This window comes from Kitasatospora sp. NPDC038210, from assembly GCF_055600605.1.
The window spans coordinates 57,473-112,387 of record NZ_JBVJYK010000022.1 but is presented as its reverse complement, the minus strand read 5'-3'; the positions used below and the strand labels follow the sequence as shown (position 1 = coordinate 112,387).

At 72.8% G+C, this 54,915-nt stretch carries 52 protein-coding genes and 1 pseudogene (2 of these 53 only partly in view); 33 read left to right on the top strand and 20 right to left on the bottom strand.

Features of this window, described 5'->3' with window-relative positions; genetic code table 11:
* From ACZ7KX_RS33215 to ACZ7KX_RS33200, 4 genes are all read left to right on the top strand, one after another.
* Positions 1-1,460, top strand: the 3' portion of a protein-coding gene (locus ACZ7KX_RS33215; RefSeq protein ID WP_470329710.1) for a helicase C-terminal domain-containing protein. 982 nt of this gene lie to the left of the window's left edge; 1,460 of the gene's 2,442 nt are visible here — the last part of the coding sequence; the start codon falls outside the window, past its left edge; the stop codon is at positions 1,458-1,460.
* 172 nt (positions 1,461-1,632) lie between these two features.
* Positions 1,633-2,124: a DUF2975 domain-containing protein gene (locus tag ACZ7KX_RS33210; RefSeq protein ID WP_470329709.1), complete on the top strand. Its 492-nt coding sequence runs from the start codon at positions 1,633-1,635 to the stop codon at positions 2,122-2,124.
* On the top strand, positions 2,124-2,345 hold the full coding sequence (locus tag ACZ7KX_RS33205) for a helix-turn-helix domain-containing protein (protein WP_470329708.1): 222 nt from the start codon (positions 2,124-2,126) through the stop codon (positions 2,343-2,345). The genes ACZ7KX_RS33210 and ACZ7KX_RS33205 overlap by 1 nt, the downstream gene beginning before the upstream one ends.
* Before the next feature lie 167 nt (positions 2,346-2,512).
* Positions 2,513-4,015, top strand: a complete 1,503-nt coding sequence (locus tag ACZ7KX_RS33200) for a serine/threonine-protein kinase (protein WP_470329707.1) — start codon at positions 2,513-2,515, stop codon at positions 4,013-4,015.
* 90 nt (positions 4,016-4,105) lie between these two features.
* On the opposite strand, the gene ACZ7KX_RS33195 is transcribed toward ACZ7KX_RS33200, so the two are convergent.
* The 3 genes from ACZ7KX_RS33195 to ACZ7KX_RS33185 all read right to left on the bottom strand — a co-directional run bounded on the left by ACZ7KX_RS33195 (position 4,106) and on the right by ACZ7KX_RS33185 (position 7,174).
* Positions 4,106-5,497 carry an alpha/beta fold hydrolase gene (locus tag ACZ7KX_RS33195; protein ID WP_470329706.1) on the bottom strand — a complete coding sequence of 464 codons (1,392 nt, stop codon included), beginning with the start codon at positions 5,495-5,497 and terminating at the stop codon, positions 4,106-4,108.
* 318 nt (positions 5,498-5,815) lie between these two features.
* A complete protein-coding gene (locus ACZ7KX_RS33190; protein ID WP_470329705.1) occupies positions 5,816-6,157 on the bottom strand; it encodes a hypothetical protein in 342 nt (113 codons plus the stop codon).
* Positions 6,158-6,325: 168 nt separating this feature from the next.
* Positions 6,326-7,174: an SDR family NAD(P)-dependent oxidoreductase gene (locus ACZ7KX_RS33185; protein ID WP_470329704.1), complete on the bottom strand. Its 849-nt coding sequence runs from the start codon at positions 7,172-7,174 to the stop codon at positions 6,326-6,328.
* Positions 7,175-7,278: 104 nt separating this feature from the next.
* On the opposite strand from ACZ7KX_RS33185, the gene ACZ7KX_RS33180 reads away from it, so the two are divergent.
* The 4 genes from ACZ7KX_RS33180 to ACZ7KX_RS33165 all read left to right on the top strand — a co-directional run bounded on the left by ACZ7KX_RS33180 (position 7,279) and on the right by ACZ7KX_RS33165 (position 9,911).
* Entirely contained in the window at positions 7,279-7,890 is a 612-nt protein-coding gene (locus ACZ7KX_RS33180) for a CGNR zinc finger domain-containing protein (protein WP_470329703.1), read from the top strand.
* A gap of 136 nt (positions 7,891-8,026) precedes the next feature.
* Positions 8,027-8,725, top strand: a complete 699-nt coding sequence (locus ACZ7KX_RS33175; RefSeq protein WP_470329702.1) for a TetR/AcrR family transcriptional regulator — start codon at positions 8,027-8,029, stop codon at positions 8,723-8,725.
* A gap of 89 nt (positions 8,726-8,814) precedes the next feature.
* Entirely contained in the window at positions 8,815-9,474 is a 660-nt protein-coding gene (locus ACZ7KX_RS33170) for an FAD-dependent monooxygenase (protein ID WP_470329701.1), read from the top strand.
* A gap of 86 nt (positions 9,475-9,560) precedes the next feature.
* Positions 9,561-9,911 carry a hypothetical protein gene (locus ACZ7KX_RS33165; RefSeq protein WP_470329700.1) on the top strand — a complete coding sequence of 117 codons (351 nt, stop codon included), beginning with the start codon at positions 9,561-9,563 and terminating at the stop codon, positions 9,909-9,911.
* 181 nt (positions 9,912-10,092) lie between these two features.
* Here ACZ7KX_RS33165 and ACZ7KX_RS33160 read toward each other — a convergent pair whose 3' ends face one another.
* Positions 10,093-10,476, bottom strand: a complete 384-nt coding sequence (locus tag ACZ7KX_RS33160) for a hypothetical protein (protein ID WP_470329699.1) — start codon at positions 10,474-10,476, stop codon at positions 10,093-10,095.
* A 213-nt stretch (positions 10,477-10,689) separates the two neighbouring features.
* Here ACZ7KX_RS33160 and ACZ7KX_RS33155 point away from each other — a divergent pair, with 213 nt between their 5' ends.
* Positions 10,690-11,265 (top strand): hypothetical protein, encoded by a 576-nt coding sequence (locus ACZ7KX_RS33155; protein ID WP_470329698.1) that lies wholly within the window; start codon positions 10,690-10,692, stop codon positions 11,263-11,265.
* A gap of 93 nt (positions 11,266-11,358) precedes the next feature.
* Here the strand turns inward: ACZ7KX_RS33155 and ACZ7KX_RS33150 are convergent, their stop codons facing one another.
* Positions 11,359-12,198 carry an SDR family oxidoreductase gene (locus ACZ7KX_RS33150; RefSeq protein WP_470329697.1) on the bottom strand — a complete coding sequence of 280 codons (840 nt, stop codon included), beginning with the start codon at positions 12,196-12,198 and terminating at the stop codon, positions 11,359-11,361.
* A gap of 93 nt (positions 12,199-12,291) precedes the next feature.
* On the opposite strand from ACZ7KX_RS33150, the gene ACZ7KX_RS33145 reads away from it, so the two are divergent.
* The 4 genes from ACZ7KX_RS33145 (at position 12,292) to ACZ7KX_RS33130 (ending at position 14,205) form a co-directional block, all read left to right on the top strand.
* Positions 12,292-12,663: a winged helix-turn-helix transcriptional regulator gene (locus ACZ7KX_RS33145; protein WP_470329696.1), complete on the top strand. Its 372-nt coding sequence runs from the start codon at positions 12,292-12,294 to the stop codon at positions 12,661-12,663.
* A gap of 149 nt (positions 12,664-12,812) precedes the next feature.
* Positions 12,813-13,103: a hypothetical protein gene (locus ACZ7KX_RS33140; protein ID WP_470329717.1), complete on the top strand. Its 291-nt coding sequence runs from the start codon at positions 12,813-12,815 to the stop codon at positions 13,101-13,103.
* Positions 13,100-13,282: a zinc-binding dehydrogenase gene (locus ACZ7KX_RS33135; RefSeq protein WP_470329695.1), complete on the top strand. Its 183-nt coding sequence runs from the start codon at positions 13,100-13,102 to the stop codon at positions 13,280-13,282. Before ACZ7KX_RS33140 ends, ACZ7KX_RS33135 begins: the two co-directional genes overlap by 4 nt.
* A gap of 116 nt (positions 13,283-13,398) precedes the next feature.
* Entirely contained in the window at positions 13,399-14,205 is an 807-nt protein-coding gene (locus tag ACZ7KX_RS33130; RefSeq protein ID WP_470329694.1) for a DUF2182 domain-containing protein, read from the top strand.
* 55 nt (positions 14,206-14,260) lie between these two features.
* On the opposite strand, the gene ACZ7KX_RS33125 is transcribed toward ACZ7KX_RS33130, so the two are convergent.
* A complete protein-coding gene (locus tag ACZ7KX_RS33125; protein ID WP_470329693.1) occupies positions 14,261-14,773 on the bottom strand; it encodes a peptidoglycan DD-metalloendopeptidase family protein in 513 nt (170 codons plus the stop codon).
* 92 nt (positions 14,774-14,865) lie between these two features.
* Positions 14,866-15,633, bottom strand: coding sequence for a glycoside hydrolase domain-containing protein (locus ACZ7KX_RS33120; RefSeq protein WP_470329692.1), 768 nt, complete (start codon positions 15,631-15,633; stop codon positions 14,866-14,868).
* 434 nt (positions 15,634-16,067) lie between these two features.
* Between ACZ7KX_RS33120 and ACZ7KX_RS33115 the strand changes: the two genes are divergently transcribed.
* A complete protein-coding gene (locus ACZ7KX_RS33115; protein ID WP_470329691.1) occupies positions 16,068-16,673 on the top strand; it encodes a hypothetical protein in 606 nt (201 codons plus the stop codon).
* A 182-nt stretch (positions 16,674-16,855) separates the two neighbouring features.
* Here ACZ7KX_RS33115 and ACZ7KX_RS33110 read toward each other — a convergent pair whose 3' ends face one another.
* Positions 16,856-17,812: a GlxA family transcriptional regulator gene (locus ACZ7KX_RS33110; protein WP_470329690.1), complete on the bottom strand. Its 957-nt coding sequence runs from the start codon at positions 17,810-17,812 to the stop codon at positions 16,856-16,858.
* 209 nt (positions 17,813-18,021) lie between these two features.
* On the opposite strand from ACZ7KX_RS33110, the gene ACZ7KX_RS33105 reads away from it, so the two are divergent.
* Together ACZ7KX_RS33105 and ACZ7KX_RS33100 are read left to right on the top strand one after the other, a co-directional pair.
* Complete coding sequence (locus tag ACZ7KX_RS33105; RefSeq protein WP_470329689.1) at positions 18,022-18,972, top strand: proline dehydrogenase family protein; 951 nt, start codon at positions 18,022-18,024, stop codon at positions 18,970-18,972.
* 275 nt (positions 18,973-19,247) lie between these two features.
* Positions 19,248-20,519: an alpha/beta hydrolase family protein gene (locus ACZ7KX_RS33100; RefSeq protein ID WP_470329688.1), complete on the top strand. Its 1,272-nt coding sequence runs from the start codon at positions 19,248-19,250 to the stop codon at positions 20,517-20,519.
* 265 nt (positions 20,520-20,784) lie between these two features.
* On the opposite strand, the gene ACZ7KX_RS33095 is transcribed toward ACZ7KX_RS33100, so the two are convergent.
* Positions 20,785-21,549, bottom strand: coding sequence for a sporulation protein (locus ACZ7KX_RS33095; protein ID WP_470329687.1), 765 nt, complete (start codon positions 21,547-21,549; stop codon positions 20,785-20,787).
* A gap of 210 nt (positions 21,550-21,759) precedes the next feature.
* On the opposite strand from ACZ7KX_RS33095, the gene ACZ7KX_RS33090 reads away from it, so the two are divergent.
* The 3 genes from ACZ7KX_RS33090 (at position 21,760) to ACZ7KX_RS33080 (ending at position 25,231) form a co-directional block, all read left to right on the top strand.
* Positions 21,760-22,980: an alpha/beta hydrolase family protein gene (locus tag ACZ7KX_RS33090; RefSeq protein WP_470329686.1), complete on the top strand. Its 1,221-nt coding sequence runs from the start codon at positions 21,760-21,762 to the stop codon at positions 22,978-22,980.
* A 156-nt stretch (positions 22,981-23,136) separates the two neighbouring features.
* Complete coding sequence (locus ACZ7KX_RS33085; RefSeq protein ID WP_470329685.1) at positions 23,137-23,742, top strand: non-oxidative hydroxyarylic acid decarboxylases subunit B; 606 nt, start codon at positions 23,137-23,139, stop codon at positions 23,740-23,742.
* Between the two features lie 13 nt (positions 23,743-23,755).
* Positions 23,756-25,231, top strand: coding sequence for a UbiD family decarboxylase (locus ACZ7KX_RS33080; RefSeq protein ID WP_470329684.1), 1,476 nt, complete (start codon positions 23,756-23,758; stop codon positions 25,229-25,231).
* Positions 25,232-25,421: 190 nt separating this feature from the next.
* Here ACZ7KX_RS33080 and ACZ7KX_RS33075 read toward each other — a convergent pair whose 3' ends face one another.
* The 3 genes from ACZ7KX_RS33075 to ACZ7KX_RS33065 all read right to left on the bottom strand — a co-directional run bounded on the left by ACZ7KX_RS33075 (position 25,422) and on the right by ACZ7KX_RS33065 (position 28,916).
* Positions 25,422-25,808 (bottom strand): hypothetical protein, encoded by a 387-nt coding sequence (locus tag ACZ7KX_RS33075; protein WP_470329683.1) that lies wholly within the window; start codon positions 25,806-25,808, stop codon positions 25,422-25,424.
* A 97-nt stretch (positions 25,809-25,905) separates the two neighbouring features.
* A complete protein-coding gene (locus tag ACZ7KX_RS33070) occupies positions 25,906-28,065 on the bottom strand; it encodes a bifunctional polysaccharide deacetylase/glycosyltransferase family 2 protein (protein WP_470329682.1) in 2,160 nt (719 codons plus the stop codon).
* 92 nt (positions 28,066-28,157) lie between these two features.
* Positions 28,158-28,916 (bottom strand): hypothetical protein, encoded by a 759-nt coding sequence (locus tag ACZ7KX_RS33065; protein WP_470329681.1) that lies wholly within the window; start codon positions 28,914-28,916, stop codon positions 28,158-28,160.
* A gap of 308 nt (positions 28,917-29,224) precedes the next feature.
* Here ACZ7KX_RS33065 and ACZ7KX_RS33060 point away from each other — a divergent pair, with 308 nt between their 5' ends.
* Both ACZ7KX_RS33060 and ACZ7KX_RS33055 read left to right on the top strand, forming a co-directional pair.
* Positions 29,225-31,969 (top strand): M4 family metallopeptidase, encoded by a 2,745-nt coding sequence (locus ACZ7KX_RS33060; protein ID WP_470329680.1) that lies wholly within the window; start codon positions 29,225-29,227, stop codon positions 31,967-31,969.
* A gap of 264 nt (positions 31,970-32,233) precedes the next feature.
* Entirely contained in the window at positions 32,234-32,935 is a 702-nt protein-coding gene (locus tag ACZ7KX_RS33055; protein ID WP_470329679.1) for a hypothetical protein, read from the top strand.
* An 81-nt stretch (positions 32,936-33,016) separates the two neighbouring features.
* Here ACZ7KX_RS33055 and ACZ7KX_RS33050 read toward each other — a convergent pair whose 3' ends face one another.
* On the bottom strand, positions 33,017-34,006 hold the full coding sequence (locus ACZ7KX_RS33050) for an alpha/beta fold hydrolase (RefSeq protein ID WP_470329678.1): 990 nt from the start codon (positions 34,004-34,006) through the stop codon (positions 33,017-33,019).
* A gap of 143 nt (positions 34,007-34,149) precedes the next feature.
* Here ACZ7KX_RS33050 and ACZ7KX_RS33045 point away from each other — a divergent pair, with 143 nt between their 5' ends.
* A complete protein-coding gene (locus ACZ7KX_RS33045) occupies positions 34,150-34,785 on the top strand; it encodes a helix-turn-helix domain-containing protein (protein WP_470329677.1) in 636 nt (211 codons plus the stop codon).
* 98 nt (positions 34,786-34,883) lie between these two features.
* Here the strand turns inward: ACZ7KX_RS33045 and ACZ7KX_RS33040 are convergent, their stop codons facing one another.
* Both ACZ7KX_RS33040 and ACZ7KX_RS33035 read right to left on the bottom strand, forming a co-directional pair.
* Positions 34,884-35,879, bottom strand: coding sequence for a WD40 repeat domain-containing protein (locus tag ACZ7KX_RS33040; RefSeq protein WP_470329676.1), 996 nt, complete (start codon positions 35,877-35,879; stop codon positions 34,884-34,886).
* Positions 35,880-36,262: 383 nt separating this feature from the next.
* Positions 36,263-36,832: an ArsR/SmtB family transcription factor gene (locus ACZ7KX_RS33035; RefSeq protein WP_470329675.1), complete on the bottom strand. Its 570-nt coding sequence runs from the start codon at positions 36,830-36,832 to the stop codon at positions 36,263-36,265.
* 201 nt (positions 36,833-37,033) lie between these two features.
* Here ACZ7KX_RS33035 and ACZ7KX_RS33030 point away from each other — a divergent pair, with 201 nt between their 5' ends.
* Entirely contained in the window at positions 37,034-37,984 is a 951-nt protein-coding gene (locus ACZ7KX_RS33030; protein WP_470329674.1) for a DUF2218 domain-containing protein, read from the top strand.
* A gap of 236 nt (positions 37,985-38,220) precedes the next feature.
* On the opposite strand, the gene ACZ7KX_RS33025 is transcribed toward ACZ7KX_RS33030, so the two are convergent.
* Entirely contained in the window at positions 38,221-38,994 is a 774-nt protein-coding gene (locus tag ACZ7KX_RS33025) for a glycosyltransferase family 2 protein (protein ID WP_470329673.1), read from the bottom strand.
* Positions 38,995-39,331: 337 nt separating this feature from the next.
* Here ACZ7KX_RS33025 and ACZ7KX_RS33020 point away from each other — a divergent pair, with 337 nt between their 5' ends.
* A complete protein-coding gene (locus ACZ7KX_RS33020; RefSeq protein WP_470329672.1) occupies positions 39,332-42,094 on the top strand; it encodes a tetratricopeptide repeat protein in 2,763 nt (920 codons plus the stop codon).
* A gap of 306 nt (positions 42,095-42,400) precedes the next feature.
* On the opposite strand, the gene ACZ7KX_RS33015 is transcribed toward ACZ7KX_RS33020, so the two are convergent.
* Positions 42,401-42,652 carry a LuxR C-terminal-related transcriptional regulator gene (locus ACZ7KX_RS33015; RefSeq protein WP_470329716.1) on the bottom strand — a complete coding sequence of 84 codons (252 nt, stop codon included), beginning with the start codon at positions 42,650-42,652 and terminating at the stop codon, positions 42,401-42,403.
* Positions 42,649-43,026 (bottom strand): hypothetical protein, encoded by a 378-nt coding sequence (locus tag ACZ7KX_RS33010; RefSeq protein ID WP_470329671.1) that lies wholly within the window; start codon positions 43,024-43,026, stop codon positions 42,649-42,651. Before ACZ7KX_RS33010 ends, ACZ7KX_RS33015 begins: the two co-directional genes overlap by 4 nt.
* A gap of 614 nt (positions 43,027-43,640) precedes the next feature.
* Here ACZ7KX_RS33010 and ACZ7KX_RS33005 point away from each other — a divergent pair.
* Complete coding sequence (locus ACZ7KX_RS33005; RefSeq protein WP_470329670.1) at positions 43,641-44,357, top strand: hypothetical protein; 717 nt, start codon at positions 43,641-43,643, stop codon at positions 44,355-44,357.
* Positions 44,358-44,762: 405 nt separating this feature from the next.
* On the opposite strand, the gene ACZ7KX_RS33000 is transcribed toward ACZ7KX_RS33005, so the two are convergent.
* Entirely contained in the window at positions 44,763-45,107 is a 345-nt protein-coding gene (locus tag ACZ7KX_RS33000) for a TetR/AcrR family transcriptional regulator (protein WP_470329669.1), read from the bottom strand.
* Here ACZ7KX_RS33000 and ACZ7KX_RS32995 point away from each other — a divergent pair.
* The 6 genes and pseudogenes from ACZ7KX_RS32995 to ACZ7KX_RS32970 form a co-directional block, all read left to right on the top strand.
* Positions 45,106-46,716: a serine/threonine-protein kinase gene (locus ACZ7KX_RS32995; RefSeq protein ID WP_470329668.1), complete on the top strand. Its 1,611-nt coding sequence runs from the start codon at positions 45,106-45,108 to the stop codon at positions 46,714-46,716. The two genes, ACZ7KX_RS33000 and ACZ7KX_RS32995, sit on opposite strands and share 2 nt — an antisense overlap.
* Positions 46,717-46,799: 83 nt before the next feature.
* On the top strand, positions 46,800-47,099 hold the full coding sequence (locus ACZ7KX_RS32990; protein WP_470329667.1) for an STAS domain-containing protein: 300 nt from the start codon (positions 46,800-46,802) through the stop codon (positions 47,097-47,099).
* Entirely contained in the window at positions 47,065-47,760 is a 696-nt protein-coding gene (locus tag ACZ7KX_RS32985; RefSeq protein WP_470329666.1) for a TetR/AcrR family transcriptional regulator, read from the top strand. The genes ACZ7KX_RS32990 and ACZ7KX_RS32985 overlap by 35 nt, the downstream gene beginning before the upstream one ends.
* A gap of 188 nt (positions 47,761-47,948) precedes the next feature.
* A complete protein-coding gene (locus tag ACZ7KX_RS32980) occupies positions 47,949-49,088 on the top strand; it encodes an FAD-dependent oxidoreductase (protein WP_470329665.1) in 1,140 nt (379 codons plus the stop codon).
* Positions 49,089-50,067: 979 nt separating this feature from the next.
* Positions 50,068-50,958: an SDR family NAD(P)-dependent oxidoreductase gene (locus ACZ7KX_RS32975; RefSeq protein WP_470329664.1), complete on the top strand. Its 891-nt coding sequence runs from the start codon at positions 50,068-50,070 to the stop codon at positions 50,956-50,958.
* Positions 50,959-50,977: 19 nt separating this feature from the next.
* Positions 50,978-51,564, top strand: a pseudogene (locus tag ACZ7KX_RS32970) (IS256 family transposase); the annotation flags it as partial.
* 893 nt (positions 51,565-52,457) lie between these two features.
* Here ACZ7KX_RS32970 and ACZ7KX_RS32965 read toward each other — a convergent pair.
* Complete coding sequence (locus ACZ7KX_RS32965) at positions 52,458-53,399, bottom strand: helix-turn-helix domain-containing protein (RefSeq protein WP_470329663.1); 942 nt, start codon at positions 53,397-53,399, stop codon at positions 52,458-52,460.
* Between the two features lie 287 nt (positions 53,400-53,686).
* Here ACZ7KX_RS32965 and ACZ7KX_RS32960 point away from each other — a divergent pair, with 287 nt between their 5' ends.
* Together ACZ7KX_RS32960 and ACZ7KX_RS32955 are read left to right on the top strand one after the other, a co-directional pair.
* A complete protein-coding gene (locus ACZ7KX_RS32960; RefSeq protein WP_470329662.1) occupies positions 53,687-54,268 on the top strand; it encodes a peptidase inhibitor family I36 protein in 582 nt (193 codons plus the stop codon).
* 550 nt (positions 54,269-54,818) lie between these two features.
* A protein-coding gene (locus tag ACZ7KX_RS32955; RefSeq protein ID WP_470329661.1) for an LppU/SCO3897 family protein crosses the window boundary here: on the top strand, positions 54,819-54,915 show its 5' portion. The gene runs 494 nt beyond the window's last position; 97 of the gene's 591 nt are visible here — the first part of the coding sequence; its start codon is at positions 54,819-54,821; its stop codon lies beyond the right edge, outside the window.

Below are 54,915 nucleotides of genomic sequence, written 5' to 3'. Positions count from 1 at the left end.
GCAAAGCGGCGCGGTGCGACGAGATCCTGGTACGCCTCGTGCTGGAGACGGCGAGCGCGGCCGGACTGCTGGCCCGGGACGGCGACCGGGTCGCGGCGACCGCGTCCTACGACAACTGGGCCGAGCAGGAACCGGCCGCCCAACTCGCCGTGCTGCTCCAGGCGTGGTGGGCGCTCCCGCTGGCCCCCGGCGGGAGCCGCGACGAAGACGGGAAGGCTCTGCCGGCGCTCGCCGGGGCACCGCCCTGCGGAGGCTGCGTGCAGGCCCGGCACGGGCTGCTCACAGCCGCGTCGCAGCTCCCCGCCGGCGAAGGCGCGGCGAACTCGGCGGACCTGGGGGTGCTACTCGTGTGGCTCCGCCCGCTCGTCGACGAACTCCCCCAGGACACCATGCCGTTCGCCACGCTTATCCGGGAGGCGGAACTGCTCGGCGCACTCGCCCTCGGAGCCGTGTCCCCGATCGGGGCCGCCCTGCTCGCCGGCGACGCCGCAGCCCTGACCGACGCCTGTCGGCGACTGCTGCCCGCCGCCAGCGGGACCGCCCGGTTCGGCAGCGATCTCACGGCCGTGGTCGCCGGCACGCCGTCGGCCCACATCCTCGCACTGCTGGACTCCGTCGCGGACCGGGAGACCGCCGGTGCGGCGTCGGTGTGGCGGTTCAGCCCGGGAAGCGTCCGCCGCGCCCTGGACGCCGGCCTCGCCCCCGCCGGCCTCACCGCCGACCTGGCCGCCATCGCCGTCGAACCGCTTCCCCAGCCGCTCTCGTACCTGATCCACGACACCGCGCGCAGCCACGGTCGGATGCGCGTCGTCTCCGCGGCCTGTGTGATTCACGGCGAGGAGCCCGCCCTCCTGGCCGAACTGGCCGCGCACCGCAAGCTCGCCCAGCTCGGCCTGCGGCTGCTGGCACCGACGGTGCTGATCAGCCGCACCCCACTGGACAAGACGCTCACGGCACTGCGGTCCGCGGGCTACGCCCCCGTCGCCGAGAAACCCGACGGGACCGTGCGGATCGAACGGGCCCAGCACCACCGCGCGGCGAGCCCCGTTCCGTCCCCGCGCCTGCCCGGCGGCAGGTCCCGCACGCAGCGGACGGACGCCCGCACCGCGAACGAGGGAGCGCCCGTCGATCTGCGCGCCCTCGCCACCCGGCTTCGGGGCGCCCCGCAGGACATCCCGGAGCCCGACCCTTGGGACGGTCGCCCCTACGACAGTGACACCGAGGAGATCATCGCCGGGTACGCGCGCAATCTACCCTTCACCGACGTCCGCCAGCTGGCCCATGCCGTCAACGACGGCCGGACCATCACGATCGAGTACGTCGCGACCTCGGGCAACGCGACGGTCCGCACCCTCAGCAAGCTCGAACTGGATGCCCCCTACCTCCGCGCCTGGTGCCACCTGCGGGACGACGAGCGCGTGTTCACCATCTCGCGCATCCACGGGGTAATGCCCGCGTAGCCCGCCGAACGAGGAGGGGACCTTCAGCGCCCCGGTCTCGTTCGTAGTCCCGTTCACCGACGTACAGCACGGTTCATCCGCAGCTCTGTGTGTCCGGTGGCGGTGCTCGCGACCTTGCCTCACCTATCGATATTCGATAGCTTTCCATCGTAAATCGATGCAAGGATGGGTCATGGGAAAGCTGGCAGTGCGCGCGCTGCGCGCCGTGCTCGTGGTGGTGCTCACGGGCACCGTGTTCGTGCAGGCATTGATGGTGTGGACGTTGGTCACCGGGAATGATCCGGAGGACGGGTCGATCCCGCTGACCCCGCTGCGCGTGATCACGATCCTGGGCATCGGGGCGGCCCAGGTCACCATGGTCTGCGTCTGGCGACTGGTGACGATGGTGCGACGCGGAACCGTGTTCTCCCACGCCGCCTTCCGGTACGTGGACGTCATCATCGGCGCGATCGCTTCGATCGCGGTCCTGTGGCTCGCGGTCACGGCCGTGAACGCGCCCGGTCAGCGGGACGACCCGGGCGTCACCCTCATCATGGGCGGGATCGCCGTGGCCATCCTGGGAGTTGCGCTCATCGTGCTCGTGCTGCGGATGCTGCTCGCCCAGGCCGTCGCCCGTGATGCCGAAGCGGCGCTGATGCAGGCCGAGCTGGACGAGGTCATCTGATGCCGATCGCCGTCGACATCGACGTGATGCTGGCCAGGCGGAAGATGTCCGTGGGCGAACTCGCCGACCGCGTGGGGATCACGCCCGCCAACCTGGCGGTCCTCAAGAACGGCCGCGCCAAGGCGGTGCGCTTCGCGACGCTCGCCGCGCTCTGCGAGGTGCTCGGGTGCCAGCCGGGCGACCTGCTCCGCTGGGAGGCCGAGGACACCGCGGGCGAGTGAACCGTGCGGCCGGCCCGTGAGCAGGTCGGCCGGCGCCGCCCGCCCGTCGGCACTGATGACGCCGAGGTGGCATGTGTTCCGCCGGCACCGCGAGCCGAGCCATGTGGCCTCGAAACCTGTGCCGATGCCCTACTGTTTACCCGATCTCACAAGGGGCGGGGGGTCCGATGCAGGGCGTGCTGGTCGGCGAGCGCTACCGGATGGCCGAGCTTCTCGGCGCGGGCGGCATGGGTGCGGTGTGGAGTGCCCATGACGTCCGGCTGGAGCGGGACGTCGCCGTCAAGCTCGTCCTGCCGCGCTTCGACGGTGAGGACGGCGCCGCGGCGCAGGCGCGCTTCGAGCGGGAGGTGCGGATCACCGCGCGGCTCCGTCATCCGAACATCGTGGGTGTCCACGACTGCGGGACCCACCAGGATGCCGGGCGGTCCGTGCCCTTCGTGGTCATGGACCTCCTGCCCGGGAAGTCGCTCGACGCGGTGCTGAAGTCCGGTCGGCGCCCGGGCGTCGGGCAGGTCGTGGACTGGGGCGGGCAGGTCTGCCGGGCGCTGGCCGCAGCGCACCACGAGGGTGTCGTGCACCGTGACATCAAGCCGGCCAACCTCTTCCTGACCCGACGTGCCGACGGCACGGAGGCCGTCGTCGTCCTGGACTTCGGCATCGCCGCCTACCTGCAGGGGGACCACACCCGGCTGACCGCCGACGGTCACATGATCGGCACCGCCGCCTACATGGCCCCCGAGCAGGCCATGGGCGAGAGCGTCGACGGCCGCGCTGACCTGTACGCGCTCGGTTGTGTGCTGTACGAACTCCTCACCGGTGCACCACCGTTCGGCACGCGGAGGCACCCGCACGTCCTCGCGGCCGCCCACGTCGACGAGGCGCCGGTTCCGCCGCGGCAGCACCGGCCCGACCTGCCCGGCGGCCTCGACCGGTTACTTCTCCAGCTCCTGGCGAAGAGCCCGGACGGGCGCCCCGCGTCGGCGCTCGCGGTCGCCGACGCGCTCGGGGGCGTCACCCATCACCGGCCGGTGACCGCGTACGCCGCCCCGCCCGTCACCGACACCAGGCTCGCCACCGCCATCGAGGGTCGGCTGCCCACCGCCGGAGAGCTGACCGCCGCCTACGACCTGGCCAACGCCACGGCCCGGGAGGGCCGCCACGGGGAGGCGGCGGCGCTGCTGGAGCGGGTGGCGGCGGACCGGGCCCGGGTGCTGGGCGCCGACCATCCGGACACCGTCAACGCCCGGCACAACCATGCGTACAACCTGGGCGAGGCGGGATGGTTCCAGGAGGCAGCGGGCCTGCTGGAGGGGGTGGCGGCGGACCGGGCGCGCGTGCTGGGCCGCGACCATCCGCACACGCTGACCGCCCGGCACAACCACGCCTACTACCTGGGCGAGGCGGGGCGGCGGGCCGAGGCGGCGGTGCTGCTTGGGGCGGTGGCGGCCGATCGGGCGCGCGTGCTGGGCCGCGACCATCCGCACACGCTGACCGCCCGGCACAACCACGCGCACAACCTGGGCGAGGCCGGGCGGTACGCGGAGGCGGCCGGACTGCTGGAGGGGGTGGCGGCCGATCGGGCGCGCGTCCTGGGGGCGTCCCACCGGCTGACGGTCATGTCCAGGCGGAGCCAGGCGGTCTACGCCGGGAAGATCCTGCGGTTCGGCTGACCTGCGGTTCGGCTGACTCTCGGCCCGGCTGACCCGCGGCCCGGCCGCCACGGTGGGTTCGGCCCCAGGGGGCTTTCCGTCGGCTTCCGCCTACTTGAGCAGGAAGTCGTAGACCGCCTGCCGTCCGGCCGGGTTCGCCGCCCGGTTCTGCACCGAGTGCGCGGCCCCGGGCACGATCACGATCGTCGGGTCGTGTGCCGACTCGGCCTGCTGGTACAGCCATTCGTACGGAGTGGCCAGGTCCCGGTCCCCGCCGAGCAGCAGGACCGGCACGTCGGGCAGCTCGCGGTGTGCCGGCGGGATGGGCGGCACCGGCTCGCGGGGCCAGTCCAGGCAGACCAGCAGGCTGCCGAGCCCGGTGGCGGTCGCGGCGTCGTACGGCCAGGTCTGCTCGGCGGTCAGCCGCTGCCGGGTGCGCTCCAGCGCCGCCGCGCGCCCCGCGACGGGGGTGTCGGCGGTGCCCCACGGGAAGTGCGAGTCGGCACACAGGGCGGCGGAGTGCAGCCCCTGGCTGAGCTCCTCGGCCGGGGCGGAGTCGACCTCCCGGTGGATGACCGCGAAGAACTCCTGGAGCTTCGCGGGCTGCCCGGCGGCGGCCTCGTGCAGGATCTCGGGGACACCACCGTAGTCCGGGTCGATGAACTCGTAGCCGGTGAGCGCGCTCAGGATCTGCGCCCCGTTGCCGTACCGCCGGACGGTGGCGGCGAGGTCGGCGGCCGGGTCGGTGGTGCAGCCGGTGGCCCGGCAGGCGGCCCGCAGGACGCGGGCGGTGGCGGGCAGCGCGGCCAGGTCGAGCGGGTCGAAGCCCTGCGGCGGGGCCACCGAGTCGAGCACCAGGCGGGCCACGTGTGCCGGGTGGGCGAGGGCGTAGCGCTTGGCGACGACTGTGCCGTAGGAGACGCCGTCGAGGGTGAGGCGCCGGTCGCCGAGGGCGTGGCGCAGCAGGTCGATGTCGGCGACGGTGTCCGCGGTGCTGTAGTAGCGGGCGTTGGGGCCGAGGGCGGCGGCGCAGTCGGCGACGGACTGCCGGCGCGGCACGGCGAGGTCGGAGGAGCCCATGTCCTCCTGGAGCCCCGGGCACTGGAGCGCGCCGCGGCCGGTGCCGCGCTGGTCGTACATGACCAGGCGGTAGTCCTTGAGGACGGGTTCGAGCTTGCTCGCGATCCGCTTCATCGACGGGACGCCGGGCTGGCCGGGGCCGCCGGTGAGGAACAGCAGGTTGCCCTTGGGAGCTTTGGTGTTGCCGGTGACGGCAACCACGAGGTCGAGGGTGCCGGGGGTGGCACCGCTGTGGTCGAGCGGGACGGTGAGGGTCCCGCAGGTGAACTCGGGCGCGTCCGGACAGGGAGCCTGCCCGGTGATCCCGCCGCCGAGCCGGGCCGGTTCGGCGGCCGCCGGGAGGGCGGGAGTGGCCAGGGTGGTGCCGGCGACCACCGCGACGGCTCCCAGCAGTGCGGCGACGCGGCCACGTGTGCTCGTCATGTTCGTCCTTCCGCTCAGGCCGCGTCCGTGCTGACACGGACGGGGTCACGGCCACGGAAGTAGCCTGCGCCACGGGGTACTTCGAGGGCGAGCGCGCGGGCAGGATTCGACCGGGAACGAACCCGTCAGGACCCGAATGGCGGTGCCGACGGCTCGCGGTCGGCATGGACGGCCCGGCTGACACCTCGGCTCGCCTGGGCTGAAACTCCCCCCACGTCAGGTGGGGGAGGGGAGGGGAGGGAAGGGACGCGGCACGGCAGTCCGGCCACCGGCGGAACGTCTCGTGCAGGGGGGCAGGGCCGGGCTCCGGCGCGCTCGCTACGGGACCGCCCGGCCCCGTTCGTCGGGCCAGCCGGGCCGCCACCTCGCCAGGTACTCGTCGAAGTCACCGGTCACGAACCGCGGATCCACCGCCTTGAGGCGGACCTGCTGCCGCTCGTCCGCCCACCACAGCTCGAACTCCGTGACCGTCCCCACGGCCGGCCAGCGGTCGGCTTCCACCGGCAGCAGCCGGCAGTCCACGAAGCCGCCGACCGGGAGGCCGATGTCGACGAAGACGCCGATGGCGCCCGGGTTCGGCACGAGGGTCACCGTCCCCTGGAAGCGCTGCCCGAAGCGGAGGTCCCGGCGGATGCAGTCCCATTCATCGGTGGTCAGCATCCCGGCATCGTTCCACAGGGCCACCCGCCGGCGCACCGGAGCAGGCGTCCGGACGGCATCCGTCGCGGCACGACGTCGGCCGTCGGGGCCGACCTCCACCCCGGGGGCGGACCGCGTCGCCGCGGGGGCCTCGGCCGTCGGCGCCGAGGCCCCCTGCGGGGCCTGAGGTTACCTGTCGACGGCGACGGTCACGCCGTTCCAGTCGTCCAGGTCCGCGGTGCGGGCCTCCAGGGCGGTGCGCATGCCGGTGGCGCTGGAGGTGCCGAGGGCCAGGCGCAGCGGGGGGTTGGGGCTGTCGACCGCGGCTCGGATGCCTTCGGCGATCCGGGCTGCGGAGGAGAACGCGGTTGCGGGCAGTTCTCCGATGCCCTTCTGGACCTCGCGGACGGTCCGGTCGTAGTCGTCGAGGCCGGCGGCGACGTCGAGGTTGGCCAGGAAGGGGGTGGCGGTCATTCCGGGCTGGATGATCGTGACCTTGATGCCGAGCGGGGCGACCTCGGCCACCAGGGCGTCCGACAGTCCCTCGACCGCGTACTTGGTCGCGGCCAGCAGCCCCACACCGGGGTGGGCGGACTGCCCGTAGACGGACGAGCCCTGGAGGATGTGTCCGGATCGCTGGGCGCGGAGGACCGGAAGCGTCGCGCGGAGCACGTTGAGCACGCCGAAGACGTTGGTGTCGAACACGGCGCGGACCTGCGGGTCGGAGGCTTCCTCGACGGCTCCGAAGAGTCCGTAGCCGGCGTTGTTGGCGACCACGTCGATGCGGCCGAAGCGCGAGAGCGTGCGCTCCACCGCTTCCCGGACGGCCTGCTCGTCCCGCACGTCTGCAGGGATGAGGAGCAGGCGGTCGCCGTGCGCTTCGGTCAGTTCGTCCAGGGGAGCGGTGTCGCGGGCGAGTGCCGAGACGACGTCGCCGTTCTCCAGTGCCAGGAGGGTCAGTTCGTGGCCGATGCCGGACGTCGCGCCGGTGATGAGCCAGGTGCGGGGGCTGGTCTGCTGGTTCGGTGTTCCGTTCATGTTGCGACCGTAAGCGGTTAGCTCATAACGAGTCAACCGGGGCGGCGCTCTGCGTTGCCTGTTAGGCGGCTTAGTACCTCTTCTTGCTGAGGTACGATGGCGGGATGAGCAGCGCTGCAGCCGGATCTGCGAAACCCAGCCCGCGCACCGTCATGCCGGAAGTCGAGACCGTGCTCGCGTTCGTCAACACGCGCGCGGACGGAGGCGGACGGCGAGAACTGTTCGGCGACGGGCACTCGTTCGCGGCGTGGCTCGCGGAGCACGACGAGTTCGGCGGCGAGACCGTGGTGACCGACGCCGACGCCGCGGCCGCACGCGAGCTGCGTGACGCCCTGGTGACCCTGCTGCTCGCGCACTCGGGCGACGGGGCGAGCCAGGGCGAGCCGCTCCGGCATGCCGAGCAGCACCTGCGCCGTGCCGGTGCGCTCTACCCGCTGGCGACGGTGGTCACAGCCGGTGGTGTCGAGCTGGCATCGCCGCAGGCAGGGGTGCCACGGGTGTTCGGGACCGTACTGGCCGCGGTGACGACCTTCGCGCAGACCGGCGACTGGGGGCGCATCAAGGCGTGCCGCAACCCCCCGTGCCATTTCGGTTTCTTCGACCGCACCCGCAACGGGGCGGGGCTCTACTGCAGTACCGGCTGCGGCTCCCAGGTGTCCATGCGCAACTACCGCCGACGCCAGCGCCGGGAGGACGAGGCGTCGCCCGAGGTGTGAGGCCTCGGCTCCACGGGTGGCCACCCTCCGAGGCGTGGCCACCCGTGTGAGCTTGCCGGGCCCCGAGGTGCGCCGTTTCCACGATGGAACGTTGCTCCAAGTTGGCTCAGCGCTCCAATCGTGTCATATTCGAGGCATGCCGACACGAGCGCGCCGGACCCAGCGGCGTAACCAGGTGCTCTCCCGGGAGCAGATCATCGACACCGCGATCGACCTCCTCGATGCCGGCGGCGAAGGCGCCCTGACCGTCCGGGCGATGACCGACCGTCTGGCCACCGGATCAGGGGCGATCTACTACCACGTCGGCAACCGGGACGAACTGCTGGACACGGCGACGGAGACCGTCATCACCGCGGCTCTGGCGACCGGGCCCGCCGGGGCGCAGGCCGGACCCGAGGACGAGATCCGCGTCGTCGCACTGGCCCTGTTCGACGCCGTCGCCGAACACCACTGGCTCGCCACGCGGTTGACCCTCCAGATCATCCGCAACCCCGTCGGCCCGGTGACGGTGGGGATCTTCGAACGGCTCGGCCGGCCGGTGGGCGCCCTGGGCGTCCCCCGAGCCCGTTGGTTCGACGCCGCCTCGACGCTCGTGCACTACATCCTCGGCGCGATCAGCCAGAACGCCCGCGTCGAGGGGGGCACTTCGGGCGTCGACCCGGGTGCGGACCGCGAGGAGTTCTTCGACGCCGCCTCACGGGCGTGGCAGGGCCTCGACGCCGAGTCCCACCCGTTCATGCACGCCATCGCGGGCCAGATGAGGGAGCACGACGACCGCGAACAGTTCCTCACCGGCGTCGCCGTCGTCCTCGACGGCCTCACCCGCCTGCGCTGACCCCGCTCCACCGGGCCGGGCCGGGCGGGGTCGAGTCGGGCGGGGCCGGGCCGGGCAGCCAACTGGACTTCCCCGACGGGAGATTGCTCATGTACGACACAATGATCGCGGGCGCCGGACCGGTCGGCCTGTTCCTGGCCGGCGAACTGGCCCTGTCCGGCTGCTCGGTCCTGATCACCGAACGGGACCGGGAACCCACCTCGCCGCTGAAGGCACTCCCGCTCGGCCTGCGGGGCCTGAACGCCGGCTCGGCCGAGGCGTTCCACCGCCGTGGCCTGCTCGAAGAGATGACGGAGGCCTCCGGCGTCGACGGGAAGGCGGTCGGCGCGGACCCCGACGCGAGTGGCCCGCCCGCTCCCCGCAGCGTGTCCCACTTCGCGGGCATGGGCCTGGACGCGGGTGGCATCGACGCGTCCGCTCTGCCGTTCCGGCTGCCCGGCCCGGCGACGGAAGGGTTCATGACGAGCCTGGAAGCCTTTCGGGTTCTTCATCGCCACGGAGTTCACCGCCGTCACCACGGACGGCTTCGGACCGGCGGAGATCGCCCGCGCCGCGGCGACCGCCGGCGCCACCCGGATCGTCCCGGCGACCGGCGAGACCACCCGGCCGACGGTGCACACCTACCGCTGTGCGCTGGCGCTGGCCGAACTGCTGCGTACGGAGCCGGTGGTCCTCCCCGGCGGCCACAACGGGAACACCGCCTTCCCGCGCGCCACCGCGCGAACGCTGAAGGCCGTTCTCGGTGTTGACCGTCGCCACCCCTGACAGCACCGCCCGCCCCTGACAGCACCGCCGCCCCTGACAGCAGCCCGACGCGGAGGTTAGAGTGCGGAGCATGCCGCTCGTCGAAGTGACCTACGCGCCCACGGTGCCCGAAACCCTCCTGCGCGAGCTGGGCTCGGTGCTGCCGCACCTGGTCTCCCTGGCCGTGGAGTGCCCCGAGGAGCCGTACGACGGCGATCTGCAGCCCGGGGACGTCGAGATCCGCTTCCGGGCGCTGAGCCCGCTGGACCGCAGCGGCCTGCCGGTGGTGATCGAGATCAAGTCGAAGTGGACCGCGGACAGGGAAGCCAACCGCCAGGAGCGCGTGGACACGCTCCACGCGGAACTGCGCGCCGCGACCGGACTCGTCGACTTCGGCGTCTACCTGTCGATGCCGACCGCCGCCTGGTCCCAGGGGGACTGACCGCCCGGCGCGGCTCGGCCGGGGTGCTGTCACCCCAGGCCGTCCCGGCCGGCCGGCCGAGAACAGGGACTTGTCGGTGGCGGTTCGCAGGATGCCGGCGCGTGGGCCGAGGGACACGTGCGGACGGGCGCCGCACTCCGACGCCGTGAAACGCACCGAGCGGCAGGGACGGGCCCGTTCGTCAGCGGATCGAGTCAGGGCGGAACGATTCGATCCAGGAGGCGAAGTCCGCGGACTCGACGTCGAAGTCCTCGGGGCCCAGATCGCCGAGGTCCGACGAGTACACGGCGGAGTACGGGTCATCGGCACGCAGGAGGAACCCGCGGCCACCGCTGTCGTCGCCGATGAGGACAAAACCCGGTGCGTACTGCGCGACTTCGTAGGTGGTGTTGCGTTCGCCGATGCACCCGGCTGCGTAGACGAGCACACCGGCATCCGTCATCAGGCCGTCCGTCACGGCCCACAGAGCCACCAGCGGAGCCGGAAGGCAAGGCTCGACGTCGGCCCGTGCGCGCGCCACATCGGCCGACGTGGCCGCCGTCGACCCATGATCCGACTCCGCCATGGCGACGTCACCCCCTCCGCCCTGCCGGACACGCAGATCCGGGAACCCGAAGCAGCCTCGGCTGCCGCAATACACACGGGAACGGACACTGCCACCGGGCCCGCTCCCGGGCAAGCCACTCCCACCGTCAGGCCGTGGCCCTGGCCCCGGGCCGACTCCCACCGCTCCGCCGTGGGGCCTGCGGTGTCGGAGGGCGTGGCTACCCTGCCGGGCATGGGATACACCACGGAGTTCACCGGTCGGATCGCGGTGGAACCGCCGCTCGACGAACAGGAGATCGGCTACCTGCGGAGGTTCGCCGGCACCAGGCGCATGGACCGTGACAGCGGTCCCTACTTCGTCGACGGCACCGGCTACGCGGGACAGGGCCGTGATGCGGACATCCGCGAGTTCAACACGCCCCCGGCGGGCCAGCCCGGCCTGTGGTGCAGTTGGGAACCCACCGATGACGGGGCCGCGATCGAATGGAACCGGCGGGAGAAGTTCTACGACTCCGCCGAGTGGATGCGCTACCTGGTCGACCACTTCCTGAAGCCCGGCGCCCATGCCCGAGGCGAGCCCGGGTTCGAGGAGTTCACCTTCGACCACGTGCTCAACGGGGTGATCGACGCACAGGGCGAGGAGTCCTGGGACACCTGGCAGCTGATGGTGCGTGACAACGAGGTGACTGTGTCCGGGCCCGTGGAACCCGAGACGGCGTGGCTCTGCGGGGGCTGCCTTGAGGTGATCGCTGATGAGGAGACCGTCTGCTGCGCGGGTTCGGAGGCGGTGCCGGCGGACGTCGAGTAGTCGAGGCGAGTGGTCGAGGCGACGCGCCCGGCCGGCAGCCTCGTGCGGCCGCAGTCGCACGAGGCTGCCGGGGTGGTGCGGTGGCGCGGCGCCTCAGCGGAACGCGGCGATGTTGCGGGCGACCCAGTCGTCGAAGGGGCGCGGGGCGCGGCCGAGGACTCGTTCCGCGTCCGGGCTGATCCGCAGTTCGGCCGGGTTCGGGGCGGAGATGATGTCCAGGGTGTCGTCGGCGAGTTCCGCCGGTACGTGCCGGGTCATCATGGCCTTGGCCTCGCCGCGGGTGAGTTCGTGGAACCGTACGGGGGAGCCGAGCGCGGCGGCGATCGCCTCCGCCTGCTGACGCGGCGTGATCACCTTCGGCCCGGTCAGCTCGTACACCCCGCCGGTGTGCCGCTCGTCCAGCAGGCAGGCCGCCGCGACCGCGGCGATGTCCGCCGGGTCGATGACCGGCACCCCGACGTCGCCGAAGGGCGCGGCGACCGTCCCCTGCGTGCGGACGGACTCCGCCCAGGCCAGGGCGTTGGAGGCGAAGCCGCCCGGTCGCAGGACGGTCCAGTCCGGGCCGGTGTCCCGCAACGCGTCCTCCACCGCGCGCATCGCGACCCGCGACGGGCCGAGCGGCCTGGTCGCCACGCCCTGCGAGGACAGCAGGACGATCCGGCGGACCCCGCGGGCCGCGGCCAGGGCGATGATGTCGGCCGGCCTGGCTCCGGGGGCGTGCAGGTCGCCGGACAGCAGCAGGAACAGCGCCCGCGCCCCGTCCAACGCGGGTGTCAGGCTCGTCGGGTCGGCCAGGTCGGCCGCCACGTGCCGGACGCCGTCCGGCACCGGCACCGCGTGCCGCGACACCGCCGTCACCTGCTCGCCGGCCTCGGCCAGGGCCTGCGTCAGAGGCCGGCCCACGTTCCCGGTAGCCCCGGTCACCACGATCACGTTCAGCTCCTCGTCGGTTGTGTGCTGAGGCAGCTGACGCTAGGGAGTCAGGCTTACTTTTCGTAAGAACGTACCAAAAGGTAAGCTACGAACATGAGGGAAGGCGCGCAGCTGAAGCAGGCCGGGGCGGGCGAGCGGTATGAGGTGTTTCACACCGACTGCCCCGCGCGCGGCACGGTCGACCACGTGACCAGCAAGTGGGGGGTGTGGGTGCTGATCTCCCTGCGGAGCAACGACCTTCGGTTCCACGAACTGCGCGACAGCATCCGGGGCATCAGCGAGAAGATGCTCACCCAGACCCTGCGCGCGCTGGTCCAGGACGGCCTGCTCCGGCGGGAGGTGGAGCCGACCACGCCGCCCCAGGTCACCTACGGGCTGTCCGAGTTCGGTCGGGACGTCAGCGAGCCGCTGACGGACCTGCTCGACCGGATCACGCAGCGCCTGCCACCGGGCAGCCCGGGGTAGTGCGGTCCTGGCAGGAGGTCCGGGCCGGCCTGCCGAAGATCCCTTGAACGGCCGATGCCGGGCGACGGTGCCGCCTGTGATGCCGGTCCTGGCGGCGCGGGCCTTCGGAACGGCCCCGCCCGTGCCACGGAAGCGAGGGCGATGGCCCGATGAGCACGATGCGCGCGGTACGGGCCCACCGGCGCGGAGGCCCCGAGCAACTGGTCCACGTGAGCGCGCCGCGTCCCGAACCGGGGCCCGGTGAGGTCGTCGTCGCGGAGCCGGGCCGGCACGTCCTCGTCCACGGCGGCGCCGGAGGCGTCGGCTCCTTCGCCGTCCAGATCGCGGCCGCCCTGGGCGCCCGGGTCACCGCGACCGCCTCGGCCCGCGACGCCGACTTCGTGGCCGGCCTCGGCGCGTCGAGCCGGACCGCGACGGGCTCGACTCCATCAGCGAGTTGATCACGAGCGGACGGCTGCGGCCCCGGGTCGACCGGGTCGTTCCCCTCGCGCGGACCCGCGCCGCGGACGAGGCGCTGGAGAAGGAACACCGGCGCGGCAAGGTCGTCATCGAGGTCGCGGACGGCCGGCCGACCGCAGCTCGGGGGCGTCCGGCCGGGGCGCCGGGCGCCGGGTGGTGAGGCCCTCGGGCGGCCGGAGTCCGCGGGCGGCCCGGCTGCCGGTCGCGGTGGCCGGCGGCGGGAGTGTCGCGGGGCCGGGATCCGTGCTGTGCTGGAAGGGTCCGAGGGAGTGCGTCATGCGTACGATTCAGCGGCCGATCACCAACGACCACCCGTTGCGGCCGGGGGTGCTGCTGCCGGCCCGGGAGCTCGCCGTCGCCTGGTCACTCATCGTCCTCATCGCTGTCCTGGCCTGGGTGCTCACCGTGGGCCAGGCCCTGGACATGGGCATCGGGCCCGGCACGATGGGGATGGCGCTGCCGCTGTTCCTGGCCCTGTGGCTGGCGATGATGGCCGCGATGATGCTGCCCTCCGTCGCACCCGTCGCGGTGACCTGGGCCAAGGGGATCGCCCGGCAGTCCAGCGGCGCCACCCGGGCGCTCCGCACCACCGAGTTCATCGCCGGCTATCTGATCGCCTGGACGGTGTTCGGCCTGGTCGCCTACGGTGCGCTCGCCGTCACCGGCGACCTGGTCGACCGGGATCCGGACGCGGGGAAGTGGATCGGCGCGGCCGCCTTCGCCCTGGCCGGCCTGTACCAGCTGGGTCCGCTCAAGAACGTCTGCCTGCGGCACTGCCGCAGTCCGATCGGCCAGCTGTTGCACTACGCCTCGTACCGGCCGCGGATGCGCGACCTGCGGGTGGGGCTGCACCACGGCGCGTACTGCGTCGGCTGCTGCTGGGCACTGATGATCGCGCTGATCCCGCTGGGCGTCATGAACATCGCGGCGATGGCGGGACTGGCGGTGCTGATCTTCCTGGAGAAGCTCTGGTACCGGGGGCCGCAGCTCGCCCGGGTGGCCGGCGTCGCCTTCCTGGGGATGGCCGCGCTGGCGCCCTTCCAGGACTGGCTGCTGCCCGGTCTGCAGCCGACGATGATGTAGTCGGCTGCTGCGGCCGGGCCGGGCCGGGCCGGGCCGGGCGAGGACGTCGGGACGTTCACTTGTGGGTCGGGGGCGTGCCGTCCTGCATGAAGGTCACGGTGGTCACCTCGTCGGTGTTCGCGGTGTCCAGGAAGAGCTGGTACAGGTCCACGCCCTGGTAGGTGCCGTTGATGATCTCGACCAGCGCCAGGTGGAGGTGCGCCGCGGTCGAGGCGACCTTGTGGACCGTGCCCAGGTAGTCGCCTCTGCTGATCGAGGATCCGACCGCCAGGCCGGACGGAACGGCGGTGAGGTGGGTGTAGAAGCCGCCCATCAGATCGTTCGGTGCCCGCATGAACAGTTCGGCACCGTACACCTTCGGCGTGTCCTGGGCTGGGTCGTGCGGCTTGTACTTGGTGATGTGAGCGTCGAAGGCGGCGTAGACGTCCGTTCCGCCGGGCGCCGCCAGGTCCATGCCGAACTGGATGTACCAGTGCGGCGGTTGGTGGTCGCCCGTGTTGGGGCCTCCGAGGCCGCCGGTGCAGCCCGAGGGGAACGGATCGGACATGTCGATGTCGAACGCGGGCATGGAACTGTTCCTCTCGCCTCTACGGCCCGGGGCACCTGTACGGTCCGGGCGGGCACGGAACCGTCGGTGCCGACGGGAGGGCGGGCCCCGGTTCAGTGGGCGCCGTGGCGCGGTCCGCTGTGTTCGAGCTGCCGCTTGCGTCGGCGGGTGGCCTTCCGGTCCGTGTGGTCGGGGTGGGACGGGTCCAGGCAGGTGGCCGAGTCGAGGTCGACCTGCTGGAGGTGCTTGGGCGTTGCGGAGTCGGTCCAGTTGAGGTTGACGGATCCGCTGAGGCTCATCCGGTACTGCCAGACGAGTGCGCCGGCGAAGCCGGAGTTGGCCGGGTCGGGAGGGTTCTCGGTGGCGAGGTCGATCTGGCTCGGCCCGGCGTCGACGGGGTGGAAGACCCAGACCGGGATGGTGCCCACCTCGGCGGTGATCTGAGCGGCGGTCTGGGAGAACGAGCAGTACACGCCGGGGTTGTAACTGGTGTCAGCGGTAACGGAGTTGGCCCAGGCGGCGACATAGGCGAGGTGGTCCGGGGTGAGCCGCCCCCCGATCTCGACGTCGAGGTAGACGACCGCGCCGGGAGCCAGGCCGGCAGTCTGGCCGAGGCTTTCGGTGGTCTGCGCGTCCACTGTGCCCTGGGCCGCCGTGAGCACGTGGGATCCCGGGCCGCCCGGGGCCTGCTGGCCGACGAAGACCGGGGCCAGGCCCCAGCCCATGCCGGTCAGGGTGGGTACGGCCGACATCCACGAGGTGTTGGGGTGACTCGGGGCCGGGGCGAGGTAGGCGGCGGCGAAGGCCAGCGGGGTGTTGTCCCAGAGGGACTGCATGACGGCGTCGCCCGGGTAGTCGGATCGATCGAATCCGAGATGCATGATCAACAACTCGATTGCAAGGAGTGATTCGGCGGGATGCGCGGATCGGCCGCAACGGCGATCGGTCGCAACCGCAGTACCGACCGGCGCGGAACCCCGTCAGCCGGCTACCGCGTGAGAGTGGACGACCCGGCCGTGGCGCGGGCTCCACCCGTCCCGTTCCTGGAGACCCGGGTGCACACAGGGACCCGAGGCCGACTCGATTCTAGTCGCATTCGCCCGCAAAGTCGCTCCCCCGACTGACGGTCCGACACGCAACCGTGCAGCCGACGAAGGTGATTTCACAGAGCGTCACGACTGACCGGCGCCCAGGACGGCGAGGCTTCCGGCCGACGGGCGGAGCGGTGGCCGCTCGCATCGCCACGGGCGCGTCGGGCGGGGAGACTGGCCGGAGGGGGATGCCACGGAAGTACCCGCAAGGACGGGAGATGGTCATGCGAAAGAGTTCACTCGCCGTGCTGTCGCTCGCGGCGGCCGGTGCGCTGGCGGCCGGGGTGTGCGCGGTGCCGGCACAGGCACAGACGCCGCCACCGGTCGTCAGCGTGCAGAGCCCGGGCACGTCACCGTCGGTGAACGCGGCACTGGCGCTCAAGGCCGTCCAACGGCTGTTCCCGGAGGTCACCCGGGTCGCCAGCATCGGTCCGGACAGCACCGCCGTCGGTCGGCCCACGGCCACCATCGCCGTCGTGCTCGCCGACCCGACCGGAACCAAGAAGGTCACGCTCTCCGTCGACGTCTACGACAGCTCCTCCGCCGCAGCGGCCGCCTTCCGGCAGGCCGCCCGAACCAGCCGCGCCGTCCCGGGCTTCACCCCGCTGACCACGCCGCGCCTCGGCACGGCGACCACCGGCGGCACGGTCACCATGGGAGGCGAGACGCACATCGGCATCGGCGTCCTGGACGGGAACCACCTCGTCGGGGCGACCATCGCCGGCTTCGACGCCACACCGGCCAACGCCGCCCGCCTCATCGCCCTCGTCCGCGTCCAACTCGCCGCTGTCGACGCAGCCCTGGGCGCCGCCACGTCGGCCGCACGGTAGCCGATCCGAGGGGCCGCGGGCCCGCCCAGGGGCAATCCCGGCCGGGGACGACCCGCCCGGGGACAACCCCGCCCAGGGCGCCCGCGCGCCCCTTCAGGGTTCCTGATGGCACGTCAGGTCCCGACCCGACGCCGAAGGCCCGCGCTGACGCGCGGGCCCCGCGGCCGGCGAGAGGCAGGAAGTCAGCTGCCGGGCGGGGCTCCGAAAGTACGCCGGTAGGCCTGCGGCGTCGTGCCGAGGCGCCGGGCGAAGTGGTGGCGGAGGGTGTCGATGCTGCCGAAGCCCGCGCGGTGGGCGACGACGGTGACCGGCTCGTCCGTGGTTTCCAGGTGATGCTGGGCCAGCAGGACGCGCTGCCCGGTGAGCCATTGCAACGGGGTGGTCCCGGTCTCCTGCAGGAAGCGGCGGGCGAAGGTCCGTGGGGAGAGATGGGCGTGGCGGGCCATCGCGTCGACGGTCAGGTCCTGGTCGAGGTTGGCTTCGATCCAGGCCAGGACGGGAGCAAGGGATCCGGTCCCGTGCCGGGGGAGGGGGCGTTCGCGGTACTGGCGCTGGCCACCGTCGCGGTGCGGGGGCGCGACCATCCGGCGGGCGATCGCGTTGGCGACGCTGCTGCCGTGTTCCCTGCGGACCAGATGGAGGCAGGTGTCGACGCCGGCGGCGGTGCCGGCGCCGGTGATGACCGGGTCCTCGTCGACGTAGAGCACGTCCGACTCGACCCGGGCGTTCGGGTGGCGGCGGGCGAGTTCGTCGGTGTAGCGCCAGTGGGTGGTGCAGCGCCGCCCGTCCAGCAGCCCCGCCTCGCCGAGCAGGAAGGCCCCGGTGCAGATGCTCAGGACGCGGGCGCCGCGTGCGACGGCGGTCCGTAGCTCCTCGGCCAGGTGGTCCGGTTGCCGCGCGTGCAGGTCGTAGGCCGGGACGCAGACGAGGTCCGCCGAGGCCAGCCGCTCCAGGCCGTGCCGGGTCCGCACCTCGAAGCCGTGCCGCATCGGCACGCTGTCGCCGGTTGCCGAGACGAGAGCGAAGTCGTAGCCGGGGAGCGCATCGTCGGTGCGGTCGATGCCGAAGACCTCGCAGAACACCCCCAACTCGAAGGCGTGGGCGCCGGGGAGGGCCAGGACGGCGACATCGCGGAGCACGGGCTCCCGCTCTCCTCTCACGACGGTGGCAGGAACTTCAGCATATCCGTCGTTTCTGCCACTCCCGGCGGGTGCCCCGCCCTGGAAGGCTCGCAAGCGTTTCCCCCACCACGCGAACGGCCAGGCAGCGGATGAGCACGCAAACCCACACGAACACCCACACCCACGCGAACACCCACACGCACACGCACACCCACGCGGAAACCGACATGCACACCCACACCACCGACGCCGCCCTCTCCGCACGGACGGCCCAGGCCCTGCGCACACTGGCGCTCGACGAGGACCTGAAGTGGCGCATCCCCGGCGACCCCGTTCTCGGCCCCCTGGCCCGCAAGGTCGCCCGTCGGTACGTGGCCGGTGAAAGCCTCCCGGACGCCCTGGACCGCACACAGCAGATCCTGGCCGCCGGCCACCGGGTGAGCGTCGAGTACCTGGGCGAGAGCTGCCGCGACCCGCAGCGCGCCACCGAAGAGACCGACACGTTCCTCGCCGCCGCCCGGGTCCTGCCGCCCGACTGCTCGATCTCCCTCGACCTCTCCCACGTCGGCCTCGCCGTCGACGCCGAGCTCGCCCTGGCCAACGCCACCCGCATCGCCCGGGCCACCGCCGCCACCGGGCGGGAGATGATGATCTCGGCCGAAGGCTCCGACCGTACCGACGCGGTGCTGGCGCTGCACCGCACGCTGTGCGAGCGCTTCGACCACGTGGGCGTCACCGTCCAGGCGCGCCTGCACCGCACCGCGGACGATCTGCCGGAACTGCTCACCCGTCCCGGCCGCATCCGCCTGGTCAAGGGCGCCTTCCTCGAACCCGAGAGCATCGCCCACCGGCGGGAAGCCCCGGAACTGGCCGCTGCCTACCTGACGTACGCGGAGCAGCTGGCCGACTCGGGCCACCTGTGCTCCTTCGCCACCCACGACCGGGAACTGATCGACCGCATCGACCACCACATCGGCCGGAGGAACCAGGACGGCGCCCCCTGGGAGTTCGAGACCCTCCTCGGCCTCGGGGTCGACCGCCTCGACGCCATGGCCGAACGCGGCCACCCCACCCGCGAGTACGTCGTCTTCGGTACGGAATGGTGGCTCTACGTCTGCAACCGGCTCGCCGAAGACCCGCAGCGCCTGCTCCGGGCCCTCGTCGACGCGGCGGCGTGAGCCCGATCCGGGCGAACGTCCACCGTGCGCTGTCCGCGAGCCGATCCGGTACGAGCTGCCGGCCCGACCCCTTCCGCCGGCCCGACCCCTTCCGCCGGCCTGACTCCTTCCGCCGGCCGCGCGGTTGCCGCAGGCTCCTTCGGGACCGGTCGCCGCCGTCATACCGCAGTGCTACAGGAGGACTTGGCACCCCGGTATGACGGTTTCCGTTCCTCCTCGCCCGTACCGTCGCCCGTGGTGAAAGCGACGACGGAACCCCACGAGGAGGAACGGCGATGAACAGGCGAGGACGGGTCGTGGCGGCGGTGCTGCTGGCGGCGACGGTGACACTGGGAGCGGCCGGCGCACCGGGCGCGGTGGCGGCACCGGGCCGGGGCACCGAGCAGCAGGCCGGGGCCCGGCTGCCGCAGCCGACCGGGCCGTACCCGGTCGGCACGACGTCCCTTCGGCTCACGGACGACACCCGGGACGATCCCTGGAAGCCCGGGCAGCACCGCACACTGATGATCAGCTTCTGGTACCCGACCACCCGGCCCGCCACCGGCGACGACCGCGCGCCGTACATGGACCCCGCCGCCGCCGACCACTTCGGCAGCGCCGGGAGCGTCGCCCAGAGCGACTACGGCTTCGAACCCGGCCGCACCGACTGGGCGGGCATCCGCACCCACGCCCGCACCGACGCGCCCGCCCTCCCCGGCGGCAAACGACCCGTCGTGCTGTACTCGGCGGGCTTCGGTGACCCGCGCACCTGGGGCACCGGCCTGGTGGAGGACCTCGCCTCACGCGGCTACGTCGTCGTCACCGTCGACCACACCTACGACGCCTCCGAGGTCGCCTTCCCCGACGGGGACCTCGCCACCTCCGTCTTCCCCGCGCTGATGGCCCAGCCCGGCCTCGACATCGGCGCCCTCCTGCGCAAGACGCTGCAGACCAGGGTCGACGACACCCGCTTCGTCCTGGACCGGCTCGCCGGGCTGCGCCACGACAAGCAGCTGCCGGCCGGCCTCGCCGCAAGCCTCGACCTCGACCGGATCGGCATGGTCGGCCACTCCGGGGGCGGCTCCACGGCCCTCCAGACCATGCACGACGATCCGCGCCTCAAGGTCGGCGTCAACCTCGACGGCCAGCTGCACTTCCCCGGCCCGGACGGCACCGGAGTCCACCTGCCCACCGTCGCCGAGGACGGCCTGACCCGTCCCTTCCTGCTCATGGGCACCCAGAACCCCGACTCCGGCAGCTACCACCAGCAGCCCGGCTGGGACGCCCTGTGGCAGCACAGCACCGGCTGGCACGCCGATGTCACCCTCACCGGCTCCCGCCACAGCTCCTACACCGACGCTCAGTCCCTGCTGCCCCAGCTCGCCCGCCAGGGCGCGATCAGCGGGGACAAGCTGACCGAGGACGTCGGCGACGTCCGCCCGGACCGCGCGGTGCTCGCCACCCGCTCGTACGTCGCGTCGTTCTTCGACCGCTGGCTGCGCGGCCAGGACGACCACCTCCTGGACGGCCCGTCGCCGCGCTTCCCCGAAGTGGTCTACGAGCGGTAGTGCGCATGGGGAGACGCGCGTGACGGCCCTCGGCCCGGTCGCTTCCGACCGGCCCGAGGGCCGGCGGGCGGCCGCGACGGGGGTGCGGCCGCCCGCCGCGGACACCGCCGTGCCCGTGCACCCGGTGGTGGACGGGCAGAACCAAGGGAACCGTTGAAGGCTCCTCCGGTCGTACCGGGGGAGCCTTCACCGTTCACCCCGTCACGGCGGCGCGGGCGCCGGCGCCGGAGCGCCGAAGCTGCCGGGTGGACGGTCCGGTGTGCGGTCAGTGGCCCAGCACGCCGCGGATCCAGCCGTCCACCGTGCCGGTCAGGTCATGTTGGCCGGCTGCGTGGTCCAACAGGAACGTGCGCACCGAGTCGCCGTTGTGGAACATGCCGCGCTTGTCGAACTCCAACACCACCTCGACCCGGTGCGGGTCGGTGACGAAGGACAGCTCGATCTCGTTGCAGCGCCGGGCGAACTGCGGCGCCGCCTTGTACTCGATCTCCTGGTAGAACGGCAGCGTCTGGCCCGTGCCGTGGATCCGCCCGGCCTCCAGGTCGGCCCGGTGGAAGTGGAAGCCGAGCGCCGCCAGCGCCTCAAGTACCCGTTGCTGCACCGGGAGTGGCTCCACGGCGAGCGGGTCGGTGTCCCCCCGGTCCAGCTGGCCCGCGATGTCCACGTCGGTGCGGACCCCGAGCACCATGCCCGCCAGGTGGTGGCCCCCGATCGCCGTCAGCGGCGTCTCCCACGGCACGGGGAAGGCGAACGGGACGGCGCGCCGCTCCCCGGCGGCCAGCCGCATCGGGCCGCAGACGTGCACCCGGGCGAACTCCTTGACGGTGTGGCTCTCGCCGTCCTCGTGCTCGACCTCGACCCGGGCGGCCAGGGACAGCGTGATGCCGTTGATCTCGGCGTCGCGGTCGCCGCCGACCAGGTCGACCTGGCCGTGCACGCTGCCGCCGGGCCGGACGGTCGGCGTGGACAGCACTGTGTCGACGGTGGGTCCACCGACGCCGAGGGCGCCGAGAAGCCGCTTGAACACCATCCGGGGTACTCCTGACAGGGTCGGGGACGCGAGCGCACCGATCGTACTTTGCCTGCGCTTTGCCTCCGGCGGGCGGCCCCGCCCCGGCGTCTCTCGCCGGTCCACCCTCCCGAACCCGCCTAAGCACAGATATTTGCTTCCAGGGGTGCAGGGGTCTACAGTCCTCTTCGCAAGCACAAATCTGTGCTTGCGAGTGAAGGGGAGTGTGTGATGAAGCAGCTGCTGTTCCCGAACAACATCCAGTTCTGGTACGAGACCCTGCGCTCGATGAGCCACATCGCCTACGGCGGCGCGGACTTCGGCGAGGTCGTCTCCACCGCCGAGCGGATCACCGAGGGCGACTACGGAAGCTGGTACACCGAGTGGCTGGCCACCGCCGACCGGGTCTCCCGCGACGCCGGCAAGGCACTGGCGGCCGGCCACACGGTCAGCGCCCGGGACGCCTTCCTGCGGGCCTCGAACTACTACCGCTCCGCCGAGTTCTTCCTGCACGGCCACCCCTGCGACCCCCGCCACGACCACGCCTACGAGCGCAGCGTGGCCTGCTTCCGGTCGGCGGCCGCACTGTTCACCCCGGTCATCGAGCCGGTCGAGATCCCGTACGAGGACACCACCCTGCCCGGCTACCTCTACCGCGCCGACGACTCCGGCACACCGCGCCCCACGCTCATCATGCACAACGGCTTCGACGGCACCGCCGAGGAACTCCACTTCTTCGGCGCGCTGGCCGGCGTCGAGCGCGGCTACACCGTGCTGGTCTTCGACGGCCCCGGCATGCCCGGGCCGCGCCACCGCGAGGGCCTGGTCTTCCGCCCCGACTGGGAGAACGTCATCACTCCCGTCGTGGACTTCGCCCAGACCCTCCCCGAGGTCGACGACAGCCGCATCGCGCTCCTGGGGATCAGCATGGGCGGCGTCCTCGCCCCCAGGGCCGCGGCGTTCGAGCACCGCCTGGCCGCGCTGGTCGCCGTCGACGGCCTCTACGACCTCGGCCAGACCTCCGTGCGCAACATCCCCGGCACCCGCGAGGACGCCGAGCAGCTCCTGCGCGCCCCGTCCGCCCCCGAACTCGACGCCGCCCTCGACCGGATCATGACCACGGACCCGATCGCCCGCTGGGCGATCAACCACGGCATGTACGTGATGGGCGTCGACACCCCGCGGGCCTTCAACGCCTCCTACCTCGACTACAGCCTCGCCGGCGGCATCGCCGAACAGATCCGCTGCCCCACCCTGGTCTGCGACGCCGAGGACGACATGTTCTTCAAGGGCCAGCCCGAGCAGCTCTACGACCACCTCACCTGCCCCAAGGAACTGATGGTGTTCACCGCCGAGGAAGGCGCCGGCGCCCACTGCCACCCCGGCGCCATGCGTCTGACCCAGGCCCGCATCTACGACTGGCTCGACGACACCCTCAAGACCAACGCCTGACGACCCGACGCCCGGAAGCTCCGAGGGGCCGACGCCCCGAAGAGCCGACGGCCGGACGGCCCGATGACCGGACGGCCCCACAGGGCGACGGGGCCCTGCCCGCGGGCCGTCCGTCGACCGTGAGAGCACAGCGACCGTGAAGCACAGGGAGACACAGTGCGCCTGATCGTCGGAATGACAGGAGCGACCGGAGCCGTCCTGGGGGTCCGGCTCCTCCGGGAACTGCGCCGGCATCCCGATGTGGAGACCCACCTGGTGCTGACGCGCTGGGCGCGGGCCACCGTCGAGCTGGAGACCGGGCTGAGCACCCGCGACGTCTCGGCTCTGGCCGACACCGTCCATTCTCCCGACGACCAGGGGGCGTCCATCGCCTCCGGCTCGTTCCCCGCCGACGGGATGGTGATCGTCCCGTGCAGCATGAAGACGCTCGCCGGGATACGCACCGGTTACGCCGACGGTCTGGTGGCCCGTGCCGCGGACGTCACGCTCAAGGAGCGCCGGAAGCTGGTGCTCGTCCCCCGCGAGACCCCGCTGAGCGAGATCCACCTGGACAACATGCTCGCCCTCGCCCGCATGGGCGCCGCCATCGTGCCGCCCATGCCCGCGTTCTACAACCATCCGGCCACCGTGGACGACGTCGTCGACCACATCGTGGCGAGGATCTGTGACCAGTTCGGCATCGACTCCACACGGGCCCGGCGCTGGGAAGGCATGCGTGCCGCTGCCACCACGCGCCCGACGGCCCTCCGGATCAACCAGTGAAGGAACCGAACCCGTGAACCACCGCAAGGACCTCCGTGAGCACATCGCCGCACTCGAAGCCCTCGGCGACCTCAAACGCGTGAAGCGCGAGGTGAGTTGGGACCTGGAAGCCGCGGCGATCACCCGCCTCTCCTACGAGCGCACCGCTCCCGCGCCGTTCTTCGAGAACGTCGGCGGGGCGGAGCCCGGCTTCCGCCTGATGGGCGCGCCCGCCTCGCTGAGCTCCGTCCCCGGCAAACCGCTCGCCCGTGTCGCGCTCTCCCTGGGGCTCCCCACGGACCTGACCGCCGCGCAGCTCGTGGACACGCTGGCGGCGACCCGCGACATGCCCCCGGTGCCGACCCGGCGCGTGCCCCGCGCCGAGGCCCCCTGCAAGCAGAACGTCCTCCTCGGCGAGGACGCGACGCTGGACCGCTTCCCGGTGCCCCGCGTCCACGAGCAGGACGGAGGCCGGTACCTCAACACCTGGGGCATCATCGTCGCGCGCACCCCGGACGGCTCGTGGACCAACTGGTCGATCGCCCGCATCATGATGATCGACGGCACCCACATGACCGGCCTGGTCATACCGCCCCAGCACATCGGTCTCATCTGGCAGGAATGGGTGAAGATCGGCAAGCCCATGCCCTACGCACTCGTCCAGGGCGGCGATCCGGCGATCCCCTTCGTCGGCGGCATCCCGCTCCCCGACGGTGTCGACGAAGCCGGCTTCATCGGCGCGCTGCGCGGCGAGCCCGTCGACGTGGTGACGTGCGAGCTGTCGGACCTCGAAGTACCGGCCGGTGCGGAGATCGTCATCGAGGGCCACCTGTCCGTGGAACGCTCCGCCGTCGAGGGGCCCTTCGGGGAGTTCGCCGGATACGTCCCCGACGAGGTCTCCCACCAGCCCGTATACACCGTCGAGTGCATCACCCACCGCGATGACCCGATCTGGCCGATCGTCGCCGAAGGGCGCCCGGTGGACGAGTTCCACACCGTCACCGGAGTCGGCATCGCCGCTGACGTCCTGCACGACCTGCGCGCCGCCGGCCTGCCGATCACCACGGCCTGGTCACCCCTGCACGCGGCCTCCCACTGGCTGGTGCTCACCGTCCCTGCGAACTGGCGCGAACTGCTGCCGGACACCGACTCCCGGGAGTTCGTCCACCGCATCGGCGAAGTCATGGACGGGATGACCCGGACCGGGAGACTGCACGCCCGGGTCTTCGTCCTCGACGACGACATCGACCCCGCCGACGACACCGACCTGCTGTGGGCCCTGGCCACCCGCATCCACCCCACCGACCGTGCGGAGGCGTGGAACGGCCTGATCCACCCCCTGATGAACTGCTATCACCACAGCGAGCGGGCCGCCATGACCGGCCCGGTCGTCCTCCACGACGGACTCCAGCCCGCCCCCGGCCAAGGACGCATGCCGCACAGCTCGTTCGCCGGGGCCTACCCGGCCCGGATCCGTCGACTCGTCCTCGACCACTGGGACGAGGACTGAGGGCTCAGGGCTGAGGAAGGGGACCGAGGTCCGCCGGCGCCGACCCGGCGGACCGTCGCGGCCGGGCGGACCGTCGCGGCCGGGAGCCGGGGCCCGCCCGCGTCGCCGTCAGCCCCCGGTCCGTCCGCGATGCACCGGAGCGAGCACATGCCCGGCCGTGCCCGGTCGCTTCCGAGTCGGTCTGCAGCGCTCACCCGGCCCCGGTGAGCAGGGTGAGGACGGCGTCCAGCGGTGACCGGCCCACGGTCGGCACGAGCGCCCCCAACAGGGTCCCTGCCAGTGCGCCGCAGCCGGTCGAGGCCCATCGGGATCTCGGGTCCGACCCGGGTCGCGTCAGCCCGTGGCCGAACCACGTGAGCGCCGCCACGCCGGCGGTCCAGACCAGCGGCAGGAGCACGAAGGCCGCGGCCCAGTCGATCGAGTGGTCCGGGTGACGGCCGATGGTCGCCAGAGCGATCAGTGTGCCCAGCAGCAGCCAGACGAAGGTGGCGCTGGCCGTCAGGATCCAGCTGACCAGGCAGAGGGCAGTCCGGTCGGCCCTCGCCGCGCCCGGTGACGGCAGGTGGTGCGTGTTCACGTTTCCCCCGAAGTTGATCATCTGCTGTTCCGGACGTCCGCTCCCGGGAGCACGGTTCCCCGCTGCCCGTCGCCGCTTCAGGCCGCTCGTGCCCGGTTCAGCCGCCCGTCGGGACCCGGAGGGTGCCGTAGCGCTGCATCCGCTGCCAGCGCAGACGGGATCCCGCGAGCGCGGTGAAGACCGACTGGATCACCACCAGGTACATCAGCTGGCGGTAGACGAACTGCTGCAACGGCAGGCTCCACAGCGGCCCGAGCCGCTCCTTGTCCAGGCGGAACGCGTAGGCGCCCATCAGCATCTGGACCAGGAGGAACGCCGCCCACAGGCCGATGATCCGCACCGGGTCCAGGAAGACCAGCCCGTACAGCGCGAACACGTCGACCACCGGCGCGAGCAGGGGCAGGAGGACCTGGAACATCAACAGGTAGAGCAGCCCTCGCCGGCCGAGCTTTCCCGCCTGGCCGCCCTGGACGAGGGCGCCGCGGTGCTTCCACATCGCCTGCAGGGTGCCGTAGCACCAGCGGTAGCGCTGGCGCCACAGGGCGTCCAGTGAGGCGGGGGCCTCGGTCCAGGCCTTGGCCCGCTCCTCGTAGACCACTCGCCAGCCGGCCCGGCACAGCGCCATGGTGAGGTCGGTGTCCTCGGCGAGCGTCTCCTCACCCACGCCGCCGACCGCCAGCAGCGCGGAGCGGCGGAAGGCGCCGACCGCTCCCGGCACGGTGGGCATGCACTCGGCGAGGTCGAAGAGCCGGCGGTCCAGGTTGAAGCCGACCACGTACTCGATGTGCTGCCAACGGCCGAGCAGGCCACCGCGGTTGATCACCTTTGCGTTGCCGGAGACCGCTCCGACCGAGGGGTCGGCGAAGGGCTGGACGAGGTGGCGGACGGCGTCCGGCTCGAACACGGTGTCACCGTCGACCATCACCAGCAGCTCCGCGCGGGCGGCTGCGATGCCGGTGTTGAGGGCGGCCGGTTTGCCCGCGTTCTCCTGCCGGATGACCCGGGTGTACGGCAGGTCCAGCGACTCGACGAGGTCGGCGGTGCCGTCGGTGGATCCGTCGTCGACCACGATCACCTCCAGCGGGTGGTCGGAGGCGAGCAGCGAGCGCAGCGCGGCCTCGATCCCGGCGGACTCGTTGTACGCGGGCACGATCACGCTGACGGGCTCGGTGACCGGCGGGCCCCAGGGCCGACGCCGAAGGCGCTCGTGCCGGCGGGCGGCCGCCAGGACGGCGACGGCCCGCAGCACGCTGATCGCGCCGGCCGCCCACAGCAGCCAGCCCAGGGCGGTGAGCGTCCAGTCGCCGCCCCGGAGGAGCCAGATGAACGCGGTCCCCTGGAGCCGGTCGGCGGTCCCGGCCGCGCGCACGGGGTCGGCGAGGCCGACCGCCTCGCTGACGGTGGCGAGGTGCAGGCCGCGGGCCTTCAACCGGGGCAGCAGGTCGGCGAGCGCGGCCACGGTCTGCGAGCGGTCGCCGCCGGCGTCGTGCATGAGCACGATCCGGCCCGGACCGCCCGGGGCGTCGTCGAGGGTCTGCACGATCTGCGCGGTTCCGGGCCGGCGCCAGTCCTCGCTGTCCTGAGTCGTGAGCACGGTCAGGTATCCCGCTCGCCCGGCCTGCCGTACGGCGTCCCACCCGCGGTCGTCCAGGGCGTCCGGCTGGGAGGAGTACGGCGGCCGCAGCAGGGAGCTGGTCACCCCGGCCGAACCTGCCAGGGTGAGCTGGGTCTCGCGCAGCTCCAGCGAGCGGCGCCAGTCGGGCGCGGCGCCGAGGTCGGTGTGGGTGAAGGTGTGCACGCCGATCTGGTGGCCCTCGGCCACGATCCGGCGGATCAGGTCCGGATGGGCGGCGGCCTGGGTGCCGACGACGAAGAACGTGGCGTGCACCCCCTCCCGGCGTAGGACGTCGAGGATCTGCGGCGTCCAGGTCGGGTCGGGGCCGTCGTCGAAGGTGAGGGCGACGGTTCCCGGCTTCGGGGTGGCACTGCGCGGCTCGGGTCCTGCGGCGTCGATCACCGGACCGCCGTCGCGGATCGCCTCCGGCACGGTGGTCGCGCTCGTGTGTGCGGCCGACTGGTCGGGGCGGTCGTCGAAGCCGTGCTGGGTGTACCCCTGGAGCAGCAGGGCGCCGGAGAGGGTGAGCAGCAGGGCGGTGAGCAGCAGCCAGTGGGTGCGCAGCGGGCCCTGCCGCACGACTCCTCGTCGGCCCCCGCGGGTGCGTGCGGGGGCTCGTCGTCGTCGGTGTGTTGTGCTCATGGTGCTGCTTTCGGGTCCGGGGCGAGGGAGTGTCGTCGCGGGGGCGCGGGGGCGCGGGGGCGCGGGGGTGCGGGTGCGGGGGCGCGGGGGCGTCAGGGCTTGACGGGCTTGTTGCCCGAGTTGCCCGGCGGGGTGGTCGGGCGGCCGTGCCCGGAGGGGGCGGCGGGTGTCGGTTTGGGCGGCGACGTGGGGACGGTGACGGGATCGGGGGAGCCGGTGCCGACGGCGCCGGGTGCGCCCGTGCCGGACCCGGCGGGCGAAGGCGCGCCGCTCGCCTGGGGGCGGTGGTCTCCGGTAGGCCCGGTGTCGGCCTGGCGGGCGGCGGGCGCCACCGCGGGGGGTGCGCTGGGCCGGTCCGCTGCCTCCGGCGGGTCGGACGGCGCCTCGGACGGAGTGGCCGCCGACGCGGGAGCAGTCGGTGCCGGCGGCTGGGGGAGCGGGAGGAACGGCGCGTTCACGGTGGGGCCGCCGAGCAGCGTGCTGCCCAGCAGCACGAGGTACCCGCCCGCCGGTACGGCCAGCGCCGCCCCGAGCCGGCGGATCCGGCGCTGACGTCGGCCGGAGGCGTCGACGAACACGGGCGGGGGCGCGGGCGGGGCCTGGCGGTCCGCGACAGCGGTGGCGGTCTGCTGGTCCACGGCGCCGGTGACGGCGGGCAGCTCGACGGTGGACGGGCCGTGCGCGTCGTCGGACCACGAGGGGTCGTCGGCCGGATCGTCCACGGGGGCGAAGCGCTCGGTCGGGACCCCGTCGGATCCGACGGGGGGAATGCCGGCGAAGTACCTCGGGACCAGCGGAGGGTGCGACTGCTCCTCGGCGGTCGGCCACGGGCCGTACGACGTGACGGGCACGGTATCGAGTCCAAGCGTTGTCGGTGCAGGAACGACCACGGAGGCCCCCACCGATCGTTGGTGGGCGGCCGGCGGGGTGGCCGTACCTGTACAGCGCCGCCGACCGGCGTGCTGTCACACCCCCCGGCGGGACCTCGACGAGCCCAGCATCATAAGCAGTTGATCGACATATGAAGGATAATGACCTATGTTCGTCCCATGGCGGGCGGCCGACTCCGGAGAACGGACGAGTCGTGGGGTGGGCGCCCGCTGCGCACGCGTGGTCCGGCATGCGACCGGACCCCCGCTTTCCCGAGGGAGGACCCGCAGTGCACCACCGTTCCCGTACGCCCAGGCTGCTCGGTGCCGCAGTGGCCGTCGTTCTGGGCCTCGGCGTCGGCGTGCCGCCGGCGCTCGCCGGACCGGCCGGGGATCCGGCCGCCGACACCGACCCCGTGCCCGGCCTGGTCGCCGGCACGGACACCACCGCCCCGCAGCTGGTCACCGGCGTGGACGAGCCGGCCCCGGGGGACGCCGCGGAGGCGGCCCGTGCCCACCTCGCCGCCCACCGCGAGCGCTACCGGGTCGACCCGGCGCAGCTCGTCGTGAGCGGCGTGGAGCGCTCGGCGGACGGCCGTCGCACCGTCCGGTTCGAACAGCAGTACGGCGGCCTGCCGGTCTTCGGCGCCGCCTACCTGGTCCACCTGGCCGGGGAGGGCAAGGCGCAGCACGTCGAGTCGGTCGGCGGCAAGTACTTCACCGGCCTGACCGCCCCGACCGTCCAGGCCCTGCCGGACGAGGTGCTGCGCGGCCTCGCGCTCGCCTCCGTCGAGGACGGTCCGGCCCGCACCGGCGTCACCGCCGAGGACGGCGGTCCGGTGGTGCTGCCCGGTGGCACCGGACGACTGGCCCGGCACTACACCGTGCGGGGCACCGACCGGACGGTCTGGGAGGGCAGGGCCCGCGAGGTCTACGTGGACGCCACCACCGGCGCGGTCGCCCTCGCCCACACCGTCCGGGCCCGCGCCGCCGGGGCGCCCGCCGTCGCGGCCGCGGGTACGCCCACGGCCGGCCTCGAACCCGCCGTCGGAACCGCGCCGGACGTCCAAGGCCGTCCCACCCGCGTCAACATCGCCCGCCTGCCGGACGGCACCTACCAGCTGATCGACCTCACCCGGCCCACCGCCCTGACCGTCTACGACGCGGGCGGCCGGGACGAGTACGAGGTGGGCGGCCCGTTGCCCGACGGGGTCCGTCCGGTGAGCTCGCCGACCCCGGACTTCCCGGCCTCGCTCGCCGCCACCGGCGCCGCCGAGGCGCAGCGCAACGCCGGCGCCGTCTACGACTTCTTCCGCGACCGGCTCGGCCGGGACGGGATCGACGGCGTCGGCGGCCCGGTCAACGCCGTCGTGAACGTGACCAGTGGGGGCAAGAGTCTGGCGAACGCCTACTGGGGCAGCGGGCGGATGACCTACGGGAGCGGCAACGCCAAGTACTACCCGTTCGCCGCCGCGCTCGACGTCTCCGGCCACGAGATGACGCACGGCGTCGTCGAGAACACCGCCAAGCTCGTCATGCGGGACCAGTCCGGCGCCCTCGACGAGGCCCTCGCCGACTACTTCGGCAACGCGGTCGAGGCCACCACCCTCGGCATCCCGATGACCGACCCGCGGGCCGCCCTGCTCGGCGAGAGCCTCTGCCGCACCGGCACCCCGCAGGACTGCGCGGAGCGTCGCCTCGACACCGGCCGCAGCACCGTGAACGACTACATCGGGTTCCCGGTCCACTTCACCGAGGACGCCTCGCACGACAACTCGGCGATCATGAGCGGCGCGCTGTGGGACATCCGGCGCACCCTGGACCCGCTGCTCGCCGACCGGCTGGTCTACCGGGCGCTCACCGAGTACCTCACCCCGCTGGACACCTTCGTCGACGCCCGCAACGCGGTGCTCGCCGCCGGTCGCTCGCTCGGCCTCACCCGTGCCCAACTCCGCACGGTGACGGCCGCGTTCGACGCGCACGGGATCAAGGAGGGCTGGGAGCGGCGGATCGGCATGGACAGCCGCACCCTGGTGCGCTCGCTCACCGTGGGCACCCAGAACCGGCCCGACGTCGTCAACGGCCGCTGGGTGATGGCCAATGGCGAGGCGGGCTTCCTCGGCATCCTCACCGGGACCGTCGGCAGCTCCGCCGAGCCGGTCCGGCTCAGCCCGGTCGGGGACAAGCGCTCGCACAGCGCGCCCGCCACCGACGGAACCGTCGCGGCCTGGGTCTCCCAGGGCGAGACCACCCCGGGCCGGCCGGACTGGGCCGTGCTGGTCCGCCCGCTCGACGGCGGTGCCACGCGCACCGTCCACAGCACCACCGGCCAGATGCTCTCGGGCGTCCGGGTCGCCGGCGGGACCGTCGCCTTCGAGGCGATGGACTTCAGCACCGGCCGCACCCTGCCGTGGCTCTCCGTGAACGGCGCGCAGGCCGCACCGATCGCGCTGCCCGAGGGCCACCACGGGCAGGGCCTCTCGCTGCGCGGCGACCTGCTCGCCTGGACCGAGCGCTGGCAGGAGGGCGAACGCACCGTCTACGCGCCGACCGTCTACTCGATCTCCGCGGGCCGGGTCGTCGCCCAGTACGTCGCGGGCGGTGCGGGCGACACCCGGGAGACGGTGGCGGTCCGCGCGCTGCTGACCGGGAAGCGGCTGCTCTGGCTGGAGACGCCGGCCGACGGGAGCCGCGGCACCTCGATCCGCTCCGGAGCCCTCGACGGCTCCGGCGTGAGCGACCTGCTGACCGGCAGCACCACGCAGCCGCGCCGGATCGACGAACTGACCGCCTCCGAGAAGGCCGTCACCTTCGCCTACGCCTTCACCTGGCCGAAGGGCCGGCGCGTCACCAACGCCGACCTGCCGAAGCTGTGGCAGCTCCCGATCGAGGGCGGTACCCCGCAGCGGTTCTCCTGCAACCGGGGCGGCCAGTACATGCCGGTGGCCGACCGCGGCACCCGGGTGCTCTGGGCGGACGCCACGCCCGGCCGCACCGACCTGGTCATGCGCGAGGGCGCGGCCGTGACCTGCTGACCGAGGAACGCTGCCCCCGGGGTCCCACCCCCCAGCGTCCCGACCCCGAGCGTCCCGGCCCCGGACGCCAGGACCCCGTTGCTCCAAGGTCTCCCGCCCGGCCGCTTCCCCTTCGCGGCCGGGCGGGCCTCTTCACGGCGGGCCCGGAGCCGGTCGGGACACCGGGTCACCGGGTCGGCCCCGGGCCGGCCCCCGGGCCGGTCGTGTCGGCGTCGGACCGTATCGTTTGCGGCGATCACCATCGGAACGCACACGGGGGCACACATGACCGTTCATCGGCCGGGACTGCCGCAGGACCTTCCGCCGGCCGAGGAGCTGTGGGCGCGCTGGGCACTGCTCGCAGCCCTCGGGGCGACCACCGAGGCCGAGGAGCGCCCAGCCCGTCACCGCAGCGGCCGGTGGATCGACGACGAGGGCCTGCACTGGGACGACTGCGGCTGCACCTGGTGGGTCATGTCCAAGGGCGGCGACGGCCGGTTCGTGCTCTACGGCGAGGACGAGTCGAGCGGCGTCAAGTGGCACGAGCCGGCGATCGACGTGCTCGCGGGCGGCCCGGACTGGCTGCCGTACGAGGAGCTGCGGGACCGGATCGGAGCCTACGAGATCGGGTGCGTCTACTGGTACGAGAACGGCGCCTGGGCCCGGGCGCCGTACCCGGACGACCTCGACGACGACGGCCTGGACTGCGGCATGAGCTCGTTCATCGACCGCGACGAGGTGCTGGCCGAACTGACGGTCAACCTGGACCGCACGGTCGGCGGGGCGAGCGCCGACAGCCTCCTGGCCGACGCGGAGGCCTACCGGCTGGAACCGCAGAAGCTGCTTGACCGGTTGGTCCCGACCGACCGCCACGATGACTCGTCGGACCGGTCGTCGGACCGGGATTCGTCGGACGGGCCGGCCATCGTCCGGGCGTTGGCCCGCGCAGGCCTGACGGGGGAGTTCGCGGCGACTGACACTCTTTGACGGGTAGGGCGGGACAGGCTCGCCCTGCCTCCCCGCGGCCGGGTTCTCCTGCGGCGGAGCCCGGCCGGAACGTCCGACGGTTCAGTCCCGGAGGGAGGCGAGCCAGGAGGTCAGCAGGCGGTTCACCTCCTCGGGGCGCTCCTGCTGGACCCAGTGCCCGCAGCCGTCCAGGATGTGGGCGGAGGCCAGGCCGGGGAGGGTGGCCGGGTAGGCGTCGATCGCGTCGGCCATCCAGGTCGTGGAGGCGTCGAGCGCGCCGCCGATGAACAGGGACGGCTGCTTGATCGGGGCGCCGGCGTACGGGGCGAGGTCCTCCCAGTCGCGGTCCATGGCGCGGTAGCGGTTGAGGGCCCCGGTCATGCCGGTGCGCTCGAACTCCCCGGCGTACACGTCGAGGTCGGCCTCGGTCAGCCAGGCGGGCAGCTTGCCGGCGGGGAAGCGGTCGCGCAGCCGGCCGCCGGTGCGGGCCACGAAGTGGGGGTCGGGCTCGCCCTCGGTGGGCATGGTGTCGGCGGACAGGGCCGCGTAGAAGCCCGCGAGCCAGCCCCGGAGGTCGGGCTCCATCTCCGCTTCGGCCCGGCCGGGCTCCTGGAAGTACGAGACGTAGAACTCCTGGTCGCCGCCCATCTGCGCGAAGACGTCGGTGGGGCGGGGGCCGCCGGGCGGCGCGTAGGGGACGCTCAGCAGTGCGACGGCCCGGAAGACCTCGGGGTGGAGCAGGGCGGAGGTCGCCGCGATGGTGGAGCCCCAGTCGTGTCCGACGACGACCGCCCGCTCCTCGCCCAGGGCGCGCACCAGGGCGACGTTGTCCGCCACGAGGTCGAGCATCCGGTAGGCGTCCGTCGCGGCCGGCTTCGAGGAGCGGCCGTAGCCGCGCACGTCGAGCGCCACGGCCCGGTATCCCGCTGCCGCGAGGGCCGGGAGCTGGCGGCGCCACGAGTACCAGGACTCGGGGAAGCCGTGGACGAGCAGGACCAGCGGTCCGGTGCCCTGCTCGACCAGGTGCAGGCGGCCGGCGGGCGCCTCGATGGTGCGGTGGCGCAGGTCGGTGGACGGCGCGGGCTGGTGCATGGCTTCTCCTCGGTTCACGGTCGGCCGCGGTTTCCCACCGATCTTGCGACGCGGCGGCCGCCCGACGCGAGCACCCTTGTCATTCTGGCAAACTGGCAGGACAGGGCGGTGGAGACGGCACGGCTGGAGGGAGTGGGGCGCCAGTGACGGACGACGTCGTGGCTGACGCGCTGGCGGCCATGGGCCCGCGGCTGCGGACCGCGCGCGAGCAGCGCGGCGCCACGCTCACCGGCGTCAGCCACGCGACCGGCATCTCGCTGAGCACGCTGTCGCGGATCGAGACCGGTCGGCGCAAGCCGACCCTGGAGGCGCTGCTGCGGCTCGCGAAGGCGTACGACGTCTCCCTGGACGAGCTGGCCGGCACCGCGCCCGGCACCGTACCCAGCCCTGCGCCCGGAACCGCGCCCGGATCGCGCATCCCGATGCCGCAGCGTCCCGGTGACGGCAAGGCGGTGCTGCCGTTGACCCGCTACGTCGGGGGCCTGCACGCCCACAAGCACGTGCTGCCGCCCGTCGATGCGCCGCCGCCGGCCCGGCCGCGCCAGGTCTCCCACGACGGGTACGAATGGCTCTGCGTCCTGTACGGGCGGCTGTGGCTGGCGCTCGGCGAGCAGGACCTCGTCCTGAGCGCCGGGGAGGTGGTCGAGTTCGACACCCGCACCGCCCACGGGGTCGCGAACGCCGGACCCGGCGGACCGGTCGAATACCTGGTCATGTTCGGGCCGCAGGGCGAGCGCCTACGACCGCGTACCCCGGCCCCCGGCCGCGGGGCCCGGTAGGGCGGAGCGGACCTCGGGCGTCGCCATCCGTCACCCGGGCTTCCGGGGAAGCCTCGCCGGGTACCGGACGCCGAAGCTCGGGCACCCCGGTGGTGGGTTCACGCGGTCCCGGCGGGCCACTCCTCGCCGGTGGCACCGTCGAGGCGCCGCATGTCGATCTCGTCCGCGGCGAACAGGGCGACCCGGTCGCCCACCCGGACGGTGCACACCCCCGTGCAGGCGTCGTCCTCCCACCCGTCGACCGGCTCGCCCACCGGCTGCCCGGTGAGCGCGTCGTACCGGTAGAGGCGGTCCGAGGCCACCGCCAGCACGGCCAGGCCGCCCACTTGATAGGCGCACAGGCCCAGCGTGTTCTCGGGTTGCACCATCATCCTGCCGAGCGGCGTCCTGGTCTCCGGGTCCCAGATCCGCACCGAGTGGTCCGTACCGCCGGTGGCCAGCAGGATCCGGCCGTCCGCCGGGTACGGGACGAGGCGGGAGATCGGCCCGTTGTGCGCCTTGACCGGGCCGCCGACCGGTCGGCCGGTCGCCAGGTCCCAGACCCGCAGCAGCCCGTCGGCGTCCGCGCCGGCCAGCCGGGCCGTGCCGTCCGCCGCGGTGAACGCGGCCAGCGACCACACCTCCCTGCGGCCGGTACCGCGCATCAGGGGCCCCGCGGCCTCCCCGGTCGCCGCGTCGACCGGCTCCACACGCCCGTCGCTCCACCCGAGCAGCAGGCTCCGCTGCCCGTCGGGGCCGAGATGGGGAACCACCGCCGACATCCGCGGCCACGTCCGGCCCCACGGCTTGCGCCGCTTGCCCCAGGTGTCGGGACAGACCCGCTCGCCCGTCGCCAGGTCGATCTGGAACAGCGTCCCGCGCAGTCCCCGGAACTGATCCAAGAGCACCAGCACCGGCCGTTCGCCGCCGGCGTCGACGTGCATCCGGCAGAGCGGGCCGCCGATGAAGCCCGCGCCGAGCGCGAACTCCCTTACCAGGGAAGCGTCTTCGGCGTCGTACACCGAGAAGCCCCGGCCCCGGGTCGAGCCCGGCCGGATGACCACCGACCGCCCGTCGAGCTCGGCACCGAGCAGTTGGCCCGGGCCGGTCAGCACCGGTCCGACCCGGGCCGTGAAAGGGTCGCCCTGCGCATTCCTGCCGAACCTCACTGTCCTCGAAGGGGGAGAGGGGGCGGCACCGTCCGCGCGGCGGCCCCCGAACCGCGGACGCTACCAGCCGGACCGACCGGCAACGGGCGCGCTCTCGTCAGCTCCGGCTCCGGCTCCGGCTCCGGCACCGGAGTCGGAGCTGCTGCCGGCGATCCCCTCGGCCGCCGGCGCCGCCTCGGCCACGGGCTCGGGCCCAGGCGCTACGCGGAGACGAGGGTGGCCTGTCGCAGGGTCGGCGTCGATAACGACGGCGCGGCGGTGGTCGCCAGGCGTGCGAGCCCGGTGACCACCGCGCGCGCTCCTGGACGGAGCCCCGTCAAGGCGACCGGTCACCTCCCGTCGTCCGGCCCCAACCTCGGGATGTCGGCCGGAAAGAGGCTGACCAGCAAGCCGTAGGCCTCCGCGGTCGGACTCTCGCCCGCGCCCAGTTGTGCTGCCCGCACCCCGGCCTTCTGCAGTTCGGCGGCGTGCTCGCGGACCCGGTCGGCGACCAGGGCGGCCTGCTCGGGGGTGAGCCAGAGGTGGCGGAGCTCGGTGTGCTCGGCCTGGCCGGGCGGTGCGGGGCGCATCTCGGCGAGGGCCGAGTTGTAGAGGAAGCCGGCGGCCATCGTCTCGCCCTCCTGGAAGGCGAAGCCCTTGCTGACCAGTCCGAAGTACTGCTCGGTGCCGCCGCGCACCTGGCGGCTCTCGGCGAGCTCGACCAGCCCGGCTTCCCGCAGCACTCGTACGTGGTAGCCGAGGGTCCCCTTGGCCATGCCGAGCGCCTCCGCCAACTGTCGCAGGGTGGCGGGGCGTTGACGCAGCATGTTGGCCAGGCGGTGGCGCAGCGGGTGCCCGAGGGCCTTGAACTGGGCCGGCGACTGGATGACCAGTGGCGGCGGGCGGTCGTCGTCTGCCATGTCAAAAGTGTCCATAAATCCCGACGCTTTGACAAACGTCGAGCTGGGCACGGAGAATCTGGCCCGGCGAAAGCGTCGATGATCATCGATGCTTGACTCGGCTCCACATCACACGCCTGCTCCACATCACACGCCTGCTCCACCTCGCGCGCCCGCCCCGCATCACGCGCCCCAGCGCACCACCCCTGCGAGAGGAACCCCATGCCGCTGTCCATCACCCACGTCACCACCGACCGCCCCGAGCGCTACCTCAAGCAGCTCGTCTCCCACCTGGGCCACAAGACCGGCACCACGCTCGACGCCGAGGACCGCGGCACCGTCACCCTCGGCAACGGCGCGAACTGCGTCATGACCGCCCGTCCGGGACAGCTGGAACTGATCGCGGCCGCGGCCGACGCCGAGGCGCTGAGCCAGGTCCAGGACCTGGTCACCCGTCACCTGGTGCGCTTCGCCACCCAGGAGGAGCTCACCGTCGAGTGGAACACGCCGGTCGACGGCGCCGAACTGGAGCCGATCCACCCGCTGGTCGACGGGTACGCACTGCGCCACTGCACCCCCGCCGACCAGGTGCTCCACGACCTCGCCGAGCGGACCAGGGAAGCCACCGGCCGGGCCGCCTGGATGCAGGTCTCGGCCGACGAGGGCGCGCTGCTCACCATGCTGGTGCGGATGCTGGGCGCGAAGTACGCCGTGGAGGTCGGGGTCTTCACCGGCTACTCCTCCCTCTGCATCGCCCGCGGCCTGGCCGAGGGCGGCCGCCTGCTCGCCTGCGACACCAACGCCGAGTGGACCGCCATCGGCCGGGAGCACTGGGAGCGCGCCGGCGTGGCCGACCGGATCGACCTGCGGATCGCCCCCGCCCTCGACACCCTCCGGGCGCTGCCGGACGAGCCGCACATCGACATCGCCTTCATCGACGCGGACAAGCAGAGCTACCCCGCGTACTACGAGGAGATCCTGCGCCGGCTGCGCCCGGGCGGCGTGGTCGTCCTCGACAACGTCCTGCTCGGCGGCCGATCCCTGGACCCGGCCTACCAGGAGGAGCACCACCTGGCGATGCGCCGGCTGAACGAGTTCATCGCGGCGGACGACCGGGTGGACGCCGTGATGCTGACGGTCCGCGACGGGGTGACCCTGGCGCGCAAGCGGTGACCGCGTGGTGACCGCCGCCGACCCTCCGCCTCCTCGTGGCGGCGCCGGATCGGGCCCTACGTGTTCAGGGCCCGTCGTGCCGTGTCGGTGAACGTCTCCACGACGTCCCGGAGGTCCGCTCAGCTCACGGGGAGCTGGGCTGAGCCGCCGGGGCCTCGCAGGATGTACTCGACGATGTGCGCCCGACGGATCCGTCCCCACCCGGGGGTGAGCGCCGCCGGGCGCCGCGCCGTCCTCTACACGCGCGCCTTCCGCGCCGAATGCCAGGCCGCCCCGGCCAGTGCCCGCGTGGACCGGAGGAGCGACAGCTGCTCGTGATCGCGGTAGAGCCTCCAGTTGTGCTCGACCAGCGACAGCTTGTTCGAGGACAGCGACCCCGCCCGGCCGGACCGGTAGATCGCCAGCGGTTCGCGCAACCCCCGGGCGGGGTGCCCGTCCCGCATGATCGCCAGCCACAGCGCGTAGTCCTGCCGCTTCGGCATGTCCGGCATCAGCCGGGTGCCCAGCCGGCTCCGGTCGTACATCGCGGTCAGGGCCCCGATGTGGTCCTGCACCAGCATGTCCCGGTAGGTCACGCGATCCCTGGCCTCGATCACCCGTCCGTTGGGCGTGAAGTCGCAGGCCTCGCCGGCGTGGTCGCCGTCGACCTTGTAGTAGGAGGTGAACGTCAACGGGGCATCGCCGTCGGCGGCGAACGCGAGCTGCCGTTCCAGCTTCTCCGCGAGCCACATGTCGTCGCTGTCCAGGAAGGCCACGTACTCGCCGCGCGCCCGTGCGAGGGCGAGGTTGCGGGCCTTGGCCGCGCCGCCCTGCCCGGGCGCGGACTCCGGGCGCACCCGTTCGTCCTGGCGGGCCAGGTCCCGCAACAGGTCCATGGAGCCGTCCGTGGACGCGTCGTCGGTGATCAGCAGCTCGACGTCGGCGTGCGTCTGCGCGAGCACGGAGCGCACCGAGGCGCCGACGGTGGCAACCGAGTTGTGAACCGGCATCACCACAGAAACCAGGGGCACAGCAGTTCCTCACCCACCTCGGTCGGAGGCGTCATGGATCTTGTCGTCGCCGGCCAAGGCTACGTGAGTCCGTCGCCGTGTGCGTCGCCGGGGCGGGCCGTCGAGTGGCCGACCACGGCGTGGACCTGCGCCGCAGCAACCGGCGCACCGCCGATGCATTGCCGGACGGCCCCGGCCCCACGCGCTGGCCTACGCGCGGACCCCCGCCCCCCGGCGCCGTCGGCCCGCCCGCGCGGCAGGCCGCGGTGCGGGGGGCGAGTTCGGCCGAACCCGTGCCGATCGGCGGTGTCCCGCGCAAGGATGTGCTCCGTCACACCAATTGACGGAGGATCAGATCATGGACGAAGTGACGCCGCCGCAGCGGTCGGGGGACGGCACGGAGGCGGAGAGCCGGACGACCGTCGTCAACGCGATCCACAACTCGACGGTCAACGGCCCGGTGATCCAGGGCGGCACCGTCACCGTCCGGCTGCCGTCGCCCGCTCCGCCGCAGTGGCCGCTGTCCATCGGCGTCATCCCGATCCTGGCCAGCGCCTTCCAGCCGCGCACCGCCGTGCGCGAGGCGATCGACCGGGTACGGGCCGGGAGCGAGACGGTGGTGCTCTCCCAGGTCCTCGCCGGGGGCGGCGGGGTCGGAAAGAGCCAGCTGGCCGCGCACTACGCCTGGCAGGCCCTGGACGACGGCGTCGACGTGGTCGTCTGGGCGGCCGCAGCCGACCCGGTCTCCGTCCTGCTCGCGTACGCCGAGGCCGCGACCGCCGTCCAGCTGCCCGGCGCGACCAACGCCCCCGACCGCGTCGCACAGGACGCCCGGCTCTTCCTGAACTGGCTCAGCAGCACCGAGCGCAGCTGGCTCGTGGTCCTCGACGACGTCACCGACTTCACCGCCACCGGGCCGGTGTGGCCCGGGAGGTCACGCCGTGGCAACGGCCGGGTCCTCGCCACCACCCGCCAGCGCGGCGCCCACGCGTCCGGCGGCGGGCGGGCCGTCGTCCCGGTCGACGTCTACGACGCGGCCGAGGCCGTCGCCTACCTCCGCGAGCGCCTCACCACCGCCGGCTACCCCTACCTGCTCGACCGGCAGGCCGAGGAGCTCGCCGAGGCGCTCGGGCGGCTGCCGCTCGCCCTCGCCCACGCCGCCGCCTACATGGTCAACCAGCAGCGCACCTGCTCGGCCTACCTGGAGATCTTCCGGGAGCGCACCCGCACCCTGGACTCGGTGCTGCCGCCCGAGGCGGACACCGAGCTGTACGGCCGGCCCGTCGCCGCGGCGCTGCTGATCTCGCTGGACGCCGCCCAGCAGACCGAGCCCAAGGGCCTCGCCGTCCCGGCCGTCCGACTGGCGGGCCTGCTGGACCCGGCCGGACACCCCCGCGAACTCTGGACCACCAGGGCGGTGACCGACTACCTCACGAAGCAGCGAGCCACGGAGCAGCGCTCCGCCGGAGCAGCGGTGCCCGGTCCGGCGGCACCCGGCGGCGGCTCCGACGCGGAGCCGGCAGAACCGGGAGAGCCCCCGCCGGTCAGCGCCGACGAGGCGCTCACCGTCCTCGCCGTGCTGCACACCTACAACCTGATCGGCAACTACCCGGCCGGGGTCGACGTTCCGCACCGGGGCGCGGTGGCCGCCCACCGTGAGGTCTCCATCCACGCCCTGACCGCCCGCGCGGCCCGGGACACCACCCCGGACCCGACCCCCGTCCGGTCCGCGGTGATGTTCGCGTTGTACCGGCTCTGGCCGGAGGAGGACCACCTCGACCACCGCCTCGCCGCCTGCCTCCGGGCCAACACCGAGACCCTGCGTGACACGGTCGGGCCGGAGGTCCTCCGGCTCTTCCCGGGGTTCGCGCTGCGGGAGAGAGCCGGGCTGAGTCTCCTCGGTGCCGGTCTGCACGCCGAAGCCGTCGACCACTGGACGCGGGAGGCCGAGGCCGACACGGCGGAACTGGGTCCCGAGGACGAGCGCACTCTCGCCTCACAGGCCAACCTGGCCGCCGCCTACGCGCTGGCCGGCCGGGCCGCGGAGGCCCTCGCCCTCCGGAAGCGGGTCGCGGTCGAGTTCGAGCGCCTCCTCGGCGCCGACTCCCCCAAGACCCTCGTTGCCCTCGCCTCCGTCGCCGGCTCCTACACGGACCTCGGCTACGAGGGTGACGCGATCACGCTCAAGGAGCACGTCCTGGCCGTCAGGGAACGGGTCCTGGGCCCGTCCCACTCCGACACCGTGAACGCGCGGAACAACCTCGCCCTCGCCTACGAGATCAACGGGCGGCACGACGAAGCACTCGTCCTGAAGGAACGGGTCGTCATGGAACTCGCGACCCTGCTCGGCACGGGCGACCACCCCCGCATGCTCATCGCACTGGCGAGCCTCGCCTCCAGCTACGCCCAGGCCGGGCGGCTGGGGGACGCGATGGAGATCGAGGAGAAGGTGCTGGAGGTCTCCGAGCGCATCCTCGGGCCCGACCACCCCGACACCATTGCCGTCCGGGTCTCCCTCGCTTCCTCGTACGCCGCGACGGGGCGGGACGAGGAAGCCTTCGTCCTGCGGAAGCGGGCCGTGGCGGACCGGCACCGGGTCCAGGGCCCCGAGCATCCCCACACCCTCAAGGCCCTCGCCGACCTCTCGGTGTCGTGCCGGAGGACCGGCCGCCACGAGGAGGCCGTCGCGATCGCGGAGCACGTCCTCCCGCTCCGGTCGCGGATCCTCGGCCGGGACCACCCCGACACCCTGATCTCCGCCGGCAACCTCGTCAACGCCTACGCCACCGCGGGCGATACGGAGCGGGCGCTGAAGCTCGCCGAGACCCTGCGGCCGCACCAGGAACGCGTCTTCGGCCCCCACGACGACAGCACGCTGTCGGGGCGCCACGCCGTGGCACTCCTCCGCGTCCACCGCGGGGAGTCCGTCCTCGCCGAGGATCCGGCGCAGGCCGCGAGGGACGCCGAACTGGCCATCGAGGCGGTCGGCCCGCACGTGCTGCCCCGGTTGCCCGCACTGGACGAGGCACTGGAGGACGCTCACCGCCTCGCCGAGGCGGCCCGCGCCGCGCTGTGGGCACGCGACGGTGCACCCGGTGCCGGCGCCGGGGTGGAGGACTGAGAGATCGCCCTGGTGACCATCACCGGCCTCGCGCTGAAGGACACCGCCTCCGAGGACCGCGCCGGCATCCTGCGCGCCGTCGCGGAATGCGTGCGGGAACTGCGCCGAGGCCGATGACGGCCCGGGCCCCGAGCCCGCCACGGCGCCTCGCCCCCCTGCCACGGCGGCACTCGGTCCGGCTCCACCCCGCCGCGCCTTTCAACGGCAGGCGCCCAACCCCCGCGAGCTCGACGGTGCTGCCCGACCTCGCCACCGCCACCGCACTGCCGGACGTCGAAGCGGCCCGCTGCCGGTAGGAGGCCGTCATCATCCTGACTGGTTGTATTCGAACCGGGTCAGGATGGCCTTCACCCGACGGTTGTCCTCGTCGGGGGCATGCCGAGTTTCACGAAGACGTTCGCCACGTGCTTTGCTCACGGCGGTGCCCGAGAGGACCAGCGCTGCCGCGACCTCCGTGTTGGAGCGGCCTTCGGCCACGAGGGCGAGCACCTCCTGCTCGCGAGCGGCGAGCCCGCCGGATCGGGGGCGGCCGGTCCGGACGGTTCCGGTAGGGGTCAGCTCTCGGACTGCCGGGCAGTCGTGAGGAGTTGGCGCTTCACGTGCTCGTAGTCGGCCCGGGCCCGTGGGTCGCCGCGGTGGTAGTCGCTCCAGAACCCGGGGCGCTGCCAGCGGGCGTCCGCGAGGCGGGTACGGCCGTCGGCGATGGCCAGGGTCCAGCCGGGCGGTACGCGGGTGTCCACCGTCTCGAAGCCGACCGGGTCCCAGAGGAGTCCGGGGTCGGGTGTGTCCGGGCCGAGGACACGGATCTGGCAGTCGATGTCGTAGGTGACCAGCTCCAGGACCGGGTAGATGCCGCCCACACGAATCCCGTGGTACTCGGCAACAGGGAAGTCGCCGTCGGGATGGATGATCTCCAGGCATCTGACTCTCATGGGTGGGAGTCTCGCCCAGGCCGATCGCCGGGCACCACCCGGGGCACCACCCGGGGCACCGCGACACGTCCGTCGACCGACGAGGCGCGGAAGGCCGGTGCGACGCTGCCACCGCTCTTGGGCGGGCAGGGTGTACGGCGCGGGGTTGGCCGGCCGATCGGCTCGGCTCCGACACGTGCGGCCGTTTGCGGAAGCCGTGGCACGCCGTCAGCAGGCGCCACTCGCCCCGGGCGCCGCCCCCGCGCTCCTCGCCGTTCCCGCCGCCCTCGCGCTCCTCGCGGTTCCCGCCGCCCTCGCCGAGCGTGGCTTGAGCTCGGCGGGGACGGCGGGTCTGCGTGGAGGCGGCCCCCGGGGCTGATCGGCCTACGAGTGTTCGTGACGGTCGCAGCGCATGTCGTGCGTGGACGGGGGCGTGCGGGGCGCGGTGTAGGCGCCCACGCGGCGGGCGTCGTGAGACGGTGGTGCGGCGGTCCTCCGATCTGACAGGCGCATCATCCGCTCAATTCGGCCGAATGGGTTACCGATGTGCGATCGCGAACACCCACCCGCCGGTCCCCACTAGCTTGGTGCGTGCACGCCCTGACGGGTGGGCGTGGGTTCGGGAGGAGTGCACCATGCGTAGATTCTCGATCATCGTGGCGGCGGTCACGGGGGCCGTCGCCCTCGTCCTGGGGAGCACCGCCGTGGCGGGTCCGCCGGGGCCGCGGCTCGCCGCGCGCTACCTGAACATCCACCAGTGCGTGTACTACGGCCCCGGTGGGCACTACACCAACCTGCTGCCGAACACCGCCGACACGTCCTTCAACACCGGGACGAACGTCTCCGACGCGCCCGCCACGGCGCTCTCCTGCGGTCCGGGGAGCGGGGGCTGGATGCCGGCGCCCGCCAACTCGGCGGTGAAGGCGTTCGACCTCGCCGCCGGCCGCTACCTGAACGTCCACCAGTGCGTGTACTTCTCGGCCGGCCAGCACTACACGGCCATCCTGCCGAACACCCCGAACGTCAACTTCAACGCCGGTACCAACGTCTCCGACACGCCCGACACGGTGCTGCGGTGCAGCCCGGGCGGGGGCGGCTGGACGCTGACGCTCGCCAACTCCGCCGTCAAGTCCTTCGACCTGGCCGGCAACCGCTTCCTCAACCTGCACCAGTGCGTGTGGACGTCGGCCGGCATGTACTACATGGGCGTGCTGCCGAACACCCCGAACGCCAACTTCAACACCGGCACCAATGCGGCCGACACGGCCGACACCGCGCTCAGCTGCCGTCCGGGCGGCGGCGGTTGGTCGCTCGACCCCCTGGACTCGGCCCTCCGCCCGCTGGGCGGCTGAGCCGGGAAGGGTGTACGGGGCAGTGATCCGCGGGGCCGCGGCGGGGCCGACCCGTCGCGGCCCCGCCGCACGCGCCGAGGCCGGAAGGCGGGCGGTGCCGGTGGCCGGGCAGCCCGTACCGCAGGACATCGGCGCGCAGGAGCGCGTGGCGCCATGGGCACCCCGAGGTGGGCGAGTGCCGGGTGGTCGGGTCGTGCAGGCCCGATACCCGGCTCGCCGCCCCGGTGGCAGGGCTCCGCAAACTGGCCGGCCGTCACCGACGCCACGCCGTCCGCCTGCTCTGCGCCGCTGCGTGCCCGCCGGGGATCCTCCTGCCGTCCCGGGCCGCTGACGGGCGGCCTGGGCGGCGCTGTTGCGCCCAGCGGGTCGCGCTCCGGTCGCTCCGGACGCCGTGCCGGGTGCCGTCTACGGTGTCGGCGCCGTGAGGTAGCGCTGCAGCATGGGTCCGAGCCAGTCCACGATCTGCTCGGGGGAGAGGTCCACGCTCTCGGGGAATCGCAGTACGTAGCGCGTGAGTGCGAGTCCGAGCAGGCACCGGCGCGGGCGGTCACCAGGTGCTGCTGTGGGGACTTTCCCTCTGCTCTTCCCGCCCACCCGGACGCCCGCCGCCTGCCCTGCCGGACGGCCGGGTACGGGCGGCGCCGGACTCCGGTGGGCATCACCAGAACCATTGGTCCTCGGCCAACGAATCGGTACGCTGGCGCGGTCGGGGTGGAGCGGGGGCCACAAGGCCGATCGGGGATGTGTCATGTCGAAGCGGGTGGTGATCGCGGGCCGGTTCCGGCTGCTGGAGTTAGTCGGCGCCGGCGGGTTCGGCGAGGTCTGGCGCGCGGCCGACGACAAGCTCGGCATCGAGGTCGCCCTGAAGAAGGTGCTGCTGGATCCGGCCGCGACGCCCGACGAGCGCCAGGTGGCCGTCGATCAGGCCGAGGCGGAGGCTCGCCACGCGGCCCGGTTGCGCGACCATCCGAACGTCGTGACGGTGCATGACGTGGTGGTCGACGCCGGCCTGCCCTGGCTGGTGATGCGTCTGGTGCGGGGGCGGACGCTCGCCGAGGAACTCCGCGCGCGGAAGCGCATCCCCCACGGTGAGGCGGCGCGGATCGCGGCCGGCCTGCTCGACGCACTGGGAGCGGCACACGCAGCCGGAATCGTGCACCGCGACGTCAAGCCGGCGAACGTGATGCTCGCCGAGGACGGCACGGTGCTGCTGACCGATTTCGGTATCGCGAAGGCGCACACGAACACGACACAGGCGGTCCTGCTCGGCACACTGCCGTACATGTCTCCGGAGCGTCTGAACGGCAAGGACCTACCCGCAGGCGACCTGTTCGCACTCGGCGTCACGCTGTACGAGATCGTCGAGGGGACGTCGCCGTTCGCACGAGCGACTCCGACAGCGGTGATGACCGCTGTCGTGCTGGAGGATCCGCAACCCCCGGTGCACGCAGGCCCGTTGGCCATGGTGATACGGGCGTTGCTGACGAAGGACCCGGACCAGCGTCCGGACGTCGCCGAGGCGCGGGCGATGCTGGCGGCGCAGGCAAACAAGACCACGAAAGTACTGCCGAAGCCGAAGCCGAAGCCGAAGCCGAAGCCGCAGTCGCCCGACCACGGCGACAGCGTGGGCGGCCATGACGGAGAGCAGAATCCCAAACGCGGCCGGGCCGGCCTGATCGCGCTCGTGGCCGCGGTGCTCGGACTGGCCCTGGGCATCGCGGCGATGGTGGTCCTGCGGCCGTCATCCTCGGCGGTGACCACGGCCAAAGACTCGGCACCGGCCACCGCCCCGCCCGCCACCACCGTCCGGACGACGTCTCCACCCCCGGCGCCGACTCAGAACGCCCGAGCCAAGCTGTTCGCCGGCCTGAAACCCGGCCAGTGCATCGACGCCCGGACGACGACGTTCAGCAGTCCGAGCGAGGCGGACCTCGAACCGGACCCCCACGAGCAGCCCTGCGACTCCTCCGCTGCGCACTACAAGGTCACGCAGGTAGTCGCTGGTGCCGGCCGCTGCACCGCGCTCAGCCGCGACGGCGAGGTCGAATGGGACTCCCGCGGGGACGTCGACCCCGTCTCGCTCTGCTTGAGCCGGATGTTCCGCGTCGGCGAATGCCTGTACGGGAACGACAACAGCGGTGGGACCAAGTCCGTCGACGTCATGTTCGGGGTGCAGTGCGACGCCCAGTACCTCCTGAAGCCCTACACCTCGGTGATGGAGATCACCCAACTCATGGACGGCAGCAAGACGGTCGACGACTGCGCCACGCAGTTCCCGGGTCAGCAGCTCTACTCGAAACGGGTGCTGGATGCCTCCCAACTCCTGTGCCTGAAGGAAGTCGCTCACATCAAGCAGTGAACCAACGGTGATTCGCCGCACCTGGCCGCCGCCCCCGGCCAGTCCCCCCGGCACGGCACACGCTTCGAGAACACCGTGTCCCCGTGCCGCCGTTGCGGATCACCTCCACGACCATCCAGGGCACCGCTCGGATCCTCCACCTGCACGGCGAAGTCGACCGCGACCAGCGGGAGCGGTTGGAGAGCGCGCTTGCGCGTGCCGTGGCCGAGCGACCGCCCCGGCTGGTCGTCGACCTCGCCGGCCTGGGCTTCTGTGACTCGACCTGCCTGAACGTGCTCCTCAAGACCCGGCTCGCCGCCCGCGCTGGAGGCCGGCGCCGATCCCGAACGTGTTCGTTACGATCAGGGTATGGACGTGAAACGAGAGCCGGTCAGCCGCCGTGAGCGCCCCGCGAAGCCCGCTCTGACCCGGCACGGCATCGTGGAGACGGCCATGCGGATCATGCGCGCGGAGGGGCTGGAGAAGGTGACCATGCGCCGGCTCGCCCAGGAGCTGGACACCGGCCCCGCGTCGTTGTACGTCTACGTGGCCAACACCGCAGAACTGCACGCGGCCGTCCTGGACGCGCTCCTGGGCGAGGTCGACCTGGCCGACGGAGAGGCGGGAGAGGGCTGGCGGGAGCGGCTCTTCGCGGTGCTCTCCTCCTACACCCGGGTCCTGTTCGAGCACCCACAGCTCGCCCGCTCGGCTCTGGTGGCCCGCCCCAGCGGCGAGAACTACCTGCGCCTGGTCGAACGCGTCCTCGGTCTGCTGCTCGGTAGCGGCGCGCCCCGGGGGCAGGTGGCCTGGGGTGTCGACAACCTGCTGCTGCATGCCACGGCCACCGCCGCCGAGCACGGCACCCAGCAGCGCGACCCGGCCTCGCGCGAGGACTGGGACGCGCTGACGCAGGCCGTGAGCGCCGTGGATGAGGCGACCCACCCGATGATCAGCGCGCACATGCCGGCCCTGCTCGCTGGAACTGTCGAGGACCGTCTGGCCTGGGGCTTCGACGTCCTGGTCAACGGCATCACCCACACTCCCCTTCCGCCCGGCGCCGACTGAGCGTCCCCTTTCCGATCCGGCCCCGGGCACTGTGCTCCCGGGGCCTTTTCACATGCACAGTCTCGACGAACTTGTTCGTAACGAACATGTTCGTTACGTTGGAGGGCCGAAGCATCCAGCGGCACGGCCGGGCACGGGCAACCCCGTGTCCGGTCGGCACCCGGCACCACGACCTTCCGGAGGCACCCGTGAACACGCACTTCCCCGTCGCGATCATCGGCGGCGGCCTGGGCGGCCTTACCGCCGCCCGGGTGCTGCACGTCCACGGCATCCAGGCGGCCGTCTTCGACCTGGAGGCGTCCGCTGAAGCCCGAACCCAGGGCGGCATGCTCGACATCCACGAGGACAGCGGCCAGCAGGCCCTGCGCGCCGCCGGCCTCCACGACGACTTCCTCAAGATCATCCATCCGGGCGGCCAGGCCCTGCGCCTGCTCGGCCCGGACGGCACGGTCCACGTGGCCGAGGAGGACGACGCCACCGGCGGCCGGCCCGAGGTGGACCGCGGCGACCTTCGCGACCTCCTCCTGGACTCCCTGCCCGACGGCACCGTCCGCTGGGGCAGGAAGGCCACCGGCGCCCGCCCGCTGGACGGGGGACCTCACGAAGTGTCCTTCGCGGACGGCACCACCCTCACCACCGACCTGCTGGTCGGTGCCGACGGCGCCTGGTCGCGCATCAGGCCGCTGCTCTCCGACGCCACCCCCGGCTACACCGGCATCTCCTTCGTCGAGACCGACCTCTTCGACGCCGACACCCGTCACCCGCGCAGCGCCGCCGTCATCGGCGGCGGATTCTTCCTCTGCCTCGGCGGCCGGAGCGGCTTCCTCGCCCACCGGGAGACCGACGGAAGCCTGCACGTCTACACCGCGCTCAAGGCCGCCGAGGACTGGCTGGACACCGTGGACTTCCGTGACGGCGACGCCGCCAAGGCCGCCGTCCTGGCCCACTTCGAGGGCTGGCACGAGGACCTGCGAGCCCTGGTCGCCGACGCCGACACCATCACCCCGCGCCGCATCCACGCCCTGCCGGTCGGACACCGCTGGGACCGCGTCCCCGGCGTGACCCTGCTCGGCGACGCCGCCCACCTGATGTCCCCCTTCGCCGGTGAGGGCGCCAACCTCGCCATGCTCGACGGCGCCGAACTGGGGCAGGCCATCGCCGCCCACCCCGGCGACACGGAGGCAGCCCTCACCACCTACGAGAACGCCCTCTTCCCGCGCAGCGAGGCCTCCGCCACCGAGTCCGCCGTCAGCCTGAACACCATGTTCGGCGACGACGGCCTGGAGAGGATGACCGCCTTCTTCACCACCGCCCCGGCCCGCGGGTGACAGCCCTTCGGCGGGAGCGGCAGCCTCCCGCCGAAGACCATTCACCACACGCCCGCCGTCCCACCTGACCGTGTCCTCACCGCTCGTCGGCGGCCGGGCCTTCTCCGACCGGAAACATCATGCTGAACCTCGCGATCATCGTGGGCAGCACCAGCACCAGCACCAGCACCAGCACCAGCGCCAGAACCGGACGCGTCGGCGTCCGATCGGCAGGCTGACGGCGACCGGGCGCAGCTGCCGCCGACGGTCGGCATCGCGAGGACGAGAGCCTGCTGGGCGGGGTTTGCGGGCGGCGGTTACGCCACGGACGGGGCCATGATCTTCTCGCCCAAGAACAGCCTCGCTGACGAACGACCGGACCACCGCCGGCGCGGCCGGGCTGTACTTCCATGCCTGTACCGACAATCCCCACGACGACCGCACCTCCCGGGCCCGGCACGTCGGGCCCGGGGTGGATCCGGGTATCCGGCCGACCATGCCATCCGCTACGGACAGTCCACCCGCACCGGCCGCCGGTCAGAACCGTGGCACTCCGCTGCACGCTCCGTCGTCGCCGGTGGCGAGTGGGGCGTGCCCCGGCATCGAGCACCCCAGGGGGCACGGCCGTAACCTGCGCGGCAGCTCGCCTCCAGACCGCGTTCGGGCGCGGCGGCGAGTACCCGCGTGCCTCCCTGGAGCGGGAGTTCCGGCTGCGCCGGGCCGCGCTGGTTGACGGCTTGGCGCTGCGCAGCCGCGACGAGTGCGACATCGCCGGGCCGCGCGTACCGCTGCCCGTCTGCGGTCAGCCCCCGGCTGCAGAGCGGTGCGGGCCGTCGCTACGCCGCCGCGGCCACGACCGGCTCGTCGTCGACGCCCCCGCCGGGTGGCACCCGGCATTGCCCGTCCCGCCGCCCGACCCTCTAAACGGATAGTTCATCCGGTTGTGTGCTACCGTCCGGGCAAGCGGATGAACTATCCGAATATCTGGGTGGAGGGGCACATGACGAAGACAGCCGTGGTCACGGCGGGGACGGCCGGCATCGGGCTGGAGACGGCCCTGGGACTGGCCGACGCCGGGTTCTCGGTCACCGTGGTCGGACGCAACGCCGACCGCGGCGCCCGGGCCGTCGACCGAATCAACGCAACGAACCCGGCGCATCCCGGACGGTTCCTGCCCGCCGACCTCGGCTCGCTCGACCAGGTGCGCGCGCTCGCCGACCGGATCGCCGCCGAGCACGTCGCCTCCGGCGACCCGCTGACCGTGCTGGTCAACAACGTCGGGGCGATGTTCCCGCAGCGACAGACCCTGGACGGCATCGAAGCGTCGTTCGTCGTCAACCACCTCTCGCCGTACCTGCTGACGGAACTGCTGCTGCCCACGCTCACGGGCGGGGCGCCGAGCAGGATCGTGAACGTGACCTCGGGCGCGGTCGGGCTCGCGAAGAAGGCCTTCGACGCCGTCGAGCCGCCCGGCGGCTACTACGGCTTCCACTGGTACGGCCGCGCCAAGCTCGCCAACCTCGCCTACGCGCTCGACCTGGCGAACCGACTGAAGGGCACGGGCGCCTCCGTCTTCGCCGCCGATCCGGGAGGCGCCGCGACCGACATGACCAACGGCACCATGACCGACCCGAAGATCGTCTCACCGGCCCTGCGACTGCTGTGGCCGCTGGTGCGCCGCAAGTTCGACCGCTCCACCTCGGGTCCGGCGTCCGTGGCCGCCCGGTCCTCGATCGTCGCCGCCACCGACGAAGCCCTCGCGGGCCGGACCGGCATCGTCATCGGCGCCCAGGCGCACCCGGTGACGCCACCGCGCGCAGCGACCGACCCCCGCACCGTCCGGAACGTGCGCCGGCTCAGTGAACGGTACGCACCCCTCACCGCCACCTGACCCGCCGAGCGTGCCAGACCCGCTGGACGCTGTTTGGCCGATCATCTACATCGACGCCCTGTGGGTGAAAATCCGCTCCGGATCGGTGAGTTCGAAGCCCGTCGACGTGGCGGTCGGGGTGGACATGGACGGCCGCAAGGACATTCTGGGCCTGTGGGTCGGCGCCGAGGACGACGGCGCCACCGCCTGGATGACGGTGCTTAGCGAACTGCGCAACCGAGGTGTCGAGGACGTGTGCATCGTCTGCTGCGGCGGCCTGAAGGGGCTACCGGACGCAGTGACGGCCACCTGGCCGCGGGCGACGGTGCAGACCTGTGTGATCCACCTGATTCGCGCCTCGCTGCGGCTGTCCTTGGGCAGGGACCACTCCGCCCTGGTGCCGGCGCTGCGGGCGATCTAAGGCGCGCCGACCGAGCAGGCGGCCGAGCGGGCCCTGGACGAGCTGGCCGCTTCCGAGCTGGGCGAACGTTATCCGGCCGTGGTCCGCACCTGCAGGGCGGCCTGGGGCGAGTTCACGCCTACCTCGCGTTCCCAACCGCGATAAGGAAGGTCGTGTACTCCACGAACATGGTCGAGTCGATGAACTTCCGACTGCGGGAGGCCACCGGGCTGTAGCTCGTCGTCCACTGGGTCGTCCTCTCTTCGTCAAGGTGATTCGGGAAGGGCGCCGGGACGTGTGCGGAGCGGGCGACGGGCGGGCGGCTGTCTCCCGCTTCCGGTAGAGGCGTCTCCGAACCATGGGCCCTCCTGTATCCGGACAGGGTTAGCGAGGCCGTCGACCGGCTGGTGGCTGGTCGACGCTCGGCCCACCGGTGTGCGGCATCCGGACATAGCCCTCGGTCGGGCCGGGCAGCGCTCCAAGACAGGCGGTCGAGCAGGCGCTGACCAGCAGCGGCAGGACGTCAGCGCCCGACGTCCATCGTGAGATCCAGACCTGGCGGAGGTTCACCTCCCCGATGCACTGATCGCAGACACTGCATGTGCGGATCGCTGCGGCACCCCGTACGCCGGGGTCGAGGCTTTCGAGGTCAACGCCTTGAGTGCCGGTTGTTGCATCCGGCCGGACTCGCCGGGCGGCCCGAATCCGGTCACGGTCTGCGGGGTGGACACCGCCAGGATGTCGGTAGAGCCAGGGCGGCCTGCTGCGCCGGACTCTCGTTGGTACCCGCCAGACCTCTCTCCACGGGTCTGCCCGCGCTGCGACCGTGTGGCCGGAACAGCCCTCGGCGGTCCCCGTCGGTCGACGCCGTCTTCCCCCGGCCGGTGGACGGGAGGCTCGCCATGCCCACTTGCCGTTCTGGGCCCGTTCCGTGCTGCGGGTGGTGGCGTTGGGGGTCGGGCAGGGCTCCGCACGCGCGGCACTGGCGGGGCAGGCAGGCCCCGGGCCCGTACATCTGCCGGCGGGGCCGGCAGGCCCCGGCCGAGGGGGCAGGGCTGGGGCCCTCACCCCCCCCTGCACGTCGAACTCACCCTCACCGGCCGGCCACCCGCTGCCGCCTTCATCCGCCTCCGCGGCGACTGACGCCCTCGACGCCCCGTCCCTGCGGATCGGGCCCTCGGACATCACTGGGTGCCACGCCGTACGCGGTGCGGAACGCACGGCTGAAGTTCGCGTGCGCGCGGAATCCCCAGCGGGCGGCGACGTCCCCGATCGTGCGGTGGCGCAGCCGCGGGTCGACGAGGTCGACACGGGAGCGCTCAAGACGGCGACGGCGGATCGTGGCGGCGACCGTCTCGGGCTGCGTCCGGAACAGCTGGTGCAGGGTACGCAGCGAGATGTGGTGGTGCGCGGCGATGACGGCCGGGCACAGCTCCGGGTCTCCCAGGTTGTGCTCGATGAAGGTGTCGACGCGCGCGAGCAGCACCTGCTCCCGGGTCTCCACGGGCAGCGCGTCGTGCGCGTCGAGCAGGCCCGCGAAGTAGGCGGCGGCCAGATCGACACCGATGGCGCCCGTCCGGCGGAGCTCTGCCGGGCCGCCGTGGCCGGCACTCTCCAGGAAGCCGGAGAGGAAGTGCCCGAGCAGCACCCCGGCGGGCGATCGGGCGGCGAGGGACCGGCCCAGCAGACGCTCCATCCGGTCGGCCTTCAGCGGCACGGCGGTCCGGGGCAGTTGCATCAGCGTGACCCGGTGCCCGTGGTCGTCCCGGGTGAAGAAGTCGGCCGCCAGCGGGCGGGAGGTGTCGAACACGGCCAGGCTGCCGGTCGTGAGGCCGGCGACGTTGCGGGACTGCTCCAGCTGGATCGGGCTGCCCTGCACCAGGAACAGGTAGTACTGCTCCGGGTCGAAGCGCCGGATCTGGGCCGGTCCGCGACGGGCCGACATCGGGGAGAACGCGAACTCCGCCACCCGGGCGCCGGGCAGGTCGACCGCCCTCGCACTCCCGCGGAAGCCGCCCTCGTGGTCGCTGGTGAGCGCCACGGGCATGACGTCGGTCTCCATCAGGCAGCTCCACCACTCCAACCGGTCCGGTGGAACCACCCCGTCGGTGGAGACCGACACCAGCGCCTCGGATGCCGACCCGCACGCCCCTGCTTCAGTTGACGTGAACACAGAGAGATGATCCGGGTCGCAGCCGGGCCGCGTCCAGGCGGTTGTCGGCCATGCCGGACGCCGACTGCGCCCGGTGCCAAGGAAGTCCGCACGCAGCGCCAAAGACCCGGGCGCCGGTGCGCGGCAATGCTGTGACCAGCACGCGACACGATCCTTCGATTCCCAGAGGTGACACCGTGACAGAGCACCGAACCCCCGGCTCCGGCTCGCCCGCGAGGATTCTCGCCGCGCTGGTCATGACCCTCCTCGCACTGGTGGGCACCGCGAGTGCGGCCGGCGCCGCCACCACCCCGGACTTCTCGGCTCAGGCCCACGACCTCGGCCTGACCAACGCCCAGGCGAAGGGCCTCCAGGAGCGCGTCGACGCCTACCTGGCCACCACCGGCGGCACCCAGGTCTCGGCCAACAAGATCGCCCTGAACGGCGGGGAGCTGCTGCTCGCCCTCCCCGGGGAGCAGAAGGCTCGCAGCGTCACAGCGGCGGGTGACGCGATGAGCCTGGCCGCCTCCTGCCCGTACACGTACGTGTGCGCTTACAGCGGCCCCGACTACACCGGTGACGTCCTGACGCTGTTCACGTGCAACTTCCCGGTGTCCATTCCCTGGTTCGGGACCGGCTCGTGGATCAACAACCAACGGGCCGCCCTGCACGCCAAGTTCTACGACCGGAACGGCAACCTCGGCTGGACGTCGCCCGGCGGCTACAGCTCGGACCCCGCCGCCCCCTGGGGCTGGGTCGGGTGGCTCAGCCCCTGCTAGGAGCCGCCTGATCAACCGCTGGTCGCGGCCCGAGGACGCGGGCCGCGACCAGCGGTTGATGACGCCTGCGCCCACGCTCCCGCGGCTCCCCGGTCACTTCCGGCGCTTCGCGGCATGGGAGAACTCCCTCACGAAGGTGTCGTTGAAGACCGGGGGTCGGCCGGTCGGCGGCTGGTGATCAGGGGTGTGGGGCAGTCTCCACGGCTGGGGGGCCGGCTGCGGCGCGGGGGCGAGTGACCGGTCGGCGCAGCGGGTGATCTGTCCGTCGCGGACACCGCACTCGGGGCCTCGGTCCCAGGCGACGACGTAAGGCCAGTGGGTGAGGTAGGAAGCGCTCCACAACGCCCTCGCCACCGCTGCGCCCGGGCCGGTGGCCACGGCGCCGACCGCGGCACCCGTGGAGGTCAAGGCTGGGCAAAGTGCAGGAATTGTGGGGGGATTCTCCGGAGTGCCGATCGGCGGTTCGACGGGGTGCGCCGACTGACTACTCTTCGGTGATCACTGTTCAGGTGGTCATTCGCATTCGTCAGCCACGGGGGGTCACCCGCTCATGTCCGCACCGCCGCCTTACCCGCGCCAGCCGTACGGGCAGCCGCCGGCCCCGCAGCCGTACGGCGGACAGCCGTCCGCCGGCCAGCCCTACGGCG

What these genes read in the sequence shown, in the direction of transcription:
- ACZ7KX_RS33210 (WP_470329709.1), top strand. Translation starts at nt 1,633, where the DNA reads ATGGGAAAGCTGGCAGTGCGCGCGCTGCGCGCCGTGCTCGTGGTGGTG.
- ACZ7KX_RS33205 (WP_470329708.1), top strand. Translation starts at nt 2,124, where the DNA reads ATGCCGATCGCCGTCGACATCGACGTGATGCTGGCCAGGCGGAAGATG.
- ACZ7KX_RS33200 (WP_470329707.1), top strand. Translation starts at nt 2,513, where the DNA reads ATGCAGGGCGTGCTGGTCGGCGAGCGCTACCGGATGGCCGAGCTTCTC.
- ACZ7KX_RS33195 (WP_470329706.1), bottom strand. Translation starts at nt 5,497, where the DNA reads ATGACGAGCACACGTGGCCGCGTCGCCGCACTGCTGGGAGCCGTCGCG.
- ACZ7KX_RS33190 (WP_470329705.1), bottom strand. Translation starts at nt 6,157, where the DNA reads ATGCTGACCACCGATGAATGGGACTGCATCCGCCGGGACCTCCGCTTC.
- ACZ7KX_RS33185 (WP_470329704.1), bottom strand. Translation starts at nt 7,174, where the DNA reads ATGAACGGAACACCGAACCAGCAGACCAGCCCCCGCACCTGGCTCATC.
- ACZ7KX_RS33180 (WP_470329703.1), top strand. Translation starts at nt 7,279, where the DNA reads ATGAGCAGCGCTGCAGCCGGATCTGCGAAACCCAGCCCGCGCACCGTC.
- ACZ7KX_RS33175 (WP_470329702.1), top strand. Translation starts at nt 8,027, where the DNA reads ATGCCGACACGAGCGCGCCGGACCCAGCGGCGTAACCAGGTGCTCTCC.
- ACZ7KX_RS33170 (WP_470329701.1), top strand. Translation starts at nt 8,815, where the DNA reads ATGTACGACACAATGATCGCGGGCGCCGGACCGGTCGGCCTGTTCCTG.
- ACZ7KX_RS33165 (WP_470329700.1), top strand. Translation starts at nt 9,561, where the DNA reads ATGCCGCTCGTCGAAGTGACCTACGCGCCCACGGTGCCCGAAACCCTC.
- ACZ7KX_RS33160 (WP_470329699.1), bottom strand. Translation starts at nt 10,476, where the DNA reads ATGGCGGAGTCGGATCATGGGTCGACGGCGGCCACGTCGGCCGATGTG.
- ACZ7KX_RS33155 (WP_470329698.1), top strand. Translation starts at nt 10,690, where the DNA reads ATGGGATACACCACGGAGTTCACCGGTCGGATCGCGGTGGAACCGCCG.
- ACZ7KX_RS33145 (WP_470329696.1), top strand. Translation starts at nt 12,292, where the DNA reads ATGAGGGAAGGCGCGCAGCTGAAGCAGGCCGGGGCGGGCGAGCGGTAT.
- ACZ7KX_RS33140 (WP_470329717.1), top strand. Translation starts at nt 12,813, where the DNA reads ATGAGCACGATGCGCGCGGTACGGGCCCACCGGCGCGGAGGCCCCGAG.
- ACZ7KX_RS33130 (WP_470329694.1), top strand. Translation starts at nt 13,399, where the DNA reads ATGCGTACGATTCAGCGGCCGATCACCAACGACCACCCGTTGCGGCCG.
- ACZ7KX_RS33125 (WP_470329693.1), bottom strand. Translation starts at nt 14,773, where the DNA reads ATGCCCGCGTTCGACATCGACATGTCCGATCCGTTCCCCTCGGGCTGC.
- ACZ7KX_RS33120 (WP_470329692.1), bottom strand. Translation starts at nt 15,633, where the DNA reads ATGCATCTCGGATTCGATCGATCCGACTACCCGGGCGACGCCGTCATG.
- ACZ7KX_RS33115 (WP_470329691.1), top strand. Translation starts at nt 16,068, where the DNA reads ATGCGAAAGAGTTCACTCGCCGTGCTGTCGCTCGCGGCGGCCGGTGCG.
- ACZ7KX_RS33105 (WP_470329689.1), top strand. Translation starts at nt 18,022, where the DNA reads ATGCACACCCACACCACCGACGCCGCCCTCTCCGCACGGACGGCCCAG.
- ACZ7KX_RS33100 (WP_470329688.1), top strand. Translation starts at nt 19,248, where the DNA reads ATGAACAGGCGAGGACGGGTCGTGGCGGCGGTGCTGCTGGCGGCGACG.
- ACZ7KX_RS33095 (WP_470329687.1), bottom strand. Translation starts at nt 21,549, where the DNA reads ATGGTGTTCAAGCGGCTTCTCGGCGCCCTCGGCGTCGGTGGACCCACC.
- ACZ7KX_RS33090 (WP_470329686.1), top strand. Translation starts at nt 21,760, where the DNA reads ATGAAGCAGCTGCTGTTCCCGAACAACATCCAGTTCTGGTACGAGACC.
- ACZ7KX_RS33070 (WP_470329682.1), bottom strand. Translation starts at nt 28,065, where the DNA reads ATGAGCACAACACACCGACGACGACGAGCCCCCGCACGCACCCGCGGG.
- ACZ7KX_RS33055 (WP_470329679.1), top strand. Translation starts at nt 32,234, where the DNA reads ATGACCGTTCATCGGCCGGGACTGCCGCAGGACCTTCCGCCGGCCGAG.
- ACZ7KX_RS33050 (WP_470329678.1), bottom strand. Translation starts at nt 34,006, where the DNA reads ATGCACCAGCCCGCGCCGTCCACCGACCTGCGCCACCGCACCATCGAG.
- ACZ7KX_RS33035 (WP_470329675.1), bottom strand. Translation starts at nt 36,832, where the DNA reads ATGGCAGACGACGACCGCCCGCCGCCACTGGTCATCCAGTCGCCGGCC.
- ACZ7KX_RS33030 (WP_470329674.1), top strand. Translation starts at nt 37,034, where the DNA reads ATGCCGCTGTCCATCACCCACGTCACCACCGACCGCCCCGAGCGCTAC.
- ACZ7KX_RS33020 (WP_470329672.1), top strand. Translation starts at nt 39,332, where the DNA reads ATGGACGAAGTGACGCCGCCGCAGCGGTCGGGGGACGGCACGGAGGCG.
- ACZ7KX_RS33010 (WP_470329671.1), bottom strand. Translation starts at nt 43,026, where the DNA reads ATGAGAGTCAGATGCCTGGAGATCATCCATCCCGACGGCGACTTCCCT.
- ACZ7KX_RS33005 (WP_470329670.1), top strand. Translation starts at nt 43,641, where the DNA reads ATGCGTAGATTCTCGATCATCGTGGCGGCGGTCACGGGGGCCGTCGCC.
- ACZ7KX_RS32995 (WP_470329668.1), top strand. Translation starts at nt 45,106, where the DNA reads ATGTCGAAGCGGGTGGTGATCGCGGGCCGGTTCCGGCTGCTGGAGTTA.
- ACZ7KX_RS33000 (WP_470329669.1), bottom strand. Translation starts at nt 45,107, where the DNA reads ATGACACATCCCCGATCGGCCTTGTGGCCCCCGCTCCACCCCGACCGC.
- ACZ7KX_RS32985 (WP_470329666.1), top strand. Translation starts at nt 47,065, where the DNA reads ATGGACGTGAAACGAGAGCCGGTCAGCCGCCGTGAGCGCCCCGCGAAG.
- ACZ7KX_RS32975 (WP_470329664.1), top strand. Translation starts at nt 50,068, where the DNA reads ATGACGAAGACAGCCGTGGTCACGGCGGGGACGGCCGGCATCGGGCTG.
- ACZ7KX_RS32965 (WP_470329663.1), bottom strand. Translation starts at nt 53,399, where the DNA reads ATGGAGACCGACGTCATGCCCGTGGCGCTCACCAGCGACCACGAGGGC.